The 57,671-nt window shown below is 65.3% G+C and carries 52 protein-coding genes (1 of these 52 cut by a window edge); 34 read left to right on the forward strand and 18 right to left on the reverse strand.

Translation table 11 applies throughout. The features are described from left to right. The 6 genes from EPN51_RS20590 to EPN51_RS20615 form a co-directional block, all read right to left on the reverse strand. Positions 1-1,083: the 5' portion of an acyl-CoA dehydrogenase family protein gene (locus EPN51_RS20590; protein WP_293046185.1), read on the reverse strand. It extends 90 nt beyond the left edge of the window; the window shows 1,083 of its 1,173 coding nt (coding positions 1-1,083); the start codon lies at positions 1,081-1,083; its stop codon lies beyond the left edge, outside the window. A 1-nt stretch (position 1,084) separates the two neighbouring features. Continuing rightward, positions 1,085-2,866: an acyclic terpene utilization AtuA family protein gene (locus tag EPN51_RS20595; protein ID WP_293046188.1), complete on the reverse strand. Its 1,782-nt coding sequence runs from the start codon at positions 2,864-2,866 to the stop codon at positions 1,085-1,087. Beyond that, on the reverse strand, positions 2,863-4,839 hold the full coding sequence (locus EPN51_RS20600) for a biotin carboxylase N-terminal domain-containing protein (protein WP_293046191.1): 1,977 nt from the start codon (positions 4,837-4,839) through the stop codon (positions 2,863-2,865). The genes EPN51_RS20595 and EPN51_RS20600 overlap by 4 nt, the downstream gene beginning before the upstream one ends. A 29-nt stretch (positions 4,840-4,868) precedes the next feature. Further along, entirely contained in the window at positions 4,869-6,398 is a 1,530-nt protein-coding gene (locus tag EPN51_RS20605) for a carboxyl transferase domain-containing protein (protein ID WP_293046379.1), read from the reverse strand. 129 nt (positions 6,399-6,527) lie between these two features. After that, the gene (locus EPN51_RS20610) at positions 6,528-7,358 is read right to left on the reverse strand and encodes an amidohydrolase family protein (protein ID WP_293046194.1); all 831 of its coding nucleotides are present in this window, start codon (positions 7,356-7,358) and stop codon (positions 6,528-6,530) included. 6 nt (positions 7,359-7,364) lie between these two features. Continuing rightward, positions 7,365-8,516 (reverse strand): acyl-CoA dehydrogenase family protein, encoded by a 1,152-nt coding sequence (locus tag EPN51_RS20615; RefSeq protein ID WP_293046381.1) that lies wholly within the window; start codon positions 8,514-8,516, stop codon positions 7,365-7,367. Between the two features lie 91 nt (positions 8,517-8,607). On the opposite strand from EPN51_RS20615, the gene EPN51_RS20620 reads away from it, so the two are divergent. From EPN51_RS20620 to EPN51_RS20645, 6 genes are all read left to right on the forward strand, one after another. Further along, entirely contained in the window at positions 8,608-10,272 is a 1,665-nt protein-coding gene (locus EPN51_RS20620) for a pyruvate, phosphate dikinase (protein WP_366509465.1), read from the forward strand. Between the two features lie 33 nt (positions 10,273-10,305). Continuing rightward, entirely contained in the window at positions 10,306-11,061 is a 756-nt protein-coding gene (locus tag EPN51_RS20625) for an FCD domain-containing protein (RefSeq protein WP_293046197.1), read from the forward strand. Between the two features lie 66 nt (positions 11,062-11,127). Beyond that, the gene (locus tag EPN51_RS20630; protein WP_293046200.1) at positions 11,128-12,180 is read left to right on the forward strand and encodes an acyl-CoA dehydrogenase family protein; all 1,053 of its coding nucleotides are present in this window, start codon (positions 11,128-11,130) and stop codon (positions 12,178-12,180) included. Beyond that, on the forward strand, positions 12,177-12,791 hold the full coding sequence (locus EPN51_RS20635; protein WP_293046203.1) for a hypothetical protein: 615 nt from the start codon (positions 12,177-12,179) through the stop codon (positions 12,789-12,791). Before EPN51_RS20630 ends, EPN51_RS20635 begins: the two co-directional genes overlap by 4 nt. Continuing rightward, entirely contained in the window at positions 12,788-13,549 is a 762-nt protein-coding gene (locus EPN51_RS20640; protein ID WP_293046205.1) for an enoyl-CoA hydratase-related protein, read from the forward strand. Before EPN51_RS20635 ends, EPN51_RS20640 begins: the two co-directional genes overlap by 4 nt. A 20-nt stretch (positions 13,550-13,569) precedes the next feature. Beyond that, the gene (locus EPN51_RS20645) at positions 13,570-14,301 is read left to right on the forward strand and encodes an alpha/beta hydrolase (RefSeq protein WP_293046208.1); all 732 of its coding nucleotides are present in this window, start codon (positions 13,570-13,572) and stop codon (positions 14,299-14,301) included. A 5-nt stretch (positions 14,302-14,306) separates the two neighbouring features. Here EPN51_RS20645 and EPN51_RS20650 read toward each other — a convergent pair whose 3' ends face one another. Further along, positions 14,307-15,350, reverse strand: coding sequence for a spirocyclase AveC family protein (locus tag EPN51_RS20650; RefSeq protein ID WP_293046211.1), 1,044 nt, complete (start codon positions 15,348-15,350; stop codon positions 14,307-14,309). Positions 15,351-15,433: 83 nt separating this feature from the next. Between EPN51_RS20650 and EPN51_RS20655 the strand changes: the two genes are divergently transcribed. Further along, on the forward strand, positions 15,434-15,988 hold the full coding sequence (locus EPN51_RS20655; protein ID WP_293046214.1) for a TetR/AcrR family transcriptional regulator: 555 nt from the start codon (positions 15,434-15,436) through the stop codon (positions 15,986-15,988). 3 nt (positions 15,989-15,991) lie between these two features. Here the strand turns inward: EPN51_RS20655 and EPN51_RS20660 are convergent, their stop codons facing one another. After that, on the reverse strand, positions 15,992-16,723 hold the full coding sequence (locus tag EPN51_RS20660; RefSeq protein ID WP_293046216.1) for an alpha/beta hydrolase: 732 nt from the start codon (positions 16,721-16,723) through the stop codon (positions 15,992-15,994). A gap of 130 nt (positions 16,724-16,853) precedes the next feature. Next, positions 16,854-17,516: an FCD domain-containing protein gene (locus EPN51_RS20665; protein ID WP_293046219.1), complete on the reverse strand. Its 663-nt coding sequence runs from the start codon at positions 17,514-17,516 to the stop codon at positions 16,854-16,856. 238 nt (positions 17,517-17,754) lie between these two features. On the opposite strand from EPN51_RS20665, the gene EPN51_RS20670 reads away from it, so the two are divergent. From EPN51_RS20670 to EPN51_RS20705, 8 genes are read left to right on the forward strand one after another with little or no spacing between them, the layout of a single operon-like run. Beyond that, entirely contained in the window at positions 17,755-18,894 is a 1,140-nt protein-coding gene (locus tag EPN51_RS20670; RefSeq protein ID WP_293046221.1) for an amidohydrolase family protein, read from the forward strand. Positions 18,895-18,914: 20 nt separating this feature from the next. Continuing rightward, positions 18,915-20,120, forward strand: a complete 1,206-nt coding sequence (locus EPN51_RS20675) for an amidohydrolase family protein (protein WP_293046223.1) — start codon at positions 18,915-18,917, stop codon at positions 20,118-20,120. Further along, positions 20,117-22,525 (forward strand): ABC transporter substrate-binding protein, encoded by a 2,409-nt coding sequence (locus EPN51_RS20680; RefSeq protein ID WP_293046226.1) that lies wholly within the window; start codon positions 20,117-20,119, stop codon positions 22,523-22,525. The genes EPN51_RS20675 and EPN51_RS20680 overlap by 4 nt, the downstream gene beginning before the upstream one ends. Continuing rightward, entirely contained in the window at positions 22,522-23,967 is a 1,446-nt protein-coding gene (locus EPN51_RS20685; protein WP_293046228.1) for an aldehyde dehydrogenase, read from the forward strand. Before EPN51_RS20680 ends, EPN51_RS20685 begins: the two co-directional genes overlap by 4 nt. 33 nt (positions 23,968-24,000) lie before the next feature. After that, the gene (locus EPN51_RS20690) at positions 24,001-25,236 is read left to right on the forward strand and encodes a cytochrome P450 (protein ID WP_293046231.1); all 1,236 of its coding nucleotides are present in this window, start codon (positions 24,001-24,003) and stop codon (positions 25,234-25,236) included. Between the two features lie 7 nt (positions 25,237-25,243). Next, on the forward strand, positions 25,244-26,338 hold the full coding sequence (locus tag EPN51_RS20695) for an NAD(P)-dependent alcohol dehydrogenase (RefSeq protein ID WP_293046234.1): 1,095 nt from the start codon (positions 25,244-25,246) through the stop codon (positions 26,336-26,338). A gap of 28 nt (positions 26,339-26,366) precedes the next feature. Continuing rightward, complete coding sequence (locus EPN51_RS20700) at positions 26,367-26,786, forward strand: limonene-1,2-epoxide hydrolase family protein (RefSeq protein ID WP_293046236.1); 420 nt, start codon at positions 26,367-26,369, stop codon at positions 26,784-26,786. A 55-nt stretch (positions 26,787-26,841) separates the two neighbouring features. Then, on the forward strand, positions 26,842-28,038 hold the full coding sequence (locus EPN51_RS20705) for an LLM class flavin-dependent oxidoreductase (RefSeq protein ID WP_293046239.1): 1,197 nt from the start codon (positions 26,842-26,844) through the stop codon (positions 28,036-28,038). A gap of 149 nt (positions 28,039-28,187) precedes the next feature. Here EPN51_RS20705 and EPN51_RS20710 read toward each other — a convergent pair whose 3' ends face one another. The 8 genes from EPN51_RS20710 to EPN51_RS20745 all read right to left on the reverse strand — a co-directional run bounded on the left by EPN51_RS20710 (position 28,188) and on the right by EPN51_RS20745 (position 37,576). Continuing rightward, positions 28,188-29,399: a thiolase family protein gene (locus EPN51_RS20710; RefSeq protein ID WP_293046242.1), complete on the reverse strand. Its 1,212-nt coding sequence runs from the start codon at positions 29,397-29,399 to the stop codon at positions 28,188-28,190. A 37-nt stretch (positions 29,400-29,436) separates the two neighbouring features. Beyond that, complete coding sequence (locus tag EPN51_RS20715) at positions 29,437-29,835, reverse strand: OB-fold domain-containing protein (protein ID WP_293046244.1); 399 nt, start codon at positions 29,833-29,835, stop codon at positions 29,437-29,439. Positions 29,836-29,907: 72 nt separating this feature from the next. Beyond that, positions 29,908-30,369 carry an SRPBCC family protein gene (locus tag EPN51_RS20720; RefSeq protein WP_293046247.1) on the reverse strand — a complete coding sequence of 154 codons (462 nt, stop codon included), beginning with the start codon at positions 30,367-30,369 and terminating at the stop codon, positions 29,908-29,910. After that, positions 30,366-32,333: a hypothetical protein gene (locus EPN51_RS20725; protein ID WP_293046250.1), complete on the reverse strand. Its 1,968-nt coding sequence runs from the start codon at positions 32,331-32,333 to the stop codon at positions 30,366-30,368. Before EPN51_RS20725 ends, EPN51_RS20720 begins: the two co-directional genes overlap by 4 nt. Before the next feature lie 139 nt (positions 32,334-32,472). Beyond that, the gene (locus EPN51_RS20730) at positions 32,473-33,963 is read right to left on the reverse strand and encodes an aldehyde dehydrogenase family protein (protein ID WP_293046253.1); all 1,491 of its coding nucleotides are present in this window, start codon (positions 33,961-33,963) and stop codon (positions 32,473-32,475) included. Next, positions 33,953-34,837, reverse strand: a complete 885-nt coding sequence (locus tag EPN51_RS20735; protein WP_293046256.1) for a hypothetical protein — start codon at positions 34,835-34,837, stop codon at positions 33,953-33,955. The genes EPN51_RS20730 and EPN51_RS20735 overlap by 11 nt, the downstream gene beginning before the upstream one ends. After that, positions 34,837-35,619 (reverse strand): SDR family NAD(P)-dependent oxidoreductase, encoded by a 783-nt coding sequence (locus EPN51_RS20740; protein WP_293046259.1) that lies wholly within the window; start codon positions 35,617-35,619, stop codon positions 34,837-34,839. Before EPN51_RS20740 ends, EPN51_RS20735 begins: the two co-directional genes overlap by 1 nt. A 37-nt stretch (positions 35,620-35,656) precedes the next feature. Continuing rightward, on the reverse strand, positions 35,657-37,576 hold the full coding sequence (locus tag EPN51_RS20745) for a hypothetical protein (RefSeq protein WP_293046261.1): 1,920 nt from the start codon (positions 37,574-37,576) through the stop codon (positions 35,657-35,659). A gap of 379 nt (positions 37,577-37,955) precedes the next feature. Here EPN51_RS20745 and EPN51_RS20750 point away from each other — a divergent pair, with 379 nt between their 5' ends. Continuing rightward, complete coding sequence (locus EPN51_RS20750) at positions 37,956-38,624, forward strand: TetR/AcrR family transcriptional regulator (protein ID WP_293046263.1); 669 nt, start codon at positions 37,956-37,958, stop codon at positions 38,622-38,624. 13 nt (positions 38,625-38,637) lie between these two features. Here EPN51_RS20750 and EPN51_RS20755 read toward each other — a convergent pair whose 3' ends face one another. Beyond that, complete coding sequence (locus EPN51_RS20755) at positions 38,638-39,480, reverse strand: mycofactocin-coupled SDR family oxidoreductase (protein WP_293046265.1); 843 nt, start codon at positions 39,478-39,480, stop codon at positions 38,638-38,640. A gap of 123 nt (positions 39,481-39,603) precedes the next feature. Here EPN51_RS20755 and EPN51_RS20760 point away from each other — a divergent pair, with 123 nt between their 5' ends. The 18 genes from EPN51_RS20760 to EPN51_RS20845 all read left to right on the forward strand — a co-directional run bounded on the left by EPN51_RS20760 (position 39,604) and on the right by EPN51_RS20845 (position 57,304). Then, positions 39,604-40,824 (forward strand): CoA transferase, encoded by a 1,221-nt coding sequence (locus EPN51_RS20760; RefSeq protein WP_293046267.1) that lies wholly within the window; start codon positions 39,604-39,606, stop codon positions 40,822-40,824. A 98-nt stretch (positions 40,825-40,922) separates the two neighbouring features. Next, on the forward strand, positions 40,923-42,434 hold the full coding sequence (locus EPN51_RS20765) for a fatty acid--CoA ligase family protein (RefSeq protein WP_293046269.1): 1,512 nt from the start codon (positions 40,923-40,925) through the stop codon (positions 42,432-42,434). Between the two features lie 27 nt (positions 42,435-42,461). Further along, complete coding sequence (locus EPN51_RS20770) at positions 42,462-43,373, forward strand: SDR family oxidoreductase (protein WP_293046271.1); 912 nt, start codon at positions 42,462-42,464, stop codon at positions 43,371-43,373. After that, the gene (locus EPN51_RS20775; RefSeq protein ID WP_293046273.1) at positions 43,370-43,819 is read left to right on the forward strand and encodes a MaoC family dehydratase N-terminal domain-containing protein; all 450 of its coding nucleotides are present in this window, start codon (positions 43,370-43,372) and stop codon (positions 43,817-43,819) included. Before EPN51_RS20770 ends, EPN51_RS20775 begins: the two co-directional genes overlap by 4 nt. Continuing rightward, positions 43,816-44,256 (forward strand): MaoC/PaaZ C-terminal domain-containing protein, encoded by a 441-nt coding sequence (locus tag EPN51_RS20780; protein WP_293046275.1) that lies wholly within the window; start codon positions 43,816-43,818, stop codon positions 44,254-44,256. The genes EPN51_RS20775 and EPN51_RS20780 overlap by 4 nt, the downstream gene beginning before the upstream one ends. Positions 44,257-44,404: 148 nt before the next feature. Then, positions 44,405-45,559 (forward strand): amidohydrolase family protein, encoded by a 1,155-nt coding sequence (locus tag EPN51_RS20785; RefSeq protein ID WP_293046276.1) that lies wholly within the window; start codon positions 44,405-44,407, stop codon positions 45,557-45,559. Beyond that, on the forward strand, positions 45,556-45,834 hold the full coding sequence (locus tag EPN51_RS20790) for a hypothetical protein (RefSeq protein ID WP_293046277.1): 279 nt from the start codon (positions 45,556-45,558) through the stop codon (positions 45,832-45,834). The genes EPN51_RS20785 and EPN51_RS20790 overlap by 4 nt, the downstream gene beginning before the upstream one ends. A 15-nt stretch (positions 45,835-45,849) precedes the next feature. Continuing rightward, positions 45,850-46,467, forward strand: coding sequence for an HAD family phosphatase (locus EPN51_RS20795; RefSeq protein WP_293046279.1), 618 nt, complete (start codon positions 45,850-45,852; stop codon positions 46,465-46,467). An 84-nt stretch (positions 46,468-46,551) separates the two neighbouring features. Then, complete coding sequence (locus EPN51_RS20800) at positions 46,552-49,182, forward strand: NAD-dependent epimerase/dehydratase family protein (protein ID WP_293046281.1); 2,631 nt, start codon at positions 46,552-46,554, stop codon at positions 49,180-49,182. Positions 49,183-49,194: 12 nt separating this feature from the next. Continuing rightward, the gene (locus EPN51_RS20805) at positions 49,195-50,202 is read left to right on the forward strand and encodes a hypothetical protein (protein ID WP_293046283.1); all 1,008 of its coding nucleotides are present in this window, start codon (positions 49,195-49,197) and stop codon (positions 50,200-50,202) included. Continuing rightward, the gene (locus tag EPN51_RS20810; RefSeq protein WP_293046286.1) at positions 50,199-50,651 is read left to right on the forward strand and encodes an OB-fold domain-containing protein; all 453 of its coding nucleotides are present in this window, start codon (positions 50,199-50,201) and stop codon (positions 50,649-50,651) included. Before EPN51_RS20805 ends, EPN51_RS20810 begins: the two co-directional genes overlap by 4 nt. Beyond that, entirely contained in the window at positions 50,648-51,829 is a 1,182-nt protein-coding gene (locus EPN51_RS20815; protein ID WP_293046289.1) for a thiolase family protein, read from the forward strand. The genes EPN51_RS20810 and EPN51_RS20815 overlap by 4 nt, the downstream gene beginning before the upstream one ends. Beyond that, positions 51,826-52,464, forward strand: coding sequence for a histidine phosphatase family protein (locus tag EPN51_RS20820; protein ID WP_293046291.1), 639 nt, complete (start codon positions 51,826-51,828; stop codon positions 52,462-52,464). Before EPN51_RS20815 ends, EPN51_RS20820 begins: the two co-directional genes overlap by 4 nt. Then, a complete protein-coding gene (locus EPN51_RS20825; RefSeq protein ID WP_293046294.1) occupies positions 52,448-53,362 on the forward strand; it encodes a 3-keto-5-aminohexanoate cleavage protein in 915 nt (304 codons plus the stop codon). Before EPN51_RS20820 ends, EPN51_RS20825 begins: the two co-directional genes overlap by 17 nt. Further along, complete coding sequence (locus EPN51_RS20830; RefSeq protein WP_293046297.1) at positions 53,359-53,604, forward strand: ferredoxin; 246 nt, start codon at positions 53,359-53,361, stop codon at positions 53,602-53,604. The genes EPN51_RS20825 and EPN51_RS20830 overlap by 4 nt, the downstream gene beginning before the upstream one ends. A 4-nt stretch (positions 53,605-53,608) precedes the next feature. Further along, complete coding sequence (locus EPN51_RS20835; RefSeq protein ID WP_293046300.1) at positions 53,609-54,790, forward strand: cytochrome P450; 1,182 nt, start codon at positions 53,609-53,611, stop codon at positions 54,788-54,790. Then, positions 54,787-56,256, forward strand: coding sequence for an aldehyde dehydrogenase family protein (locus EPN51_RS20840; protein WP_293046303.1), 1,470 nt, complete (start codon positions 54,787-54,789; stop codon positions 56,254-56,256). The genes EPN51_RS20835 and EPN51_RS20840 overlap by 4 nt, the downstream gene beginning before the upstream one ends. 13 nt (positions 56,257-56,269) lie before the next feature. Then, positions 56,270-57,304 (forward strand): hypothetical protein, encoded by a 1,035-nt coding sequence (locus EPN51_RS20845; RefSeq protein ID WP_293046305.1) that lies wholly within the window; start codon positions 56,270-56,272, stop codon positions 57,302-57,304. The last annotated feature ends 367 nt before the right edge of the window (positions 57,305-57,671 follow it).

Here is a 57,671-nt window from a genome sequence, read left to right on the forward strand (position 1 = left end):
GATGGACAGCAGTCTGGAGTCGCGGAAGAAGCGGGAGGTCCACGTCTCGGCCATGTACCCCATGCCTCCGTGGTACTGCATGCACGTATCGGCCACTCGGCGAATCAGCTTGCCCGCCAGTAACTTCGCGCTGCTGGTGCGGCGAGTGACATCGGCGCCCGCGACGATCAGCTCGGCGCAGGAGTGGGCATAGTGTTTCACCGCGTCCACCTCACAGGCCAGTTCGGCGAGGTTGTACTGCAAGTACTGGTTGTCGATGAGCTCGCCGCCGAACGCAGGACGCTCGGACAGGTAATCCACCGTGCGCTCGATGGCCGTCTCCATTTGTCCAACCGCCTGATAGACGGCGCAGATTCGCTCGGTCTGGAACTGCTCCATCTGCTGCTGGAAGCCACGCCCGACTTCCCCGATGGTGTTGCTGACCGGAACGCGGACGCGGTCGAAGGTCAGCTCCGCGGTGTCCGAGCACCAGTTGCCGAGCTTCTTCAGCGACCGGCTCACGGTCAGTCCCGGTGCGTCGTTCGGAACGATGATCTGACTCATGCCCCGGTACCCACCCTCGTCGGAGGTGCGCACCAGCAGGCAAAGCCAGTCTCCCTGAACACCGTTGGTGATGTAGGTCTTGGCGCCGCTGATGAGCCAGTCCCCACCGTCGCGCACGGCCTTCGTGCGGATACCGGCCACATCGGAGCCGGCGTCCGGTTCGGTCACCGCGATCGAGCAGATCCGCTCACCGGCGATCGCCGGCGCGAGGAATTCGCGCTTGAGTTGATCGCTGCCGTGCGCATGCAGGGACGGCGTGGCCATGTTGGCCTGCACGTTGTACGCCATCGGGATTCCGTTGCCGGGGAGCCGACCGAACTCTTCGCAGGCGATCACGGTGAACCAGTGGTCTGCGCCCTCGCCGCCGTATTCGGGGTCGTATTCAAGACCTAGAAGTCCGAGCTTGGCGAATTCCGGGAATAGCTCGTGGGCGGGGAATTGCCCGCGCTCCTCCCACTCTTCGTAATGCGGCTCGACCGTTTTGGCCAGCATCTCCCTGACGCTGGACCGAAACATGTCGTGTTCCTTGGTGAATTGCAAATCAGGCCTCCGTCGCGATGAGTTCGGGTAGCAGCGCGGCGGGCACGGCGGTGCGGACCGCGCGAAAGCGCTCGCCGAGGCTTTTGGCTTGGGGGTCCTCGCGCAGCGAGGCCGATACACCGGTGCCCAGCAGGCCGCTGATGACGACGTTCACGGCGCGCAGGTTCGGCAGCGGATATACACGGATCTCGTGGCCCCGGAACTCCGGCAGCAGGGCGGCTAGTCGGTGTGGGGCGGTGAGATAGTCGAGCAGCGGAGCATGGCGCTCGTCGCGCACCCACAGCCCCAGGTTGGCGTTGCCTCCCTTGTCCCCGGAGCGGGCTCCCACATAGCCGCCGACGTCAATGACGGTGAGGTCGGCATCATCGCATTCATCGGCGGCCAGGGTATTCCGCGGTTGGTCGACCGCGACGGCGCGGGTACGTGTGGGAGAGGCGATGTCAACCTCGTTGCCGCCCACTTCAACCCGCGGTCGAAGCCGCGAAACGTCGATCAGCGTCGGCCAGCCCACCAAGAACTCGGCCGCGGATCCCGGCGGCGTCGTGAGGTATAGGCCCGGAAAGCTCGCGAGCGCGGTGGCCACCACCGCCGAGGAAAACTCCCGGCCCACCGCCGCGGAGTCGGGGTCGGCCACCGAGATCCTCAGGTAGCTCTGATCGTCGGGTGCCGCGGAATCCAGTTTGGCCCCGACAACTTCGACGGCAGATTCGGCGAACCGTGAGCGACCGCCGTCGATTTGGGCCCAGACGGCCCGCTCGGCCAACTCGGCCTTGGCTTTCCGGTCGATGCCGGTGATCACCAGTGTCATCGAATTGCGAAAGCCGCCCGGGTAGGTCAGCAGGGCCTTGGCCTGCGCGGGCGCGGGTTCGCCGGCGGTTGCGGAGATTTCGATCCGGTCGTCCCCGAGCTGGCGCAACTGCGTGGTGTCGAACCGGGCGACCACGTCGGGCACGGGATAGCGCGGGCCGGCGATCTCGTAGAGGAGTTGGGCGGTGACCGTGTCAACGGTGACCGCGCCGCCCGTCCCCGCGGCCTTGGTGATCACGCTGCTGCCGTCGCTGTCGATTTCGGCGATGGGAAAGCCCGGTTCGGTCAGGTCTGCGACTTCCGTGAAGAACGCGAAATTGCCCCCGGTGACCTGTGTTCCGCACTCGATGGCATGGCCCGCGACGGTGGCGCCGGCCAACGCGTCGAAGTCGTCGGCGGTCCAGCCGTGCCACCACGCGGCGGCGCCCGACACCACCGCGGCGTCGGCGACGCGCCCGGTGATCACCATGTCGGCGCCGGCCCGCAGGGCCGAGGTGATGCCGTGGCCACCGAGGTACGCGTTGGCGGCCACCACCTCCTTGCTATCCCCGATCCAGGCCTCGCCGGTGTCGAGGTGGTAAAAAGCCTCACCCGCGGAACGTAATTCGTCGATGCGCTCGGTCAGGTCGTCGCCTTCGACCACCGCAAGGGTGACGTCGATGCCGAACCGCTCGGCGATCTGGCGCACCCGATCGGCGCAGCCGCGGGGGTCGATACCGCCGGCGTTCGATACCACCTTGACACCGCGCTCGTGGCACCGACCCAACACGTGTTCCATCTGGGTGATGAACGTGCCGGCGTAGCCGGCACGTCCGCGTCGGCGGCTCTTGGCCAGGATCGACATCGTCAGCTCGGCGAGCCAGTCCCCGGTCAACACGTCGATCGGCTCACAGCCGTCGAGCAGCTGCGCGGCCGCGCTGACCCGATCGCCGAAGAAGCCGGAGCAGTTGGCAATTCGGACCGGGCGGGTGCTCATGGCCGATCCTCGAGTTCCACCAGCACCCGCCCCGCCGCGACCGACTGGCCGGCCTCCACGTGCACCCGGGTCACCGTCGCGTCGGCGTGGGCGCGGATGACGTGCTCCATCTTCATCGCTTCCACCACGACGAGCCGATCGCCGGCCGAAACGTCCTGTCCCTCGGACACATGAACTGATTGGACGGTTCCGGGCATCGGAGACGTGGGGCCACCCACGATGCTGTCGATGTTGGGCTCGGCGAATCGCGGCGCGCGGCGGAGGGTGACCTGCCCGTTGGGCCCGTTGACCCAGACGCGAACGCCCGCATCGTGCTCGAGCGGGCTATCGGTGCTGACCTGGAGCACCCGGCAGATGCCGTCAACCTCGATGCGCCATCGACCGTTGTCATGCGCCAGGCAGCGAACGGCGACGTCGGTGTCGTCCACCCGAAACGAGGGGAACGAATGGCCGGCCGCCGCGGGCGGCACGTACGAAACGCCGTATTCGGTGCCGTGATCGTCGATGACGGTCCACTGGACGGGTGGTCTGGGGGTATTGGACCAGGCGGTGGGCATGGCGAAGCGGTCCACGTCGGCGTCGACGGCGGCGACGACGGCCGCCGCGACGGCGTAGTGCGGTAGCGGCTCGGCGGCCACCAGGTCGGTGCGGCGCTCCAGCCAGTTCACCGACACGTCGCCGCTGCGATAGTCCTCATCGGACAGGATGTGCCGCAGCGCAACCACGTTGGTGGCCGGCCCATGTAGCACCAGGTCAGCCAACGCGTCATCGAGCGTGCTGATCGCCTCGGCGCGGGAACGGCCGTTGGCGATGACCTTGGTGATCATCGAGTCGTAGTACGGGCTGATCGTCACGCCGGCCGCGATGCCGTCCTCGTAACGAACGCCGTTGTCGTGAGGGTGGGAGTAGCGATGGACGCAACCGATGCTGGGCAGCCAACCCGTGTGCGGGTCCTCGGCGCACACCCGGGCCTGGATCGAGTGGCCGGTGAATGTCACGTTGGATTGGCGCAACGGCAACTTCATGCCGTCTGCGATGTCGAGTTGCAGGGCAACGAGATCGAGCCCGGTGACCTCCTCGGTGACCGTGTGCTCGACCTGCAGTCGGGTGTTCATTTCCAGGAAGAAGAATTCGTCGCCCTGAACCAGGAATTCGCAGGTGCCTGCGCCGACGTAGCCGATCTCTTCGGCCAGCCGAACCGCCGCCGCGGCCATGGTGGCCCGCAGGCCGGCGTCGACCAATACCGCCGGGCATTCCTCGAGAAGCTTTTGGTGCCGGCGCTGCACCGAGCATTCGCGATCGCCGAGGTGCAGCACGTTGCCATGCGCGTCACCGAAGATCTGAATCTCAACGTGCCGCGGGCCGGTCAGGAATCGTTCGAGGAAGACCGTGGCGTCACCGAACGCCGCGCTGGCCTCCCGCTGCGCGGAGGTCACGGCGTGTTCCAGGTCCTCGGCGGATTCGACCAGACGGATCCCTCGCCCGCCGCCGCCGGCACTTGCCTTGACCAGCAACGGATAACCGACACGGTCGGCGAGGTCAAAAAGATCGTCGGTGGCGTCGGTCGTGATCACGGCGTCGGGCAGCACAGGAACGGACGCTTTGCGGGCGAGTTCCTTGGCGCGCACCTTCGACCCCATGGCCGCAACGCACTCCGGCGGCGGACCGACGAATGTCAGGCCGGCCGCGTCGACCGCCTCCGCGAACGGCGCGCTCTCGGCGAGGAATCCATAGCCCGGGTGGATAGCGTCGCAGTTGGTGCGGCGCGCGGCGTCCAGCACGGCCGATATGTCCAGATAGGTGTCCGCGGCCGATTCGCCTTGCAGCGCAACAGATTCGTCGACATCGTCGAGGTAGGGCAGCATCGCGTCGGGTTCCGAATACAGACCCACCGTGCGTATCCCGCGGCCGCGCGCCGCGCGCGCCACCCTGCTGGCCACCTCGCCGCGGTTGGCGATCAACAAACGTTGCACCACGTATCTCCTGGTCCTGTGGTCTCACGCTAAAAACGGAAGACGCCGAAGCCGGCCGGGGGACGGCCGGGCGCGGGCTGATGGTCACGCGACATGGCAAACGCCACGGTGAGTGCGGCCCGGCTGTGTCGGGGATCGATGATCCCGTCGTCCCAGCCGCGCCCGGTCGCGTACAGGGCGGTGGACTCGGACTCGATGCGGGCCTCGTCCTCGGCGCGCTGGTTCTCGTCGGCGGCCTCGTCGAACTCGCGGTTCTTCGATTCGGCCGAGCGCCGCCGCACGATGGACATGACACCGGCGAGCTGGCGGCCACCCATGACCGCGATGCGATGACTCGGCCAGGTCAGGACCAGGCGGGGGCGGTAGGCGCGGCCCGCCATCGCGTAGTTGCCCGCCCCGTAGCTCACCCCGACCATCAAGGTGACGTGCGGAACCTGGGAATTGGCAACGGCATTGATGAGCTTCGCGCCGTCCTTGATGATGCCGCCCTTTTCGGCCGCGGTGCCGACCATGAAGCCGGTGATGTTCTGGATGAACAGGATTGGCATCGAGAGCTGATTGCACAACGAGATGAACTGCGCGCCCTTCTGCGACTCGGGGGAGAACAGAATTCCGTTGTTCGCCAGGATGCCGATCGGCATGCCGTTCAGGTGGGCCCAGCCGGTCACCAGGTTCGGCCCGTAGAGGGGTTTGAACTCGTCGAACACCGAGCCATCAACGATCCGACCGATCACCTCCCGGATATCGAAAGGTGTTTTCGGGTCGTCCGGCACGACGCCCAGCAGCTCGTCGGGATCGTGTAGGGGAGCGGGACCGCCCGGCACCGGGGGCGCGGTGCCGAAGCGTGACACCACCGCCCGCGCCTGACGGATCGCGTCGGGCTCGTCGGCGGCGAGGTAGTCGGCCAAACCCGACACCCGGGCGTGCATGTCGGCACCACCAAGCTCCTGCTCGGTGACGTCCTCGTCGATGGCCATCTTGACCAGCGGCGGCCCGCCCAGAAATGCGTAGCCGCCATCCTTGACGAAGACCGTGTAGTCACTCATCCCCGGCAGGTAGGCGCCGCCGGCCGTCGAGGAACCGAAAACCAGTGACACAGTTGGTATTCCGGCCGCCGAAAGCTCGGTTAGGCGACGGAACTGTTCCCCGCCGGGAACGAAGATGTCGGCCTGCTTGTCCAGGTCGGCACCACCGGATTCGACCAGGGTCACGACCGGCAGACGGTTGGTCTCGGCGATGTCCATCGCGCGCAGGGTCCGGGTGATCGAGGTCGGCGACAGCGAGCCGCCGCGGATGGTCGGGTCGTTGGCGATGACGACGACCGCGCGACCGCACACCTCGGCGATGGCGGTGACCAGGCCACCGCCCAGCGGATCGGTGGTTCCCCAGCCCGCCAGCGGGGAGAGTTCGAGCAGGAAGCCGTGCCGGTCACACAGCAGCGCCAATCGCTCACGGACGGGGAGCTTTCCGCGGTCGCGGTGCCGCTGCACGGAAGCGGGGGAGCCGCCCTGCGCGACCTCATCTTGCAACCCCTGGATCTCGGCCAGCAACGACTCCATCCGCTGGCGCGCCCGCTGATACGGCTCCCCGGACGATGCGACTTCGGTGTCCAGAACCGGCACAGCACCTCCAAACTATTAACCTGGTTATACAAAAGGTGCGACCGCTTTGGCAAGCCGCGCCGGGATTCAGGGTTTGAGTGCAAACGCCTCGACCGCGTTGTCATGCATGAACAGCTGCTCGACCTCGGGCTTGAGCTCCAGCTCCACCAATCCGGTCATCGCCGCCTCGAACGTCAATATCGGCCAGTCGCTTGCCCAGATGCATTTCCGCTTGCCGTAGGTGCGCAGGAAATGGACGAACTGCGGCGGGTAATACTTGGGCAGATGCGCGCTGGTGTCGATCCAGACGTTGGGGTGCTTGGCGGCGACGGCGATCATTTCGTCGGTCCACGGCCAGCCGATGTGGCCGGCGATGAGCCGCAGTTCGGGAAAATCGATGGCAATCCGGTCGATGTGTCCGGGGCGCCCGGTTTCCGAGGTGTAGGTGGACGGCCCGGTGCCACCCGTCTGAATCTGCACGGTGATGTCGAGATCGGAGCAGGCCGCGTAGAGCGGGTACCACTGCGCTTCCGTAGGAATCTTGTCGAGGATGAACGGCTCCAGTTTGAGGCCCTTGAAGCCGTATTCGCCGACCAGCGCGCGCAGCGTGTGGACGGCGGACATCACGCCGTCGGGGGACCACGGGTTGACGCTGGCCACACCGATCAGCCGGTCCGAGTAGCGCCGCACCGCGTCGACGACGGCCTCGTTGGGAATGAGTGGTCCGGCCGAACACAGGGCCTTGTCGATGCCGGCCGCGTCCATCTCCTCGATCATCGTCTCGAGGGGGATGCCGCTGCGCATCCGCGCCCCATGCTCCATTCGGTCGGCCAGGGTGAAATTCCGCTGTGGCATCTTGGCCACGGCGTCGGCCGGCCAGGGTTGCACCCAGGCGTCGATGATGGGGACGCGGCTCATGGGGTTTCAACCTCTCGGCAGGCCGAGCACCCGCTCGGCGATCATCGTCTTGACAATTTCATCGGTCCCGCCGGCGATATGGAAGGCCGGTGCGGACAACAGGACCAGGCGCCAGTCGTCCAGGCCCGAGTCCCGCTGCGAGAGCCGGCCGCCCAACCGGTCGGCGAGGGCATCGGCCAGCGTGCTGACGACGCCGCCGGTGGCGAGCTTGGCCAGCGCGGCCTCCGGCCCGGGCGATTCGCCGGCGAGGATGCGCCGATGCATGCCGGTTTCGAACGCAGCCAGGGCACGTTGATCGATGACGGCGTCGATGAAGGTTTCGCGGGCCGCGCCGTCGGGCCAGCCGAGGCCGCCGGCCTGGCGCACCAATCGGCCCAGCGACCGCCCGAAACTGGAGAAGCGTTCGAAGCCGAGGGTGGTCATCGCGACCGACCAACCGCCGCCGACCTCGCCGAGCACAGCGTCGGCGGGCAGTTCGACATCGTCGAAGAACACCTCGGAGAACGACGAGCCGCCGGTCATCTGCTTAAGCGACCGGACCTCGATGCCCGGGCTCGACATGTCCACGACGAAGGCCGTAAGGCCGCGGTGGCGCGCCTGCGTGGGATCGGTTCGGGCCAACAGGTAGCCGTACTGCGCGTGCCGGGCCTCCGAGGTCCACACCTTCTGGCCGGTCACTCGCCATCCGTCGTCGGTACGGAGCGCTCGGGTGGCGACCCCGGCCAAATCGCTGCCGGCGCCGGGCTCGCTGAACAACTGACACCAGATTTCGTCGCCGCGAAGGATCGCCTCGCAGTGCCGCTTTTGCTCCGGGGTGCCGACCGAAAGCAGGGTCGGTCCGATCATTTCCAGCGTGACGCCGAAGCAGCCGCGCGGGAGGTCGTACTCCGATTCCAGGTCGGCCCAGGCCAGAGCGTACGCCGACGGCAACTCACGCCCGCCGACCTCCCGCGGCCAGGTCAGGCCCGCGAAGCCGCGGTCAAAGAGCAGCCGCTGCCAGGTGACGCAGCTGGCGCGCCACGCCTCGGGGTCCGCGATCTCCCGAAACTGGGCGAACATCGCGTCCGGAAAGCCATCGGGCCGGTACACGGCGTGGGTGTCGAGGAATTCCTTCGCCTCTTTGAGGAAAGTGTCAACCGAATCGGGCTGGGGCTCCATCACGCTCTCTACTGTCTGTCACGCTCGGCTTGGTACGTTAAATACTAACCTGGTTATATGTTAGGCCATCATCAGTTGGGAGGAGTGTTCGGTGACATCTCCGTCATCTGCTGTCAGAGCCAAGGCGGGCGCGCCCAGCCTGCTCGCGGACGGGCAGCTCGTCGTTCGCCTGGACGGCAGCCACGTCTACCCGCGCATGCAGGTGGGTGGGAAGGCGCACGGGTTGTCGAAGATCCGGGCCGCGGGATTGCCTACCCCTCCGGCTTTTACCGCGACCGTCGACGCGTGCAGGCAGTACTTCGAAGCGCCGGACGACCTGATGGCCCGGCTGTGGCCGCAGATCCGCGAGGGCATTTCCTGGCTGGAGTCCGAATCGGGGCACACCTTCGGGCGCGGCCCGGTGCCCCTGCTGCTCTCGGTGCGCAGCGGTGCGCCGGCGAGCATGCCGGGCATGATGGACACGGTGTTGAACCTCGGCATCAACGACGAGGTCGAGCGAATTCTCGCCGAAAAGTGCGGCGCCGAGTTCGCCCGGGACACGCATCGGCGGTTCCGGGAGCTGTTCGGTCAGGTGGTCGGGCTGACCGGGGACCGTATTCCTACCGATCCGTACGGCCAGCTGCGTGCGGCGGTCACCGCGGTATTCGATTCGTGGAACTCCGAGCGTGCCGTGTCCTATCGGCGCCACCACAAGCTCGAGGGAAAGATGGCCGGCACGGCAGTCACGGTGCAGGCCATGGTGTTCGGCAATCTCGATGAGCGCTCGGGCACCGGGGTTTTGTTCAGCCGGAATCCTCTCACCGGCGAGGCCCAACCCTACGGTGAGTGGCTGCCTCGCGGGCAGGGCGAGGATGTCGTCAGCGGGAAATTCGACCCGCTGCCACTGACCGCGCTCGCCGAGCAGCACCCCGACATCCATCGTCAGCTGCTGGAGGCGGCGTCCTGGCTCGAGGTGGACGGCGCCGATGTCCAGGACATCGAGTTCACCGTCGAGGCGGGCAAGCTCTACCTGCTGCAGACGCGTGCGGCGAAAAGGTCGGCGAAGGCCGCGGTGGCCATCGCCGTTGCCTTGCAGCGCGAGGCCCTCATCACCGTCGAGGAGGCCCTGGCGCGAGTCAGCCCGACCCAGATCGACGTGCTGCTCACCCCTGTCATCGAGCCCGCGGCGCTGGCCGAGGCGACCGTGGTCGCCTCCGGACTGCCCGCCTGTCCCGGCGTGGGCGCGGGCCGCGTGGTCGGCGACAGCGACGCCGCCGAGGACGCGGCGGATGAGGACGAGAACGTTGTGCTCGCCCGCGAAACCACCAGTCCCGATGATGTGAGCGGCATGATCGCCGCGCAGGCGGTGATCACCGAACAGGGTGGGTCCACCTCCCACGCCGCGGTGGTGAGCAGGGAATTGCACACCCCGTGCGTCGTCGGGTGCGGGCTGGGTAGCCTGCGCGGATTGGCCGGAACCGAAGTCACCGTCGACGGCGGTACCGGCAACGTCTACGCGGGGCTGCTGCCGCTGACCCAGCCATCTGAAAGCGCCGATGCGGACATGGCCGCCCTGCTCGCGTGGGCACGTGAGCGCAGCCCCGTGGAAGTGGTGCCCGAACCGAGCCCCGACCTACCGCGGGTCGACCATCGGGATCCCGCAGCCGTTTTTCAGGCCGTCGGTGTGGGCGCCTCGGCCGTGACCGCGGAACATCCCCTGCCGGTCTTGCTTATGATTTTGGAACGGCAGCGCAACGCCGGTGGCGGCTTTCGCTAACCTGGATTCCTATTTAGATGCAACAATAAATTCGTGTACCCCGACAGTGAGGCCATATCGCACCCCACCGCGGGCCAGCTTGTGGCTGACAACATCCGCCGCAAGATCATCCTCGGTGAGTTCCGCGATGGCGATTTTCTGCCGAACGAGGGCCAGCTCCTCACCCAATATGGCGTGTCGCGCCCCGTGTTGCGCGAAGCTATCCGCATCCTGCAGTCCGAATCGCTATTGACCATCCGGCGCGGCAGCAAGGGTGGCGCCCGTGTGAACGCGCCGCGGCCAGACCCGGTGGCGCGCCAGGCTGGCGGACTGTTGCAGTACGGGCACACAACGGTTTTCGATGTGTTCCGGGCGCGTGCCATCATCGAGCCGCCGGCGGTACGGCTGCTCGCCGAGAACGTCACCCCGCTGACGGTGCAGCGGCTACGCGAGGCGCTGGAGCAGGAAGCCGGCGCCATCAACGACCCGCGCCGGTGGGGGAAGACGCACGCCGAATTTCATACGTTGGTAGTGGAACTCTCCGGCAGCAACACACTGGCCCTGTTCGCGCACATCATGGCTGAGATCACGACGGCCCACACCGAGGCGGTGTGGAAGCACGCGACCGATGACGCGGAAAAGCGCGCTGCGGCCGAGTTGGCGCATCGCGTGCACCGCAAGTTGGTTCGCCTGGTCGAGGACGGCAAGGCTGCCGACGCCGAACTGTTGTGGCGCCGGCACCTGGAGGAGACCACCGAGAAGATGCTCGACAACCAGGGACAGCGAGAACTGCTTGACCTGATCGGCTGACCCGCGGGGAAACTATTCTATGTAACCTGGTTATACTATTCTTCGGCCGTGCTGAAGGAGAGTGACGTGAGCGCCGAGCTGCTTGAAGATCTGAGGACAACCACCCGTCGGGCGTTGAGTGCGGGCAGCGGCGATGTGGTTGATGAGCTGGGCCTCGTCGGGTTGCTCGTCGATTCCGATCTCGGCGGGCTCGGCATGGGTGATCAGGAGATGGCCCTGGTCGGCACGGAACTGGGTCGCGCGCTGTCCCCGTCCAGCTTTCTGCCGACCGCCGTGCTCGCCACCACCCTGTTGATTCACGCCGAGACAAAGGCGGCGGCCGAGAGTCTGGCCGGCGTGATGGCCGGTGACACCCGCTGCGGCGTTGCGCTCGCGGATTCCAATGCGTCGTGGGCGGGTTCGCAGCGCTCGCGGGCCCCGGTCACGGCCGTCGCGTCCGACGGCGGCTGGTTGCTCAACGGGACCGTTTGGGGCTTGTCGACGCCGGCCCAGCCGGATTCGATGTTGACGGTAGCTTCCATCGACGGGAACGCGGTGCTGTTCGCGGTGGCCGGTGAGCATCTTTACGTCACGCCGGCGGATCAACTCGACGCTTCGCGCGGGCTGGTTGAGCTGACGTTGTCCGACGTTCCTGCCCGACTACTGGCCGACAATGCCTCCGCCGCAAGAGCTTTCGGTGAGGCCTACCGGCGCGGGCTGCTGGCGGTCGGTGCCGAGCAAGTCGGGGTGGCGCGCGCATCGTTGGACTTGGCGGTGGAATACGCGAAGACCCGGAGTCAGTTTGGCTCACCGGTCGGCTCGTTCCAGGCGATCAAGCATCGTTGCGCCGAGGTGTTGCTCGACGTGGAGCTTGCGGATGCGGTCGTCGATCAAGCCGTGCACAGCGGGACGTCGGTCGATGCCGAGTTGGCGTTCACCGTCGCCACCCGCGCCGCGCTGGCGGCCACCGAAGCGTGCATTCAGATCCACGGTGGCATCGGATTCACGTGGGAACATCAGGCCCATCGATACCTGCGCCGCGCGCGGGTCAATGCCACGCTGCTGGGTCCGTCGGCGGTCCACCGCGGTGCGATTGCCGCGTCGGCCGGCCTGAACACCGCTGAGGGGGGACAGCGGTGATCGGCGAACTGACCGTGCTGCGCATCGTCGCGATCAAGGGCCGGGTGTCCGCCGACGCGGTGGCCGGCAGCCTCGACGCCGAGCCCGCGGCCGTGCAGCAGGCGCTGGACGGATTCGTCGAGTCCGAGCTGATCAAGTCCACGCCGATGGGCTTCCGCATCGCACCGGCCGGTCGCGCGCGGTGCGCCGAACTCGTCGCCGCCGAACACCGGGCCGCCGATCAATCGGCGGTGACGCAGATCTATGAGACCTTCTGCGAGCACAATGACGAACTCAAGGCCGTCGTCACCGACTGGCAGACGCGCGGGCCCGATCAGCCGAACGACCACACCGACGAAGACTACGACCGCGGCGTGATCGATCGCTTGCTTGCGTTGCACAAGAACGTTATTCCGCTCGCCGACCAGATCGCCGAAGTGGCCCCACGGCTGGCTCATTACAAGAACCGCTTGCAGCGCGCCGCCGACGCGGTGGCCGCGGGCGACCACACCTACGTCGCGCGGCCGATCCTGGACAGCTACCACACCGTGTGGTTCGAACTCCACGAAGACCTCATCGGATTGGCCGGGTTGACCCGGGCCGGTGAAGCCGCGGCGGGGCGCGGCGCGTGAGCGTCGTTCAGGTTGAACGGCAGGGCGGCGTCGCCCGATTGCTGTTGGACTCGCCGGCGAACCGAAACGCGCTATCGGCACGGCTGCGCTCCGAGTTGTACACGGCGCTGCGCGAGGCCATGGCGGACGGCGACGTCCGCAGTATTGTGTTGGGCCACACCGGAACCGTGTTCTGTTCGGGCGCCGACCTGAAGGAGGCCCGCAGCGGGCCACCGGCCCCCGAAACGCCGACGGTGCCGCAAATCCTGGCCGAGATCTGGGGCTCACCCAAACCCGTCATCGCCGCACTCGGTGGCGTGGCCCGTGCCGGGGGGCTGGGCCTGGTTGCCGCGTGTGACATCGTCATCGCGAGTAGTGCAATCAGCTTCGCGTGCACCGAGGTTCGGATCGGTGTGGTGCCCGCGGTGATATCGGCCGTGATGGCACCGAGAATGAGCGCCGCGGCGCTGCATCAGCTCTTCCTCACCGGCTTGCCGGTCAGCGCCCAGTGGGCACAACGGGCGGGGTTGGTCGATCTGGTCGTCGAGCCCGATGAACTCGGCGATGAATTGCGCCGTGTAACAGACGCGTTCGGACTTGCGGCGCCGGGCGCGCTGGCGGCCACCAAACAGCTGACCCGAAGCGAGGCCGCCATCGCCGAGTTGCGGGCGGAGCTTGCCGAGCTCGAACGGCTGTCGGCTCATTACTTCGCATCTGAGGAAGGCCGCGAGGGCCTGGCCGCGTTCGCGGAGAAGCGCAGTCCCAACTGGGCGCGCTGAAGCGCTGATACCGTTGCGCCGTGGCCCCAACCATCGCATTTATCCACGGAGGTTTGCACGACGGTCGCTGCTGGGCCGAAACGGTTGACGCTCTTCGTGTCCTTCTTCCCGACGTCGCCGCCATCAGTGTCGACCTACCCGGTCGATCCGATGGCCCCGGAGATTTGGCGTCACTCACGATCGAAGACTGTGTGCATTCGGTGACGAAGCAGATCATAGAGCGCACCGACGGCGAGACCGTTGTCCTGGTGGGGCATTCACTGGCCGGTGTGCTGCTGTCCGGGGTTGTGCAGGGGCTGGGGATCCAGCGGGTGGCGGAGGTGATTCTCGTGGCGTGTTGCGTGCCGCCGACGGGGGCATCGGTCTTGGACACACTGCCCTCGGTGATGAAGCCCGTGGTGGGGCGCTTCGCCAGAAACTCGCCAGTGCTCTACAAGTTTCCGCCGGGGTGGACGCGTCATTTCTTCGGCAACCGCGCGACCCGCGTGCAACGCACCCGGATCAAAGCCGGGCTGGTGCCGGAAAGCTCGGCGCTGATAACCGAACTCGTCACGGCGAGCTGGCCGCGGTCGGTCCGCAAGAGTTGGGTGCTCACCCAACGGGACCGGGCTTTACCTCCGAGCAAGCAACGCGGTTTCATTCGTAACGTGGGCGGTGTCGACAAGCTCGTCACGATCGACGCCGGCCACGAAGTGATGTTCACCCATCCCAGGGAGCTGGCGAATGTGATTGTGGGCTTGGTAGACCGGTGATGTGGCTATTGGTTGGGCCCCGAGTGCGTCAACGGAATTGGGAGGTACGGTGAGGGGCACGCGTAATGCGTGCCCGGCCCGCACTGACCGGCAATCAGCCAGCTCGGAATGCCGGCCGGCATGGGGTCAGCCTGGAACGTCGTCCAGATCATCAGGACGTTGTACACGCCGTAAACGATGTTCATGAGCGCCACGACAGCCAGCACTCGTACTACGCCCTGCCACGTCCGGCTTTGCAGCCTCTCGACGCCCTGCTCGATGAAGGTATGCCCTTTGTCGTCGCGGAAGTAGTAGAGGATGCCCGCCACCGCCCAGACCGGCCCCCAGAAGATCGACTCGTAAACCGGGAACTGCCAGCGGGTTCCGCCCCACACCGAGAACGCGTGGACGGCCGCCGGATAGGCGTAGAGCCCGACCCGAATGAAAACCAACTCCACGAGAAGATCGAGAAGTATCGCCGCGACCACCCCCACGGCAACCAGGCCTGCGACCGAGATACCGGGAAAACGCCGCCTGGTTCGGCGCATCGAGCCTGCCACGAACAAACCCGCCAGCATGATGCCGTAGATGTACGCGGCACCCATGCACAGCAGCGGTTCCGGCAGCCTCGAGGCAGTGGGGTTGATGGCTCCCGGAAGATATCCCGTCCAACTGCTCATGTTGACGAAGTACGCGTTGTAGAAAAAACCCGGCCGGCCCCAACCGATCCCGGGATCTTGCCACCACAGCGTCGCGAAGGCGACGATGAGCACCGCTTGCGTGGAGGGCCGCCCCTCGCGCCGCGATGTCCGCCAGGCCCGCCAAGCCATGAAGAGGGCGAGCGCGACGCCCCCGACTTCCATGACACGAACCCCGAGGAGGGTGTGGGTCGGGACCGGATCGCTGCCCACGTCGGCGCGCCGGAAATCGTCCGAGATGATCCACCGCGCAAAGACCCAAACCTCAACCGCGAGTATCAGTCCGCCGAGGGCCGCGAACCATACAATCGGCCGGGGTCGTTTGGCGGCAAGTCCTTCGGCCGGTTGCCGCGGGCGCAGGGTGGTGGCCATGCGCGCCTCCTACGGTCCAATGGCCAAACTGTACACACGTGTACAGTTTGGGGTCAACGGTATTTTCGATCGAAGGCGGTCCGATGGCGCGACGGGGACGCGACGACTATTACGAGGCCGCCTTGGAAATCCTTGAAGAGCAAGGGTTTCTCGCGCTGACGGCGTCAGCGCTCTGTGACTGGATGAACATCACGAGGGGCGCCTTCTACCATCATTTCGACAGCTTTGACGAGTTCCTGGACGGCTTGCTGGCGTTCTGGGAACTGCATTACAGCCATGAGCTCATCAACGAATCGGTGGCGATCGAAGACGTGGCCGCGATGCTCAAACGCGAGACGGAGATGGTGTCGTCGTTGCGGCACGGCGCCGAGATTGCGATTCGCGCCTGGGGCGCGACTGATGCCCGAGTGGCCAGCGCCCAGAAGCGTGTCGATCGGGTGCGTCACGACGGTCTTCGGCTCGCCTTTGAGCGGCGCAACATCTCGGCGACCGCCTCAAGTTTTTATGCCGACCTTGCGTTGAACACGTTGATCGGGGCTCAGATGCGCGGTGCGAGCCGTCGGCAAGTCAAAGTGCTCTTCGAGAGGCTTAGCCGGTTGATACTTGCTGCCAGCCAAGCCGATATTTTTCAGCAGTAGGGACTAAGCGGCCAGGAACTCGAGCAATGCGCCCACGTAGGACGCTCCCTCTTCCAGAAACGGGGCGTGCCCACTCTGTTCGAAGGTCATCAGCTTGCCGTTGGTGAGTAGTTGTGCTGCGCAGCTTGAGATTTCATAGGGCACAAAAGTGTCATGGCGGCCGTGGATCAGGAGCGTCGGCACCGTGAGCGCGGCCATTTGGGCTCGCTGGTCGATCTCGAACAAATTTGCGTACGAGACAGCCGATGCCACGCCGGACTGCATCCACTGTTGCCAAGCCCATTGCACGACATGCGGACTCACCGCTTGATGAAACAACGACTCCGCCATTTGCCAGTAGAAGCCGATGCGGTCGTCGTTGATAGCCTGCAGAACGGATTCGGCCATCCCCTCGGGAAAGCCAACCGGCCAGTCGCTGTCCTGCACCATCCGCGGCGTCGCGCCGCCGGTGATGACCAGCCGCGTCAACCTATCGCCAAGGCGTGCGGCCGCGTCGATCGCCACGGCACCGCCAAGCGACCAGCCCACCAGAGCGAAGCGGTCGAGTCCACACGCGTCGGCGACCGAGATGACGTCGCCTCCGAGGTGGGCGATCGAAACGTCGCGGAAATCGGGATCGGAGTCGCCACACGCGCGTTGGTCGAAGGTGACGACCTCGTGGCCGGCTGACAGCAGGGCCGGCACAACGCGATCCCAATTCCGGTGGTTCCAGCCGCCGCCGTGCACCAGCAGCACGGGATGCCCAAGACCGGGACCGTAGTGCTGCACGGCCAAACTGTGCTCGCCCTCGACATAAACACGCGTCATCCGCTAATACCTCCATTGATTCGCCTGGCCATGAAAAGTATTGAGATCCGTTGACTGGTCACCGATCACCCAAAATTTCGGCTTCCACGTGACCGAGGTGCGCGGCCATCTCGCGCACGGCTGCCTCCTCGTCGCCAGAGGCGACCGCTTCGGCGATGCGCGCGTGCTCCGCGTAGGTGGCCTCGGCGCGCTGCTCGGCATGTTGCTGCGCAACGTAATTCACCGACAGGTGCGTCAACGCCTCGATGAACAACAGCAGCGCCGGATTCCCGGTGATTTCGGCGATGACGATGTGCACGTTGTTCGGTCCGATGTCACGCACGTGGTCGCTGGGCGTCTTTTGCTCCTCGGCGACTGCTGCCCGCAACCGGTCGGCCCACACGTTGTTGATCCGGCGAGCCGCCAGCCGCACGCACGTCAGTTCGACCTCGCACTTGGCCTCCAAGATGTGCTCGCCGCTGACGTTACGGCTAGCGAGGTACATCTCGAGGGCGTGCGCGGTCGTCGTGGCTTCGGGGCTGGTGATCACCAGGCCGCCGCCGCGTCCCATCCGCATCTTCGCGATCCCTTGTTGCTCGAGGATGCGTGTCGCCTCGCGCAAGACGTTGCGCCCCACGCCGAAGCGCTTGATCAGCTCGGACTCTGAGCCGAGATTGGTTCCCTCGACCCAGTTGGACTCTTGGATCTCCTCGGTGAGCTTCGATACCAGCGACTGGGCCACGCGGGTACCGTCCACCGATCGATTTCGGCCGGAGGAATTCATGCCGTGATCGTCCGACAAAGCTGGCCGCCCGGGCAATCCGGCACCGGGTCGCGCGACCGCGGACGAGAAAATCTGATTTTCACCCTGGCACTCCTACTTGACGTAGGTCACACTCTACCGCAAAAGTAGGTCCCTACTTAATGAGTTGTCTAAGACCGCATGGAACCTCACGTGGTGCCCGACCTAAGGAGCCGACATGACTGCGCTGAAGTACAAGCTGTTCAGCGTCGATGATCACATCGTCGAACCGCCGAACGTCTGGACCGGACGCGTACCGAGCAAGTACGGCGACCAGATCCCGCACGTGATCGAAGAAGACGGGCGCCAGTTCTGGGTGTGGGAAGGCGAGAAGATCCCCCAGATGGGGCTCAACGCCGTCGCCGGCAAACCGCAAGAGGAATGGAACACCGAGCCAGTGCGCTACACCGACATGCTCCCGGGTTGTTATGACCCGACCGAACGCGCCAAGGACATGCGCAACGACGGAATTCTGGCTTCGTTGTGCTTCCCGACGCTGACCGGGTTCGGTGGCCGGGTGCTGAACAACATCGGCGACAAGCAGTTCGCATCGTTGCTCGTTCGGGCATACAACGACTTCATCCTCGACGAGTGGTGCGCGGCCGCCCCCGACATCTACGTGCCCATGATTGCCGGACAGCTGTGGGACCCGCGGGGAATGGCCGACGAGATCCGGCGCTGCGCCGAGCGCGGTGCCCGCGCGCTGACCTTCCCTGAGGGCACCGTCTCCCTGGGACTGCCCTCGTTGTTCAGCGATTACTGGGACCCGATCTGGCAGGCCTGCGAGGAGGCCGAGGTCGTCGTCTGCATGCACATCGGGTCGAGCGGGTCACTGACCAACCCCGCGCCGGACGGTCACTTCATCATCCCGATCGCGCTGGGCAACCTGAACGCGCAGGCCGCGATGGTGACGTTCGCGATGTCGCCTGTGCCGCGCAAGTTTCCGAACATCAAGCTCGCGATCTCCGAAGGCGGCATCGGCTGGATCGCGTCGGCGTTGGAACGCGCCGACCGTCAATTCAAGAAGCACCGCCTGCACCAGCACATGGACGACCTGCTGCCGAGCGAGGTCTGGCACCGCAATATCTGGGGCTGCATGATCGACGAGCCGATCGGCCTGAAATCTCGCTACGACATCGGCGTCGACAAGATCCTGTGGGAGTGCGACTACCCGCACTGCGACAGCACCTGGCCGGACAGCCAGAAACTCGTCGAAGAGTTCCTCGGCGAGTTACCTCAGGAGGAGATCACCGCGATCACCTACGGCAACGCGGAGAAACTGTTCCGCTGGAAGATCGGCGTCGGGCCGGCCAACTGACGACCAGACAGGTAGTTGCTATGGAAACCCCAAAGATCATCTCCGTCGACGACCACGTGATCGAACCTCCCACCCTTTGGCAGGCACGCCTTCCGGAGAAGTACCGCGACATCGGGCCCCGTGTGGTCCGCAAGCAGGGTCGGATGACTTTTGCCGACGGCGCACTGAAATTCGAGGAGTCCTCGGACGCGCCGGTCGTCGACCTGTGGCTGTACGAGGACCTGGTGTGGCCGATACCTCGAGGAATGGCGCAGGTGGGTCATCTCGACGAGATGTCCGCTTCTTCGATCAACTACGACGACATCGCGCCGGGTTGCTGGCAGCAGGGGCCTCGGCTGACCGACCTGGCCGCCAACCACACCGATGGGTCGCTTTCGTTCCCGAGCTTCCCGCGGTTTTGCGGACAGACCTTCGCGGAACGTAAGGACAAAGAGCTGGCCTTGCTATGCGTTAAGGCCTACAACGACTGGATGATTGACGAGTGGTGTGCCGGAGCGGGCGCAGGGGTCCTCATCCCGTTGACGCTCATCCCGCTCTGGGACCCCGAACTGGCGGCGGCGGAAGTTCGCCGCTGCGCCGACAAGGGTTCGTTCGCCGTTGCCTTCTCGGAGAATCCCGTCCCGCTCGGGCTTCCGAGTATCCATGGGCCGCACTGGGATCCGTTCCTGCGGGCATGCGAAGAAAGCCACACAGTGATCAACATGCACATCGGCTCTTCTTCGCAGATGGCGGTCACCGCGCCCGACGCCCCGCTGGAAGCGGGAATGGCGCTCACGGCCGAGAATTCGGTGCACGCCTTCGTCGACTGGCTGACGTCGGGAGTCTTTGCGCGACGGCCGGGACTGAAAGCCGCGCTGTCCGAAGGCCAGGTCGGCTGGATGCCATTCATGATCGAGCGCCTCGACTCGGTTTGGGAGCGAAGTCACTTCTACGGCGACCGACTCCGCGACGTCTTACCCGAGCCGCCGAGCAGCTACATCGCCGGGCACCTCTACGGGTGTGTGTTCGACGACGTGGAGGGTCTGTTGCGTCGCGACGTGGTCGGCATGAGTCAGATCATGTTTGAAACCGACTATCCGCACAGCGATTCGACGTTCCCGCATTCGAGGGAAACCGCCGAAAAGCTCGTTCAGCGGGCCGGACTCGATGAGCAGGAGACCTACCAGCTGCTGCGCGGCAACGCCATCGAGTGTTTCGGGCTGGAGAGGCTGGGCTTCACAAAATGAGCGCGGAGGCACCAGACCGCCACGACGAGGAACGACTCACCAAGCGCGCCCGAGCCCCGCACAAGATCGGCGTCTGCATGGAGTTTGCCGGCGGCACGCAGGTCTTGCAGGACTTCCTCGACGGCATCCGGCTCGCACTCGATGAGGCCATCGAGCGCGGGGACATCGACCGCGACGTCGACCTGGTGGTGCGGCAGGTGCAAGGGCCGATGCGCGGCACCAGCGCACCGGTGATCAAAGCGTGGCGGGAACTCGTGCACGACGAGGACTGCCTCGCCGTGCTCGGCCCGGTGGTCACCGAGGCGAACCTTGCGCTATGTGACGAGGTCAATGAGACTGGCGTGCCAACGATCTCGTTCTGCGCCACGGCAGACTGGGCCGGTCCCTACTGCTATGCCTTGCAGAACGGCGGTTACACCGACGAGGCGCATGTGCTTGCGGGTTGGCTGGCGCATGGGGGTTGCCGGTCGGTCGCGGTATTTCGCGAGGCGGGTCTCATCGGTGAGGAATTCGGCTCCGCTTTCAAAGCGGCGGCACGGCGGCGCGGCCTGCGGATTACGGTCGACCATGAGGTCGGGCTGTTCAATACTTATGCGCCCGTGGAGCCGGCGCTGGCGATCGCGCACGCGGCCGGCACGGATGCCGTGCTGGTGCTCTCCGCATACGGTGCGCTCGCACCCGTGCAGCGTGAACTGGCGCGCGTCACGGCGGAATGGGACTGGCGCCCGCGGCTGGCACAGAACATGACCTGGGTGGGACTCACCGCGTTCGGCGCCACCGGCGACTTCGACGCCGACGCCATTCGGCAGGCATACGAGGGCTGGATCGGCCTCGACCAAATTCACGAGAACAATGAGCATTTCCAGGCCGTCCTGGACCGCTTCGAGGCCCGGTACGGCCGCCGACCCTTTCACGCATACACCGCCCTCGGGTTCGACCACGGGGCGGTCGTCGCCGATGTGCTTGCCGGCCTGCGGCCGCCATCGCCGGCCGGATTCAAGGCCGGGTTGGAGCGGATCAGGGTCAAACCTGCTTGCATCGGGGCGCCCGGCACGGTCATCAGCTTCGGGCCCCACGACAATCGCGGATACAAGGGTGAGTACATCGTGCTGCGCACGGTCCGCGATGGCGTCGAACAGCCGATGGGCCTGAGTTGGACTGACCTGGTCGCGACCGAACCGGAGATGGTGGGGACCGAGGATGGCGAGTCCGCCAGCAGCGGCATGTCCGGCGCGGGCTCCGCGTACGAGCTTGCCGGCGCTCGCGACCCGTATCGCATTGGTGTGCTGCAGGACTGGGCGTTATGGGCACCGGTGGGGGACTGGTATGCCGGTCTGACGCTGGCCTTCGAGGAAGCCTTCGAAACGGGGCTCGTCGACCGGCCGATCGAATTGGTGGTTCGCGAGGTCGAAGGTCCACCGGACGGTCAATTCGCGTCGGTCCGCAGGGCGTGGCGTGAACTGGTCGAGGACGAGATGGTGCTGGCCACCGTCGGACCGTTTATCACCGAGACCGCACGCGCGCTGCGTGACGACATCGAGCAGGCCAAGGTACCGTGCATGTCATATTGCGCCACAACTGGTTTCGATGGCGACTACACCTTCCAGTTGCCCAACGGCACCTTCGCCGACGAGACCTTCTTGGTCGCACGGCATCTGATCGAGCGCGGTGTCCGGCGCGTCGGGGTGGTCCGCGAGGACAATCCCATCGGGGACGAGTACTACTTCTACTTCCGCCAGCACGCCCAACGCCTCGGTCTCGACATCGCCAGTGACCAACTGGTGTCGCCGCGCGTCGACGACGAGGGCATGCGGGCGGCCCTGGCCAAGATCCGGTCCTCCGGTGCGGACGGTTTGGCGCACCTGGGTTACGGATTGACGTTCTACGCAATCCTGCACGGGCTCAACGAGATTGTGGGTGACTGGGATGTGCCGCGCTGCACAATCACGACCTGGGTCACCTGCAGCGGCCTGGACCAGGAACGTGGTAGTCCGGTACTGCTGAATCTGCCGGCTCCGACGGACTTGTTGGAGGGGTGGGTCGGTGTGGACCTCCCGCACGAGGGCAACCGCGTGTGGGCGGGCTTCCTCAATCGGTATACCAAACGGTTCGGGGGACCGCCGCCGGTGTGCTGTTACCCGGCCCACATGTATGACATCGGACGTGTCCTCGCAGAAGGGTTGGCGTTTGCCCGGCCGGTCAGCCCCGACGGACTGCGTCGCGGACTCGAGCGGGTACGCATGCTTCCCGCCACGATGGGAGCGCCGGGCACCGTCATTGGTTTCGGGCCGTGGGATCACCGCGGCTACAAAGGCTCGGATTACCTGGTGCTCCGCACGGTGCGCAACGGTAACGAGGGCCTCGTTGACAACCTGCTCGGTACCAAAGGGTCGTCAGAACAATGAAACTCGAACGCCGCGACGTAGACGGCTTCTTCATTGACGGTGCGATGCGTCCCGCTGCCTCCTCCGAGCGGGTGGCCGTCATTCACCCGGCCGACGAAGAAATCGTGGGGTCGGTCCCCAAGTCGACTCCCGAGGATATGGCCGCGGCGACAGCCGCCGCCAGACGCGCGTTCGATGAGGGCCCGTGGCCCCACACATCCCCGGCCGAGCGCGCCGACATGCTAATCGCCATCGCCGATGGGCTCGAGAAACGCCTCGACGACCTTGCCTGGTTGAGCACCGCCCAGAACGGCATGCCCATCACCCTCGCCCGGCAGAGCCAGGGACTGGAGCTGCTGCGCTTCTACGCCGAGATCGCCAAAGACGTGCCCTGGGAGGAGCGTCGACAAGGGCTGTCCGGTGCCGGACTAGTCCGGCGGACACCCGTGGGCGTGGCGGGGCTGATCGTTCCGTGGAACGCACCGTCGCTGTTGATGAACAAATTGCCGGCCGCGTTGATCGCCGGCTGCACCACGGTGGTCAAACCGTCGCCGGAAACTCCGCTGGATACCTATGTGTTGGCCGAAGTGCTCCAGGAAGTCGGGCTGCCGCCGGGCGTGGTGAACATCGTCGCCGGTGACGCCGCGGTGGGCCAGTATCTGGTCGACGATCGCGCGGTGGACAAGATCAGCTTTACCGGCAGCACCGAAGCCGGCCGAAAGATCATGGCCAGGCTGGCCGGCCGGATCGGCAGGGTCAGTCTGGAACTCGGCGGCAAGTCGGCCTCAATCCTGCTTGACGACGCGCCATTGGAGACTGCCCTGCCGGTCACCATGGCCGGGTCCTGCCTGAACAACGGCCAGGCGTGCATTGCGCTCTCCCGGGTGATCGCGCCACGATCTCGCTACCAAGAAGTCGTCGACACCCTGGCAGCCATGGTCGGCAGCCTTCCCGTGGGTGACCCGTTCGACGAGTCGATGTTCGTCGGTCCCGTGGTGAACGCCAAACAACGCGACCGTGCGCTGCGCTATATCGACATCGGAAAGTCGGAGGGGGCGCGGGTTGTCGTGGGTGGGGGGACCGTGCCCGGCCGCGACAAGGGATTCTGGTTGCAGCCAACGGTGCTCGCCGATGTAGGCAACGACATGCGCGTCGCGCGGGAAGAGATCTTCGCGGCGGTCATCTCGGTGATTCCCTACGACGGTGGCGATGAAGCTGCGGTGGCCATGGCCAACGACAGCCAGTACGGGCTGTCCGGCGCGGTATGGAGCGCAGATCCTCAGCGCGCGCTCGAAGTCGCCCGAAAAATACGGACCGGCACCATCACGGTCAACGGCTTCACCTATGACATCGGCCTGCCGTTCGGCGGATTCAAGCAATCCGGCATTGGGCGCGAATGGGGTCTTGAAGGGCTCGAAGGCTATATCGAATACCAGACCATCAATCTGCCAGAAGGCCTTTGAGAACAACGCATTTCCAGCGAAGGGAGCTGAACCATGACCGCCGTACCCACTGACTTCGCGGCGCTCGGAGGGCCATCCGATATCGAGGAACGGGTACGAACGTTCAGCACCTTCGCCCCTTGGGCACAGACGGATCCGGCGGGTGCCTTCGCCGAGGTGCGCGACCACGCGCGGATCGCGCACTCGGATGAGTTCGGTGGCTTCTGGATACCGACTCGTTATGAAGACATCGAATGGGTGGCCCGTCATCCGGAAATCTTCGCTAACGCCGAGGCGCTCATCCCGTATCAAAAGACCCTTCCCACCAAGGGAATTCCCCTCGAGCTCGACGGTGAAGAACACACCGCCTGGCGTCACACTCTCGCTGATTGCTTCAACCCCTCGGTGGTGAACCACTTCACCCCGCAAATCGAGCAACTCACCCAGGATCTGGTCGAAAAGGCCGCACAGGAGGAACGATTCGATTTTGCACCGAAATTCGCGGTACAGCTTCCCGCTGGCGTTTTCCTGGTGAACTTCGGTGTCGACCCGGCATCGCTGCCACAACTTCTTGAGTTCAAGAACTGGTATGTGCGTGAGGGTCTCACCGCTGACTCACCCGACCAGCTGGCCAAGGCGACCACGCCCTTGCTCGACTTTTTTCAGGGCGAGGTGGACAAGCGACGGTCCGAGGGGTTCGAAGGTCGTCGCGATGTCATCAGTCGACTGCTGGCCGGCAATTACCAGGGCAGGCCGCTCACCGACGACGAGATCATCAATGCCTCCTTCGTCACGATGATGGCCAGCCTCGACACCACCACGTCGGCGCTCAATCTGAGTTGGTTGACGCTGGCTCAGCGGCCAGATCTACGGGCGCGTGTCACCGATGAGCCCGAGCGGATCCCGCTCCTTGCTGAAGAACTGATTCGGTACCAACCGGTGCTGACGACAGCGCGGATAGTCACCCAAGAGGTCGAACTGGCGGGGGCCACACTGCGCCCGGGCGACAAGGTGCTGATGTCGTGGGGGATGGCTGGACGGGATCCGGAAGCCTACGAGCGGGTCGACGACTGCTGGTTCGATCGTCCGCCGCACCGCACGCTGGCATTCGGTGTCGGACCCCACCGCTGCCTTGGCATGCATGTTGCCCGGCGCATCATCGCCGTGGCCTTGCGCGAATGGCATTCCCGCATCCCGAATTACCGCCTGGATCCGGACAGCCCGCCGATCAGCTACTACAGCCCGGTAAGGGGAGTGATGTCTCTGCCCCTGCTCATCGGAAAGGAATGAAGCATTAATGCAAATCACCGCCGCGGTTCTTCGCAAAGCCGGTGGACCGATGTCGGTCGAAGCCCTCGATCTCGATGACCCGAGGCCTACCGAGATAATCGTCGAGATCGCCGGAACCGGTATCTGCCACACCGACTTGTCGTTCCGTGACGGTGCGTGGCCGTACCCGTTGCCGGCCGTTCTCGGCCACGAAGGTGCGGGCACCGTTGTGGCCATCGGATCGGCGGTGCGCAGCGTCAAAGTGGGTGACCCCGTCGTGCTGTCGTTCGGATTCTGCGGCGGCTGTCCGTCCTGTTTATCGGGCCGTCCGGCGAACTGCCCGGAGGCGGCGTTGATCAACATGCGCGGCACCAGAGCGGACGGAACAGTCACGTTGTCGCAGAACGGCATTGCGGTGCACGGCTTGTTCAACACGCAATCGTCTTTCGCCACTCACGTGCTCACCGAAGAGCGGTTCGCGACCAGGCTTCCCGACAGCGTGGCGCTCGAACTCGCCGGCACCCTCGGCTGCGGTGTTCCTACTGGGGCCGGATCAGTGCTGAACGTGCTGAAACCACAGCCGAATTCGACCGTTGCGGTCTTCGGGCTGGGTGCGGTAGGGCTGTCGGCGGTGGCGGCGGCCGGGCTCAGCGGGTGCTCGCGCGTTGTTGGTGTCGATCTCAATCCCGCCCGACTCAGTCTCGCGCGCGAATTCGGCGCGACGGACGTGATAGATGCCGGCGCGGGAAACGTGGTCGGCGCCATCCAAGACCTCATTCCCGGCGGGGTCGATGGCGCGATCGAGGCCAGCGGCGTCAAGCCGGTCCTGAGCGATGCCTTCATGTCCACCACACTCACCGGGACGACCGTTCTGGTGGGGGCGGCCCCGATCGGAACGACCTATGAAATCGATTCCGTGTCTTTGCTTGCCGGCCGCACGTTACGCGGTTGCACCATGGGCCTGGCCAATCCCCGCGTGTTCATTCCGCAACTGGTCCGGATGTGGGAGCGGGGGTTGCTCCCCATCGGACGGATGAGCAAGACGTTCAAGCTGAACGACGTCGAGACGGCGCTGGCCGCTGCCGCGGACGGATCGGTGGTCAAACCCGTCCTGATCCCATGACACGCGCCAAGGAATCGAAAGTAAAGAGATGAACGCACTTCAGACCGTGGAAGCTTTTCTCGACGCCTATTGGTCGCAGGACCACAACAACACGTTATCTCTCGTGACTGAGGACTTTTCGTGGCAGAACGTCGCATCGCCCGCAGTGTCGATTACCTCGCGGTCCACGATGCGCGAGGTGCTGGTGAACCAGAACATGGGGTTTCCCGAGCCGATTGAAGCGGGGCATCACGAGACCCTGAACGCGGTCGCGGATAAGGGCCTGGTCTTGCATGAGCGGGTGGACCATTGGGTCTTACGCGAAACGGCAATGAGTTGTCCATGTTGCGCCGTCTTCCAGGTCACAGACGAAAGAGTCGCGCTGTGGCGTGACTATTACGACATCGGCCATGTGATGCGCCAGTTTGAGTCTGCGGGCATCAAAGTCGATACATCACAGTGGTTCTGAAGAGTCTGCTGTCTTACGAATCGTGTACAGCGAGGATGAACGGAGAAGAGGCAAAGTGACAAAAATCGGTGTTTACGGGCAATTCACTCCGCCATTGGCTGCGGCGGTTGATTACTCGAAGTCTTGTGAAGACATGGGATTCGATGCGATCGCCTACACCGACCAAATCTCAGGCAACTGCCCGAACTCGGTGTGGGACGAGTTTCCGGTGGCCAAGGCGTGGGGCCGGCAAAATAATTTCCTCGATGCAAGCGTCGTCATGGCTCTCAGCGCCGCGGCTACCCGGCGGATTGAGCTGTACCTGGGCGCTATCGATGTGGTGCGTCACGCGCCGTCGAAGCTGGCGCAGCATTTCTTGACGCTGGACCATGCATCCAAGGGGCGCGCATTCTTCGCGCTCGGGGCATCCGAAGCGAAGAACGTACTTATGTACGGCCACAAGCGATTCGGATCGGCGAAGAAACTCGAAGATAGCTTGGCGATCATCCGCCTGTTGTTTGACAGCAACGGTGAGCCGGTGTGGTACGAGGGTGAACAGTATTCGATGAAGGGCGGCCTGCTGGAGCTTGAGCCGTACGGCTCAGCACCGCCCAAGGTATTGGCGGCAACCGGCGGGTCTCCGGAGACGTTGGATATCGTGGGTCGCTACGGTGATGGGTTGTTGACGAACCTGCCGGGGATGTCACACGGGGGACCGGAGCAGTTGAGCAATGACATAGCCATTGTCCGTCAAGCCGCTGAACGCGCCGGGCGCGATCCGGATCAGCTGCGTTTTGCTGCATCCGTTCTCACGCTGATGGGCGACGAAGCCGTGGTAGACCGGTTGGCGGCCACGGACATACTGCGTTGGAACACCATCGTTTACGGCGGGGTCCGCGGGGAGGACTGGTGTCGGTACGGATTTGAGCATCCGCTCGGCAACGACTGGGGATACGCTAAAAACCTCGTCCCAGAACGGATGACAGCTGACACATTCCACGAGGCCGCCCGGGCTGTTCCGTCGGAGGCGGTCAAACGTGTCGGCCACTTCACGGGTACCCCGGCAGACGTCGCACGGCAGATCGAACCGTACCTGGAAGCCGGGTTGGACTACGCCTTCCTCGTCGAGCACGCGCCGCTGGCGGACCCGACGCTGGTCACCGAATCGGCCGCGAACCTGGCAGAGTTGACCTCCTTGCTGCGGCAGGGGCGCGGACTGTCCCTGGCTGGTTCGCGTACCGGTGGATATCTGGGGATCGGCGACACCGAATGAGGTACCGCGGTTTGCCAGCCGCTGTGCCCCGGCTCTTACGGTAGCCTAGGGCGGTCAGCGTGAGCTGCGTGTCGCTCGGAGGTAGGCAGAACGAACCGCCCCGCCCGGAGCAGCCTCGCGAGGCTGATGTGACCAGGTGCCGAAGCTTCCTAGGCCGCGGACTTTTCCAGGATGTGCACGCCGCAGGCGGAGCCCAAGCCGATCACGTGGGCCAGCCCGACGTTGGCGTTTTCGATCTGGCGGTCGCCGGCCTCGCCGCGCAGGTGGTGGCAGATCTCCCAGATGTTGGCGATCCCGGTGGCCGCGATGGGGTGGCCCTTGGACTCCAGCCCGCCGGAGACGTTGACCGGAGTGGACCCATCACGCCAGGTGGCTCCCGAGTTGAAAAAGTCTGCGGCCCCGCCCTCTTCGCACAGCATCAGGTTGTCGTAGTGCACCAGCTCGGCGGTGGCGAAGCAGTCGTGCAGCTCAACGAGATTGAGGTCGCTCGGCCCGATGCCGGCCTGCTCGTAGGCGATCGCGGCGGCCCTGCGGGTCAGCGTGTTAACGTTCGGCAGCACCTGGCAGCCCGCCTCGTACGGGTCGGTGGTCAGCACCGACGCTGAGACTTTCACCGCACGTCGCCGTTGCTCGGCTGACAGCTTCTTCAGCGTTTCGCCATTGCACACGACCGCGGCGGCGGCGCCGTCGCAGTTGGCCGAGCACATGGGGCGGGTGTTCGGGTAGGCGATCATAACGTCGTTCATGATCTGCTCGAGCGTGAACTTCTTCTGGTAGGCGGCAAGCGGATTCAGCGTCGAGTGAGCGTGGTTCTTCTCGCTGATCTTGGCGAACAGCTCGAAACTGGTGCCGCCGTATTTATGGCCGTACTCGGTGCCGATCTGGGCGAACACCCCGGGCATGGCCTCGGTGCCGATCCGGCCGTCGATTCCCGCGACCGCGCCGAACCGACCCGACGGCGCCCACACGTCGGCGTCATCCTGCTTTTGCCCACCGGCGCCCAGCAGCCCGGCCCCGGACAGCTTCTCCACTCCGACAGCCAGGCCGTAGTCGACCTCGCCGGCCTTGACGGCCATGATCGCCGTGCGCAAAGCGGTCGCACCGGTGGCGCAGGCGTTGGCGACGTTATAGACCGGGATGCCCGTTTGGCCGATCTGCTTCTGCAGCTGCTGGCCGAGGCCCGCGCTCGCGTTCATCAGGTTGCCCGCCGCCAGCACACCGATGTCGGCCATGGTCACGCCGGCATCGGCCAGAGCGGCGGTGGCAGCCTCCGCCGCCAAATCGACGGTGTCCAGCTCGGGGTGCTTGCCGAACTTGGTCATTCGGATGCCGAGGATCCAGATGTCGTCGCTGGCGCTCATCGTCGTTGCTCCTTCGTTGCGCGAATAGGGTGGTTGGTCAATTGGCGGGTTCGAATCCGAAGCCGATCGCCTCGGTGCCTTGGGAGTCGGCGCCCATGGAGTACGTGGTGAGCCGGACCTCCATCCCGTCGCGGACGTGCTCGGGGTCGGGTTCGACATTGATGAGGTTGGCGCGGACCTGGGTGCCGTCGCAGTCGACCACTGAAGCGACAAAGGGCGTGGGGACGCCGGGCGCGGCGAAGGTAACGATCGTGAACGTGCGCACGGTGCCTTCGGTCGCGACGGGGACGGTCTTGAACTCGTTGGCGAAGCAGCCGGCGCACGCGTTGCGGCGGTCGAAGTAGCGGGCACCGCAATTGGCGCATTCCTGGGCGACCAGGTGCGGTTGGCCGTCGTCAAGCACCAGATAGTCGACCATTGGGATCTGCGCGGCCATAAACACCTCCGTTGTTTGGCAGTGACGCTAGCGAGTCAGAATGAGTGCCGACAAGCGGGGTCGGTTCTCGCGTCAGTGTTGTCCAAGCTCAGCCTTCTGACTCAAGTGCTGAAGCGTCATTTTCATCGAATCCAACAGCCGGTCGGGACGGCCGGCCAGCCCGTCGAGGAACAGAACCACGGTCGGTGTACCGACCGTTTCGAACCGTTCACACAGAACCGTGGCGTCGCCGTCCGGAACCAACTCGAAACTCCATCGTGTCGTGGCTCCGCTCCAGTGCCGCGCATCGAATGTCAGACGCCGACCCGGTTCGGCCGCGACGACCTCACACGTGGTGGACCAGCGCATCACTCCCCATCGGTTGTTACCCCGAAACCGGGCTCCCACCGCCGGCTTCGACGCCCCATCGAGCCAGCGGCCACCCGTGCATTCCGGACTCCAGCGCCCCATCTGGGTGACGTCGCTGAGCAAGGTCCACAGCGAATCGGCCGTGGCGGGGGAGCGAAGTGAGACCTCTCCGGAGAACTGTTTCACTGGCGGTTCTCAGCTGGCACGATCGTCGCCTCCGTGCGGGGTCCAACCCGAACGTCGATGTTGGCCTGGCCCAATTCGTCGCTCCTGAAAGGGATCTCGGTACCGTCAATCTTCACCGTGTACGCCGACTGCGGACGCAGCCGACCGAGCTCAAGGCTCACGCCCTCTGCCAGGCCGAGTCCCGGGGCGGCCCGCAAGACCAGGCGCAGGTCGGCGCCGCCGCTGGTGGCCTGCGCGACCGTCGCCTGGTCGAATCGGACCTTCTTCAACAGCGGTCCGCGCAGCGTGCTCGCCGGCGGTCGCGTGGTGATAAGGCGGGTCCAGTCTCCGGGGCGGGTCAAAAGCGCCTGGGCGGCCAGGGCATTAGCGTAGGTGGAGCCGAACTCGTACCGTCGCTGGCCGTCGACCACCGCCGGCTGGTTGAACTGCTCGAGGGCGCGCTCCGCGGCGTCGGCGACACCCATATCCCCGAATTCCCGTGCGGCCAACAGGATCATGGCCCGTGCCGGCAGCCCGGTGGAGCGATAGTTGCCGGAATCGAGCATGAATGGCTTCGCGAGATAGTCTGCCAAACCGCCCTTTCCGAGCTGGAGGATCTCTTGGCAGGCGATCGCCCACAGCGTGCGGGCCAACTGTGGAAACACCGGCGCCACCCACCCCGCGGCCAGGAAGAACATCAGCGAACTGCCGGCCGGAAGTCCTATTCCGGTGTAGTCGGAGCGAAAGCCGACCAATGTGCCGGCGGGAGTCATGAGCTCGCCACGCAGACCGCGCAGGAATGGCTCCGACACGGCCCCAAGGTCTTGGGTTCCGAACGCCGCGTCGTGCGATGCCACACTGAGCAGGCCGTACATGTTGCATGCGGAGTACGTCCAATTGGGTTCGCAGGCATACAGAGTCTGCGGTGAATGAGCGAAGTTCCGCATCAGCGACTCCTGGAAGGAATGGGAGTCGTGCCGGTACGTCTTCCTGGGATTGCCGAGCCCGAACACCAGGGCGTCGGGACCCACGAATCGGTCACTTCCGGTAGTCGAGTGATAGGTGTTGAGGCAGATGCCCGACCATCCGGTCAGCATGATGTTCTCGTGCCCGCCCGGATCGTAGTGGTTACTGAGTCGGCCCCAAAGCCGTTCGAGCCGCCAGTATTTCCACACTTTGGGAAGTGTGAGCTTTTCAATCAGCCGCTCCTGCGCGGTCGAGAGATAACCGTGAAAATTCGGCGTGTAGTGGCGTTGCACCTGAGCCAGCGCATATTGCACGTGGTTGAGTTGGTAGCGCAACGCGGATGGCTGGAACTGCTCGATGATGTCGAACCCGACGAACTGATCCAGGGGCTGCAGCCCGAGGCCGAGCAGCCAACGGACATGCCCCGCCTGGGTTTCGTCGAGCTCGCGTGGCCCGGGTTCCGTGGGCACAATGCGCCGCTCGAAGGCAGCGAGCTCGGTCGGAAGGTACGCCATTCGCTCGTCGCGCAAACGGCGTGCGCGGCGCACCATGATCGCGCGACCGACCACGATGGTCAGCGCGACGGCACCGACGATCGCCAATGCCGCGGCCGCGGGTGCGAATCGAGGCGACGGAACGGGGCGACCGACAGCCATCACGGCCGCCACCAACGCAGCCGTCAGCCATGTCAGCAGGGGCGCGACCACGTTCCCGGTGGCGAACCACAGCACAAAGGCGATCGTCAGGACGGCCAGCGTCGCGGCGATACCCAGCACTGCCCACCAGCCGAAGACGAGGAACCCACCGCCGGGGAGCAGGAAACCGAGACCCAGAGCCTGCCACGACGCGGACAACCCAACCGCCGCCGGAAGCAATCCTACGAGCGCGATGACGGTGTATCCCAGCATGCTGCGCCGCAACCGGCGCGAGGTAACCGGGCCGTTGAAGCGCGAACGCTGCGGCAGTTCATAAGAATCCAGGCCGGACTCCCGGATCGAATTATCGCTCAACAAACTCATGAGGTCTCCGCTATTTCGGGTATTTCTCTACGTGATGCGCTGCCCTGCCCACGTTTACGGTCGCGCGACCGACGAAGCCACTCGTTGATCCGAGTGAATATCGCCGCCACCAACACGCAACACGCCATGTCGAGTCGGCTTACGCCCTCGCCCCGCCGCCACGCGCCAATCGGCGGGACGCCGCTCGGCGTTGCCAACCGACGTAGGCCGGCAGGCCGCGCTTCAAAAGCGGCGAGTAGGGCGGTGTCAACAGACTGGCCATGCTGAACGGGAGCTTGCTCGTCGTCACCGTGCGGTGGTGCGTGAAGGTGTCGAAGCCCGTCTTGCCGTGATAGGCGCCCGAGCCGCTGTGTCCCACCCCACCGAAGGGGGCGGCCATCATCGCGCAATGCACGGCGAAGTCGTTGATCGTCATGCCGCCGCTCTGCGTTCTCTTGCGGAATTCGTCGAGCCCGGATTCGGGCGGCCCATACCAGTACGCGGCCAACGGCGAGGGTCGTGCCGCGACGTAATCACACACCTCGCCGATGGTGTCGTAGGGCAGGACCGACAACACTGGTCCGAAGACCTCTTCCCGGGTGATGCGCATGTTGTCGTTGACGCCCACGGCGATGGTCGGCGGAATGCGCCGGCGCGCCGAATCCGTTGCGGTACCGGTGTCATAGAGCGTGGCTCCGTGCGAGCGCGCATCTTCGATCAAACCGGTCACCCGCCGGAAGTTCTTGTCGTCCACGATGGTGACCATGCCCGCTTCGCCCTCGTTCGCGGCAGCGATCTTGCCCTGTTCGAGCGCCGCGTCGACGAAGTCGTCGACCCGGTCGCGAGGCACGAAGGCGTAGTCGGGGCAGAGGCAGAGCTGGCCGCCGTTGGTCAACCGCGCCGCGATGATGCGCCGCGCCATCGCCCTGACATCGGCGTCGGGGGCGACCACCGCGGGATTCTTGCCCCCCAGTTCGAGGGTGACGGGGACGAGGTTTTTGCCCGCTACCGCGGCTACCAGCGCACCCACGCTGGGCGATCCGGTGAAGAACAGGTGATCGAAGGGCAGCGCGCTGAACGCAGCGCCGACATCGGCGCCACCGGTGACGACGGTCAACTCGGTCGAGTCAAAATACTTGGCCGCCTTGGCGGCGAACAGCTCCGCGGTGCGCGAGGTGACCTCGGAGAACTTGATCATCACGCGGTTGCCTGCGGCCAGTGCCGACGCAGCGGGCTGAACGACCAGGCCAACCGGGAAGTTCCACGGCCCGATGATGCCCACCACGCCCAGCGGCTTCTTGTCGACCACGGTCGGCACCCCGAGCAGGCCGGTGGACCGCAGCTTCTGCGGTCGCATCCACGACTTCAGATTGCGGCGGGTCGCAAGCAGATCAGGCAGGATTCCCACGACTTCCGACATGAGGTTGATTGCGTGGGGTCGATTTCCGAAGTCGGCGTTGAGCGCCGCCGAGAAGTCGTCGGCCCCCTCGGTGAGGAGCAGGATCAGCCGGTCGATCCGGTCGCGCCGCAGCGCCACGGATGGCTCTCCGGCACGGAGGAAGTCGGACCGCTGCGCATCCAGGAGGGATCTCAACTCGAGGGACCGGTCACCGTCGACCGACGGCACGACATTTTCTAGATCAGTGGACATGGTCTTCCGTTCGGTGTTCTTGTGGAGCAATACGTTTAGCGAGGGGCATCGCTGCTGCGGCGCAGGCGGCAAACATCAGGATGCCGCCCAGACGCTGGTCGACGGCCGACGACAGCCCGAACGGGTTGGCGTGGTGCATATAAGGAAAGGGCCGGATCAGGACGGCCAGGCCGAGGATCGCCGCGACTTCCTGCCCGACGATCATCGCGCAGCGACGCACCCGCGGGTCGACATGTCGGGTGGTCAGCAATATGGTGGCCCAGAAGACCAGCCCGACCGATACGACCAGGGGCGCAAGCCAAAGGGGAACCGCGGCCAGGTCCATGCCTCGGTCATGGACCGCAGGCACATGTAGGGCAATCAGGAGCGTCGAATTGAGGGCGACGGCCAAGATGACGGGGGCCATCCACAGTGCCGACCGCGAAACGGCAGCGGACGACTGCCGCGGTCGCAGCGCGCCAATGAATAACAGCGGCGCGGCCACCAGCAGGGCCTCGAGCGCCGCCATCGCCACGAGGTGGGACTGCACGGACATGGCGCGCACTTCTCCGGACGCGCCGACCGCAATGAGCCCGACCGCGGCAACGACTGCGGGGATGCGCGCCCGGGTCGCCAGCCACCAGATCAGCGCCGCCACGGTGAGTGCGGCGAAAATAAGTGTCGTCGCCTGCCAATGGATTTGCACCGGCTTCGGGCTCATGTCCGGCATGCTCGCCATGTCGGAGTGACTCATCGGCGGTGACGCATGGCGACTACTGAAAAGTATCGTCGCGACTACGAGCGCGACCGCGATCTCGGCACTTGCTGCGAGCCAGAGGCCCGGCGACGGCCGGCGGATGTCCGCCGTCGCCGGGTCGGCCGTGTGTGTCTGCATCAGGGATTCTTGACCAGCGACGGTAGATTCTTCTGTGACACCGCTCGTGACAGGACGGCGGCCAGTTTGGCTCCCTTGCCTACCAGGGCCTGCCGCTTTCCGGCGGCCAGCGCGTCGTATCCCGCTCGGGCGACGACTTCGGGCGAACCGGCCTTCTTCTTTTCAAACATGTTGTGCAACATCGACTTTTCGCCGAATACGTCGATACCACCGGCCTCCGCGAATTTGGTCTGAGTCGCGCCAGGAGTTAAGCACGTGACGGTGACGCCATAGGGCTTCAGTTCGGCGGCCAGCGCATACGTGAACGTGTTGACGTATGACTTACTGCCTCCGTAAGAGGCGAAGCGCACCGAGGGAACCATCCCCGCCGTCGAACCGACGTTGAGGATGGCGCCCCGGCGGCGCTCCTTCATCTGCCGGCCGAACAGCATCGAGGTCATGGTCAACGTGATCACATTGAGCTCCAACATGTTCGCCACGCGTTCCGGGGCCAGGTCAACCGCGTCACCGAAGCAGGCGAAGCCGGCGTTGTTGATCAGGATGTCGGGGAACCAGTCGTTCTCCTGACACCACCGCAGCAACGCCTCGGCCGCATCCGGCTTGGCGAGGTCCATCTGCAGGGTCTCCAGGCGTGCGGCGCCGAAGGCGAAGTCGTTGCTCAGCTGGTCGAGTTCAGCCTGGACCAGGCTGACCGCGAGCACACGCGAACCGTCCTCGAGGTACAGCTTGGTGAATTCTTTGCCGATGCCGGAGCCGGCGCCGGTCACGAGGACCTTCTTCATATGTCAGTGTCTCTCTTTCTCGTCGCTGTATGCGTGATTACGACATCGGGGTGAGCGAAACTTCGGTTCGCCCTGCCAGCTCGACGGGAACGGTCAAGCGGCCCAAATCATCTGCGGTTAGTTCTCCGTCGCGCGCGCCGCGTAGGCGGTAGCCCCGGCGCGGGACCAGGCGCTCCACTCCGAGCTCGGCGCGGGTCGGCCCTTCACCCGGGTGCAGGACCAGGCGAAGGTCGCTGCCGTCGGTGCGGGTCGAGGTGACAAGCACTTGCGGATAGCACGCTCCATCCAAGACGGGGCCATGCAATACCGCCTCGCCGGGGCCGTCGCTGATCAGTGCGCGGTGACCGCCGGGCGGGTTGAACCGGGCGAGCGCCAACATCGCGTTCATGTTCGTGGACAACTCGTCATACCAACGGGTGCCGTTGCTTTCGGTGGGCGCCATCTGCCGATCGAGGGAGGTCGCCAGCACGTCGTAGAGCTCGGTGTCGCCCATCTCGGCGGCCGCCCACATCACGGGCGCGAACGCGCCCAAGTGCGTCTTGCGGTAGTTGCCCGTGTCGATGGCGTCCCAGCCCCGCAGCACGATGGTCGGCTCGGGCCCGGAGGTGTCGATGAATTCACGGCGCACGATCGCCCAACAACGTTGCGCGAGTTCAGGGTCGAAGGCGTGCAGCATGCTGGCCAGGCCGCAGTCGGCCATCGTGGAGGTGAGCATCGGAATGGTGATGCCAAGCCGCGCGGATCGGATGGCGGTGACCCGCCCGTCCGGCGTGATGAACTCCTCGTGCAGCCGGCGCCGGAAATCCTCGCCCATCGATTCGATGAAACGGGTGCCGTGCAATCGGTCCGACATCGCCAGAGTATTGATGCCGGTCATGTTGCAGGCGCTGTAAATCCAGTTCGGCTCACAGGGAAACAACGTCATCCCGGACCGTTGCATGTTGTCGTGTACCGCCGTCGCGACCATGTCGTGGGTGTACGGCCAGGTGCGCTTGCCGAGCCGGAAGGGTAACGCGCCACTGTGACGGTAGCGGTCGTCCCCGGTGTTGGATTCGTACGCGCCCAGCATCGTTCCGAGGTAGCCCGACAGCATGATGTTGTCGCGTTTCATCGGGTCCCAGTCGAGGCTGAGGTTGCCCCAGGTCTGCTCAAAAGCCCAGTAGCGCCAGATCGGCGGTAGGGTCAGCTTGTCGATCAGGTTGCGCTGAGCGGCGGACAGGTAGCCGTGAAACGATGGGGTGTAGTGCAATTGAGCCATCGCCAGTGCCCACTGCATGAAGTTCAGCTGGTAGCGGATCGCCGAGGTCTGGAACTGGTCCACCTTGGTGAAGCCGTCGAACTTGTCGAGTGGTTGCAGCGCCCGATCGAACAGCGACCGCAAGGTCGCCATATCTTGAACCGAAAGTTCGTCGTGCACCGCGTCTTTGGGTTGTGGGTCGATTCGCGGGACGGTTGTCAGGTACTGGGCCCGGGTGCGGCCGCGATCCTGTGCGGCGCGGAAGGCGCGGTGCCGACCCAGGGTGCCCGCCACGGCCACGCCGAGCAGCGCCCCGGGCACCGCCACTCGGGCACCATTCCACGTCTTGCGCCCGCGGGCGGCCTGCTTGCGCGCATTGAACGCCGTGGCCACCCAGAGGAGCGGCGGCAGCACGATGTTTCCGCTGCCGAACCACGCCACCAACGAAGCCGCGAAGCCCCCCAGCGTCGCCAGGAACCGTAGCGGGCTGCGGGTGAAGATGTAGCCGGCGCCGGGCGCCAAGGCACCCAGGGCCAACGCGCGAGCGCCGGGCCGCCTGCTGAAGATCGATACCCCGACGGCAACAGCTGCCCCGATCGTCGCGGCGATTCCCGTTCGTCGCAGCAGTGCCCGCACGGCGGGGCCGTTCGGTGCATCGGGAACCGTGAGCTCGTATCCGAGCTTGAGGTCGTCATCTCGCTCGACTGTCGACGTTGACATACTCAGCTCACTCCTTGGCTGCGCCGCGACTTCACTTACTCACGAGGCTGTTTCGCTAGTGCTCATTGTGGGCGGCGACCACCGCGCCACCTGCACCGGCGATTTCGGTTGACGCCGGGTGGGAATCTTCCGGAACGCCGCGCCGACCAGGGCGGCCACCAGTACACAGCACGCCATCAGCGGCTCTCCCTCGTGCCAGAAAGCGCTGCGGGGGGACCGCTAAAGGCCTGCGTCAGTGCGAAAAAAATGTGGTCCCCTTCACGCCGATGCATTTTGTGTGATCTGGCGCTAGCATAATACCGACGCGAAACGTCGGCAATAGGGTAGCGCATATTGCATGGCGCGAAACGTTTAGACTTCGACGAACGAGAGGACGTCGATGGGTGCAAACGGAGCCGGTCCGTCGGCGAAACAGGCTGTGCGCGTGGGGCCGTCCCGCAAGCCTGGGGCTGGGCGCCGACGAGACCCGACGATCGACGACAGGCTCAGGCACGCGGCTCGCGCACTGTACGGTCGCGAGGGCTGGGCCGGGTTTCACTTCGAGGGCGTTGCCAAAGCCGCCGCTGTCAGCAAGGACGCGGTCTACCGACGCTATTCCGATGCGCAGTCGCTGCTGCTGGATGCGTTGTCGGATCAAGTGGTTCCTGGACTTGCCGATGATCGACCGATCGAGGACGCCCTGGTCGCGTACGCGTGCGATGCGTTCAGGTATTTCGCCAGTGGTATCGGGAATGCCAATCTGAGGGTCCACGTCGACGGCGGCCGGTATCCGGAAGTACTGCAGGAATACCGAAAGCGTGTAGTCGAGCCACAGATCGAGCAAGCGGTCGGCGTGCTCGAGCGGGCCCGTCGAAACGGCGAGATCCATGTCGACGCGTCGTCGGCGGCCGTGATCGAGGCGCTGGGCGGAGCGGTGATGGTCTATGCGCTGGCATCGTCGTGGCGGCTTGACGAAACCGACGAACTTGATCCGGCCACGGTGCGCCAGCTGACCGATTTCGTCCAGCAGATTCTGTACGGGCGGCTCGTCGACCGATCGAACGGATAAGGCCGCGAGAGGTTCAGATCTTCAGCAGTGCACCGCCGTCGACGGCCAGTTGCAACCCGGTGACGTAACGGGACTCGTCCGACGCGAGAAACACGATGGCGTGCGCGACGTCGTCGGGTTCGACGTAGGGGATCGGCATCGACTGCATCCGCGGGAACGCGTCTTCGACGTCGGACCGGGTCGGCTCGCTCAGGTCTTTGCGGAAGGCCTTGTACATCGGCGGGCTGTGCAGCATGTCGGTGTTGCAGTTCGTCGGGTGGACCGCGTTGACGCGAATGCCTTGAGCAGCAACCTGCCTGGCGAGGACCACCACATACTGGCTGATGAACTGCTTGGCCAGACCGTAGCCTGCTCCGCCCGGGCCGTTGCCCGGGTTGTTCACCGCGTTGGGCAGCATGGCCGCCACCGATCCGGTCGCGATGATGGACCCTCCCGCGGGCACCCAGGGCAGCGCGACGTGGATCGTGTTGAGCACACCGATCAGGTCGACGTCGACCGCGTCGGCGAACGCCGATACCGGGTAGTCGGGGCCGATGGGACAGATGCCTGCGTTGGCGACCACGATGTCGAGCCGGCCGAAGCCGTCGACGGCCGGGGCTACAGCGTTGTGCAGCGACGGCCGGTCGCGCACGTCAGCGACGACCGCGACAGCACGCTGGTCGAACTTCTCGACCAGCCGCACGGTCTCGTCGAGGTCTTCGGCTGTGGCCATCGAGTAGCCGACGCCGGGGATGTCCGCGCAGATGTCGATGAGGATGACGTCGGCGCCCTCCTCGGCCAGGCGGATCGCATGGTGGCGGCCCTGCCCCCGCGCGGCGCCGGTGATCAGCGCTACCTTTCCCGCCACTCGTCCCATGGCACACCCTCTCGATCGCCTTGGTTAACCGAACGCGGCCAATCCGGGGGACCGCGAACCAGAATCCTATTACTTGGTTAGTCTATTGTCACCACGCTGTCGTACGAAGGAGAGGCCACCGAGATGCCTGGGGTATTGGACGGCGTCCGCGTCATCGAACTCGCGACGTGGGGCTTCATTCCGTCGGCGGGCGTCGCGCTCGCCGACTGGGGCGCCGAGGTGATCAAGGTGGAGCACCCATCGCACGGCGATCCGATGCGCGGGCTGGTCAGCGCGGCACTGACGCCGCCCGGCCAACAGCCGGTCAGCTATATGTTCCAGACGTTCAGCCGCAACAAGGCGAGCGTTGGGATCGATCTGACCAGCGAGACCGGCCGGGAGGCGTTGTATCGGCTGGTGGCCACCGCCGACGTGTTCCTGACCAACTATCTGGCCCCGGTGCGACGCAAACTGCGCGTCGACGTCGAGGACCTCACGAAGGTCAACCCCCGGCTGGTCTACGCACGCGGGAGCGGGCTGGGCCCGCACGGCGACGAGGCCGACACCGGTGGCTTCGATCTGGCGTCCTACTGGTCGCGCGGCGGCGTGGCCTATGTCAGCACCCCGGAAGACGCCGAGTACCCGCCGCCGATGCCCGGCTCGGCGTTCGGCGATCTGCAGTCCGGCTTGTACGCCGCGGGCGGTGTCACCGCTGCCCTGTTCGCCCGCGAACGCACCGGCACCGCTCAGGTTGTCGACGTCAGCCTGCTCGGCGCCTCGGTGTGGGGCACCGCTCCACACATCGCCGCGTCGTCGTTGTTCGACATCGACGCCATGCCGCGCAGCGACCACCAGTCGGCGCATAACCCGATCACCAACACCTACCGGACTAGCGACGGGCGGTTCGTCGCACTCGTCATGCTGGAATCGGACCGATTCTGGGCTCCGCTGATGGAACTCATCGGGCGAGCGGACTTGGCCACCGATTCGCGCTTCGCCGACGGCGCGGCCCGCAGCGCCAACAGCAAGGCGTGCATCGCCGAACTGGACGCCATCTTCGCGGCCCGCACCGCGGACGAATGGCGAGAGATGCTCGGCCGGCAGCGGGGCGTCTGGGCAATCGTCCAGTCGCCGCAGGAAACCCGCTGCGATCCACAGGTTCTCGCCAACGGGTACGTCGGGTCCTTGGACGTCGACGGCGACGCCGTGCTGACCGTGGCGATGCCGCCGGTGCAATTCAACGATTACCGACCGAGTCCGAGTCCGGCGCCGGAGCTGGGCGCCGACACCGATCGGGTGCTGCTCGACCTCGGATATGACTGGGACCAGCTGGTGGAGATGAAGGTCGAGGGCGCCATCACCTGACGGTCGGCCCGTCGTAGCCAGGCCGACCCGTCTGTTAATATAACCTGGTTAGTCAATTGAGCATCGACAACCGCGGCGCGTGCCAGTAAAGGTGACGAATGGATCTTCCGGACCAGATGCGGGCGAGGATTTCCGCCCGCGGCGAGGAGCCGTTGCTCTGCTACGGCGAGTCGTGGCGCAGCCACGACGAGTTCTGCGCGGTCGCTGAGCAGATCGATGCGACGCTGTCAGCCCACGGCATCGGGCCCGGTTGTCCCGTCGGCGTGTTCATGCGCAACCGCCCTGGGCCGGTCGCCGCCCTGGCCGTTCTGCTTGCCAGTCGCCGGCCGCTGATCGTGCTCAACCCGGCGATGCCGGACGCCACCGTCGGGAACGACATCGGTTCGCTGCGGCCGCCGGCCGTGCTTGCCGACCCGGAGGATTGGCGTCGGGCGGCCGTCGGGACGGCTGTGGCTGAGACGGGCGCGCTCGGGATCTCGATCGACTTCGGCGCCGACGACGCGGTGCGGATGGTCAACGAGCGGGCCCCGGGCGTCGAACACGCCACGGCCGAAGCCGACGTCGCGATCCTCATGCCCACCAGCGGGACTACCGGTCCGCCCAAGCGGATACCGTTGCGCTACAACGAAATCGAGCAGGCTCTGCGCGGTGCGCAAGAACACTACATGAACGGCAGCGCGCGTGTCGGCAGCGTTCGCGGGGCGGGGGTGCAGATCTGTGCCCTGCCGCCGACCAACATCAGCGGTCTGTGGGCCTTGGTCACCGCGCTCAGTGGTGGCGGACGAATCCTGTTGCAGGACAGGTTCGAGACCGAAGCGTGGTCGCAGGCTGTGGCACAATACCGGCCGCGTTCGGTGTCGGTGCCCCCCGCGGCCCTGCGGATGATCCTCGACGCGGGCGTGGACCCGAAGAGGTTGTCGAGCCTCAAAGCGGTCTGGGCCGGCGCCGCGCCGGTTGGCTCCGATCTGGCCGACGCCTTCGAAAAGGCGTACGGATGCCCGGTGCTGGTCAGCTATGGGGCGACCGAGTTCACCGGTGGGATCACCGGATGGTCGCTGCGGGACTGGCGGCAGTGGAAGGACACCAAACGCGGCAGCGTGGGCCGCGCCCACCCCGGCGTCGAGATCTCCATCATCGACCCCGAAACGCATGAGGAGCTGGCCTCAGGCCAACACGGCATCGTGCGGGTGCGCTCCGCGCAGGCTGCCGGCGGAGACGGCGAATGGGTCCGCACCAATGATCTGGGCAGTATCGACCAGGACGGCTTCGTCTGGATCCGCGGACGTGCCGACGATGTGATCAACCGCGGCGGATTCAAGGTTTTTCCGGCCGAGATCGAGGACTGCCTGGAAGGGCATCCGCAGGTGCGCGAGGCGGTCGCGTTCGGGATTCCCGACGAGCGACTCGGCCAGGTGCCCGTCGCGGTCGTCGTCGCCCAGGGTGGGGTGAGTCCCGATGAGCTGGTCGCCTGGGTCAAATCCAGGCTTCCCGCATACAAAGCGCCGGTGACGGTGTCGACCACCGAATCGATTCCGCGCAACGCGGCTATGAAGGTGCTGCGCGGGAAAGTCCGCGAACGATTCGAAGGCATTGCTGCGCAATCGAATTAGCGCGGTTTCAAGGAGGTTCGAAGTACATTGGGGCAGAAGCATTTCGGCGACCGAGTTGCGGTGGTTACGGGAGCGGGCAACGGCTTGGGTCGCGCGCACGCGCTCGCGTTCGCGGCGGCCGGCGCGGCCGTGGTGGTCAATGACCTGGGCGGTGGGCGCGACGGGAGCGGCGGTTCCACCGGGACGGCGCAACGGGTTGTTGACGAGATCACCGAGGCCGGTGGACGGGCGGTCGCCAACACCGACGACATCAGCTCGTGGGACGGCGCCAAAGCGTTGATCGATCAAGCCGTGGACACTTTCGGCGGGTTGGACGTTCTGGTCAACAATGCCGGCATCCTGCGCGACCGGATGCTGACTTCGATGTCCGAGGCGGAATGGGATGCGGTAATCGGCGTGCACCTCAAAGGCACGTTCTGTCCCACCCGGCACGCGGCCGAATACTGGCGCCAGCGCGCCAAGGACGGCCTGCCCAACGGCGCCCGGGTCATCAACACCACCTCTCCATCGGGCCTCTTCGGTAGCCCCGGGCAGACCAACTACGGTGCGGCGAAGGCGGGTATCGCCGGTTTCACCGTGATCGCGGCGATGGAATTGCAGCGTTACGGTGTCACGGTCAATGCCGTCGCTCCCACCGCGCTGACCCGACTCACCGACGATCTGCCGGTCGTGCATGAGATGGCCCAGACCGTCGACTTGTCGCCCGACGGCGTATCGCCGGTGGTGCTGTGGTTGGCCGGCCCCGCGGCTCGCGACGTGACGGGCCGTGTGCTGGCCGTGATCGGTGGCACCATTGCCGTCGTGGAAGGGTGGGCCTACGGGCCCGAGGTGCACAGCGACGAGCGCTGGACGACGCAGCGTCTCGATGCAGTGCTGCCCGACCTGCTCGCCAAGGCGGCGCCCAACGCCGACATGACCGGACGCCGGCCGGTCCAGTGAGTGCGTCAACCGCCCATCCGGCGCACCGGCTGATCGGCCACGTGTTGTTGGCCTACGATATGCCCATTGAGCGTGGCAAGATCCGCGAATTTGCCGTCGCGACCGGTGCCGTGGACTCCGTGTATCAAGGACCGAATCCTCCTGTGCCGCCGACGTTTTTGGCCACGTCCATGCACTGGGAGCCGCAAGATCCCTCGCTCGCCACGCTGCTGGGCCTGAATCTGAGCCGGGTGTTGCAGGGCGGCCAGGAATACAGCTTCATCGGCAAGTTGCCGCAGGCCGGCGACACGTTGCACGCCGAGACCTCGGTGGAATCGGTGACCGACAAGCAAAGTGGCCGGGGCGGCCAGATGACGTTGATCGTGGTACTTACCCGGTTCCTGCGGCCCGACGGCTCGGTGGCCGCCGAAAGCCGCGCGACCGTCATCGAGAGGGCGGCGTCATGAGTCGTCGACTTTCACCGGACGACTTAGCGGCCGGAACCGCCTTGCCCGAGCGGCGGTTCGGGCCGCAGACCCGCACCGATATCGTCCGCTATCAGGGCGCCAGCGGCGACTTCAACCCTATTCATCACGATGACGAGTTCGCGCGATCAGCTGGTATGCCAGGCATTTTCAGTGTTGGCATGCTGCAGGCCGGGTACCTGGGCACCTACTGCGTGGAGCTGTTCGGTCCGGAAAGTGTGCGACGGCTGTCGGTCAGATTCGCCGAGCAAGTCTGGCCCGGCGACGAGTTGGTGTGCCGGGGCACCGTGTCCACCGTGACGCCGACCGAGGACGGGCACACTGCCGAATTGGAATTGACCGTTGGCCGCCTCGACGGCGTTGTCGCGGTATCGGCCGCCGCAACGGTGCTGCTCCCCGGCAACGGGGCACCGTCATGACGGGCATTCACCAAATCCAGACGGTTGCCGTCGGTAACCTGATGGAAGGCATTGCCGGGGTGAGCAGACCTGGTGACGTTGGTCCCTACCACCGACCCGCGCCCCGATTAAAGTAAAAGACTAACCACGTTAGCGAAAAGGAGTGACGATGCCGCTGCAGGATCACATGCAGTTGATCTCCGTCGACGACCACCTGATCGAGCACCCTCGGGTGTGGGCCGACCGGCTGCCGGCCAAATATCAAGAGCTCGGCCCGCGCATCGTGGAGGTGCCGCGGGCCAAGGGCGGTCCGCCCAGCCAGGTGTGGGAGTACCAGGGCCAGACGTACCCGCAGATCGGTCTCAACGCGGTAGCCGGCAAGAAGCCCGAAGAGTATGGTATCGACCCCTCGCGCTTCGATGAGATGCTGCCCGGCTGTTACGACCCGGTGCAGCGGTTGGCCGACATGGACCTCGACGGAGTCGAGGCTGCGCTGTGTTTCCCTTCCTTTCCCCGGTTCGCGGGCACCGTGTTCCTGGAGGGCGCTGACCGTGAGGTGGCGCTTGCGTCGGTGACGGCGTTCAACGATTTCATTCTCGACGAGTGGTGCGCGGCGGCACCCCGCCGATACATCCCACTGGTCATCCTGCCGTTGTGGGACGTCGATCGCGCTGTCGCCGAGGTGCACCGGACCTTTGCCAAGGGCGCGAAAACCATTGCGTTCCCTGAGAATCCGTATCCGCTCGGTCTGCCATCGATTCACACCGACCACTGGGACCCGCTGTTCAGCGTCGCCGAGGAATACGACATGCCCCTGTCGTTGCACTTCGGCACGTCGGGCCAATCTCCCCGGCCGTCGCCGGACGGGCCCCTCGCGGTCAGTATCTCGTTGTTCAGCTGCAACTCCATGTACGCCCTGTCCGACCTGCTGTTTTCGCCGGTATTCCACCGTCATCCCAAGCTGAAGGTGGCATTGTCCGAGGGCGGCATCGGCTGGGTGCCCTTCATGCTCGAGCGAGCGGACTACGTGTGGGAGCGGCACCGCTTCTACCAGAACGTCAATCAGGAACGCCGGCCGTCGGAGCTGTATTACGACCACATCTATTCGTGCTTCATCGAAGACCATCACGGACTGGAAGCCCGCGACGAGGTCGGCATGGACAACATCTTGTGGGAGTGCGACTACCCGCACTCCGATTCCAATTGGCCCAACAGCCGCAAGGTCGCCGAAGAAGTGTTCATGAAGATCCCGGACGCAGACGTCCACAAGATCGTCGAACTCAACGCACGGCGGGTATTCAATTTCCCCCGCGCCGAGAAATGAGCCGCGACTCGATAGAACCGATCCCACCCGAAGTCATGCTCGGTACCTCGGACTGGGATGACGAAGATCTGCTGACCGTCATCGAGGCATCGGATCGCCTCATCGGAGAGATCAGCGCCACACGAGAGCGTATCCGGCACGCGGAAGAGGTTCTGGCAGAGGGTAGTACGGCGACCGTGCCTGGGACCAACCTGGCTGCCGAACGCAAACGCTTGGAGGACTTGATGCAGGCGGTCGAACGCATCAAGGCCGCGCAGACCAACGCCCCTCGGTGAATGGTGCAGTCGCGAATGCGTGGGCCCATCAAAGCTGTTGTCTTCGACATGGGCGGAGTGCTGACCGTCGATCCCTTCCAGGCCTGTCGTGACTATGCCGTCGAGTTGGGCATACCGGCGGACACGTTCGTCGACCACCTGCGCGGTCCGAAGTTCGCCGAAGTGGAAACCGGTGACTGCTCGATACGCGATTTCCTCAAGTTCGTCTGCCGGGATGTCGAGGTGCGGCTGGGCACCCGCGTCGACATTCATCGTCTGGGCGCCTGCCTGGCCGCCGGCCAGCAGGTGCGTCCCGAGATGGTTGCGTTGGTGCACGACCTGGTAAGGGGTGGAGTGAAGGTCGGTGTGCTCACCAACAATGCGAAAGAGGCACGATCGTGGTGGACCAGCGGTGTGCTGCCGATCGAAAGTTTCGCAGCGATCGTGGATTCTTCGGAGGTCGGCATGCGAAAACCCGATCCGGCGATCTTCGCACTCACGGCCGAGCGCATCGGTTGCCGGCCAGACGGATTGCTGTACTTCGACGACTCCGCAGAGAACGTCGCTGGAGCCGTGGCGTCGGGTCTTATCGCTCGATTGTTCAACTCGCCGGGCGACTGCCGGCGCGAATGTGCCGACCGTGGACTGGTGTAGCCGCCATGTTTGTGCCCCATGCCACAGTCGAATAAGCTAACCAGGTTATAGTTAAGTAATCGGTTTGAGACCTGTGAAGGTGAGATGTCGGGACGAGTTCTGGTTACCGGAGGCACCGGCGCCGCCGGCGCCGCGACGGTCAAATGGCTGCGCCGGATGGGCGCCGATGTCGTGGTCTTGGCGCGGCGCACGCCCGCGGTACCGATCCCAGGCGTGACCTACGTAGCCGCCGACATCCAGGATGCCGACAGCGTGTCGCGCGCCGTCGCAGATTGCGACGCGATAGTCCATTTCGCCTGGACGGTCTCGGCAATGCAAAGCCCCGAGGTCGCCGAGGGCATCGACATCGGCGGCACCACCAACCTGCTGCGCGGGATGACTGACCACGACTGCCGCAGGATGGTGTTCGCCTCGTCGATCACCGTCTACGGCGGCCACCCGGACCATCCGCAGCCGTTCACCGAGGACGAGACACCGCGCCCCGCGGCCTCGTTCCACTACGAACGCAACAAGGTGCGCGCGGAGAAGATGATCACCGAGTCCGGTGTGGAGGCGGTCAACGTGCGCCCGACCGTGATCGTCGGGCGCTCGGCGTGGAGTGCGCCGGCCAGCATCTTCCGCCAACCGGTGGTTGTCACACCCGGCCGCGAGGCACGCATGCAGCTGGTCCACGTCGACGACGTCGGGCGGTTCTGCGCGTCGGCGGCGTTGGGCGGGCCGACCGGCACCGTCAATCTCAACGCGGATGACACCCTGACCTTCAGTGAGATGGCCCGGATCGTGGGAAGGCCGGTGCTGAATTCCGGTGCGCGGTTCTCCCGGGCGCTGGCCGGCGCGATCGGCAAGGCGCGCAACTACCAGTCGGTGCCCGACCTCATCGAGCTGTTCATGCACTACCCGCTGGGTGACACCCGCAAGTTGCACGAGGAGTTCGGGTTCTCCTGCGCTTTCAGCTCGGCCGAGGCCGTCGCCGACATGACGGACTGGTCGTCGAGCAAATGGACAGTCGGCACCCGCTCGGTGCGCAAGCCCGTCCGCTTGGCCGAGCCGGTCGTCTTTCCGCGCGACACCACGGGGTCAGACGGCAGCGCGGTGCGGATCGTGCCGTCCGAATACACGGGTGAATTCGACAACGTCACCGGCGATCCGGCCCTGCCCGAGTGGAGCGCGGCGAATCTCTCCGAGGCGTTTCCGGGGCCGATGACCCCATTCTCGCTCGGCCTGGCAACCCGCATCATGTTCAGCGCCGCGAATCTTCTCGATAGCCTCTTCCCGCTCGACCCCGAGTTGATGAGCATGGTCAGTGCCAAACAGGTTGGCACGATTGGCCATCGGCTCTACAACAACATGACGGTGATGAAGGAACTCGCAAAAGCCATTCCGGGCCAGACCCCGGAGAGCTTCGAGCACCAGATGAACGGCACCCCCTTGCCGGATGGATACCGCGCGCCACGGATGACGGCCGCCGACGTTGTCGCCGCGGGCAAAGCGGCATTTAAGGGTGGACCCCAGATCTCCGGTCTCGGACACGAGGTGTCCGACATGGAACGCCGGACCGAGCGGTTGGTCGCCGGCCGACCCGACCTGCAAGGCCTCACCGATCACAAGTTGCTCGCTCGCATCGAGCTGATTACCGACATGGTGGTGCGCGCGTGGGATATCAACTGTATGAACACGTTTATGGTCAGCCTTCCCATGAATCTGATCGCACAGCGCTACGGCGATGACGTCGCGATGAACGTGCGCGCCGGGACACAGAACCTGCGCAGTGCGGCTCTGCTGGCCGGGGTGCGCGAACTCGCCGGGATCGTCGCAACGGATGACGGGCTGCGCCGGTTGATCGACGACAGCCCCCGCGAGGTGGTTCTGGACAAACTTCGCAGCGATGCGCCGCTATTCGCCGCCAGGTTCGACCGGCTGGTCGCGGACTGCGGACATCGTGGACCCGGCGAGACGGAACTGAGCAACCCCGTCTACGCCGACGCACCCGAACTGCTGCTGCGCTCGGTGATGGGCAGCATCCACACCGGACATGCGCCTCCCGCCGTACGCGCGCGAACGCCGTTGGGGCGCTCATTGGTTCGCACCGCAGTCAGCGCGATTGCGCGACGGGAACGCGGACGCGACGTCTGTATGCGCATCACCTATGAGCTGCGACTCGCCCTGCGGGAATGGGGGCGCCGGCTGGCCGAGCGGGGAACGCTCGAGGCGACGACCGACGTTCACTACCTGTCGGTGGACGAAATCTACTATCCGCCCGCGGATTCCACGGAACGCGTGGCGCGGCGTCGCGACGAACGAAAGCGACTGGCCGCGCTGAACTTCCCGATTCACTTCCGCCAGCCGTGGAGCCCGCCCGACGACACCGCCGTCGACGGCGCCGAAGTGCTCAACGGGCTCGCCGTCTCGCCCGGATTGGCGCAGGGGAGGGTCCGCATCATGGTGGACGCGGATGACGACTTCGAGCCCGGGGAAATCCTGGTTGCCAACGTCACCGACACCGGGTGGACCCCCTTCTTCGGTTGCGCCGCCGCGGTGGTCACCAACGTCGGGGGCATGATGTCGCACGCGGCGATCGTCGCCCGAGAATTCGGTGTGCCCGCGGTGGTCAACACCGTGACCGCGACTCAACGTCTCAGAAACGGCCAACTCGTCGAGGTCGACGGCAGGGCGGGCACCATTCGCATCATCGATGAAACACCATCCGCGGTATAGGAGGGATGCACCGTGTCAGGCAAGAGCGATTTCGGACATCGGACACTCGTCGGGACTTTCGAACCCAGCGGATCCGACTCGGATCCGACGCGCACGTATTTCGGTCTTTCACTGTCGATTACGTGGTTCTATCTCAACTTCCGGGATAGCGACGGCAAGCTGCACTTCGCTTACCGGGGTGTCTTGGGGCTCGAGGGGTCGATGCACGGAACATGCTTCGAGTCCCGTGATGGCGCCCTGCGCAAAATGACCATGCCGACCGGACGTGAGTTCTTCCGTGGCCCCGTCGTCACCACCGCGACCGATGAGCAGTACCGCATTGCCAGTAAGCCCTCCGAACCGGGCTACGCCACAGGTCAGCCCTTTGAGATGGCACGCACGGCAACCGAACTGAGCTACCGCGAAGGCGACGAACTTGTCTTCGGCGGCCGGCGGCTCGGACCGGGAATGCAGGTGTACGTGCCCAGCGGCCCGACACCGCTCTTGTACACCTCACTGCTGCACCGGGTTTCGGGAACGGCGTTCGGGAAGTCGGCGGAGGGATTCCTATGGCTCGACCACTGCTACCTACCGCCCGGGGTCACGTGGCGGAACAGCGACTTTTTCAAGGGTGTCGAACTGGCATGGACTCCCTTCGGTACCGAGTTCACCGATGGGTCGATAGAAATGGGCCACATCTGCTACGGCGCTGACGGTTTCAACTTCGCGGTGATCGTCGACGGCGACGGCGAGGTCTTGTATGCTACCTCCAACGTGTCCGCGCGGGACATCAAGTACAAGCCCAACACGTTTCCCGAGCACATGTACTACGAAGTTGACGGCGTGGACTGGGAGTGGTCAGCGGTCGAGGACGGCGAACTCCCCGAGCAGGCTTCCGGCCATGATTTCTACCGCTCCTCGGAAGGTTATCTGCGCCGCGTCGGAGAAACCCGGACGCCGAAGGTGTATCACTCCTACAACGAATTCTTCCCGCCGGCCATCAGCGCTTGGGAGAAGACGGGACGGATCATCGGACGGTGACCAGCGACAGGCGAGCAGAGGTGCTCTCATCGGTCGGGCCGTTGCTGCGGCCGGCTCCGACCCCCGATGAGGAGGAGTTCTGGCGCTCCGGTGCGGACGGCACGCTGCGAATGCAGCGATGCGGGAACTGCCGGAAATTCCAGCACCCGCCGAACCCCGTTTGCTTCCACTGTGTTTCGCGCGACCTGGCCTTCGAGCCGGTGAGTGGCGATGGGATCGTGTATTCCTTCACCATCAACCATCAGCCCTGGTTGCCGCACCTGCGCGACCCCTACGCCGTGATTGTGGTCGAGCTCGACGAACAACCGGGGCTGCGTTTCGTCAGCCGCCTGGTGGACACTCCGGTGGCCGACGTTCGGATCGGCACACGGGTGCGTGTTGTCTTCGAGCCGCTGGGTGAGGGGTTGTTCGCGCCGATGTTCACCGCTGTCGGGGAGGAGCGGCGATGACCAACCCCGAGCGGGAGGCGGTCATCCGCGGTTTCGGCGCCTCCCAGGTGGGACGCCGGCTACCGGTCAGCGAGATGGCCTTGACCGTCGATGCATGCCTGGCCGCGCTGGCCGATGCGGGCCTCCAGCGTGGCGAGATCGATGGCCTCGCAACGTTCCCCGGTGGAGGATTCGACACCCCGGGCTTGGCCGGTCCGGGAGCCGACGAGGTGCACGCTGCCCTGGGTTTGCAGACCAACTGGAAATTCGGCGGCCCCGAAGGCGGCCAGCTGAGTGCCTTCTTCTCGGCCTGCCTTGCGGTCGCCACCGGCCTCGCCCGCCACGTCCTGGTGTATCGCACGGTCGGTGAAGCTTCGGCGCAGGGGGCTGCGGGGCGGGCGGGGGCACTCGCCGGTGCTGCGGACGCCGCGGTCTCGGGGTTCCGCCGCTGGCTCGCGCCGTTCGACGCGCACTCGCCGGCTAACTGGATCGCCCTCTACGCCCAACGCCATATGCACGAATTCGGCACCACCCGTGAGCATTTGGGTACCATCGCGGTGAACAATCGGCGCAATGCCGGAGGAAATCCGGATGCGGTGTACCGCACCCCGATGACGCTCGAGGACTACTTCAACGCACGGATGATCACCACACCGTTCGGCCTGCTGGACTGCGACGTGCCCTGCGACGCATCGGTGGCTTTCGTGGTCTCCCATGTCGATACCGCCGCCGACGGGCCGCATCCCGCCGTCGGTATCGAGTCGATCGGGTGGGCGATGCGACACCGGCCGCTGTGGGATCAGTGGTCCGACATGACCGAGATGGCCGCATGGGACGCCGCGGCTCACCTGTGGGAGCGCAGCGAACTGCGCCCCGAGGACGTGGACCAAGTGCAGCTCTACGACGGGTTCTCCTTCCTTCCGCTGGCATGGCTGGAGGCGCTGGGGTTCTGCGGCAAGGGGGAATCCGGTCCGTTCCTCGAATCAGGCAAGCGCATCGCTTCCGACGGCAGGCTGCCGTTGAACACCGGCGGCGGTCAGCTGTCGGCGGGACGACTGCATGGATGCGGGCTGCTTTACGAGGCGTGCGTGCAACTCCGGGGCCAGGGCGGCGACCGCCAGGCCGGCCGGCCGAATACCGTGGCCGTCGGTGTCGGCGGGGGGCCCACGGCCGGCGCGGCGCTGTTGGTGCGGCGATGAGCGCGGTCGTGGAGGTGGCGTTGATCCGTCACGGCCTGCCGAACCGGATCGAGGGCATCGTCAAACCCGACCCGGCGCTTACCGAGAGCGGTTTCGAACAGGCCCGGGCAGTCGCAGCCGCACTGGTGCTGTTGCCCGTCCGGACGATCGCCAGCAGTGCGCTGCTGCGCGCCCGCCAGACGGCCCAGCCCACAGCCGAGAAGCTGGGCCTGGCCGTGGACATCCACGAAGACCTCGCGGAATTCGACAACGGCGCCGACTTCTACATCCCGATCGAGGACATGATCGCCGAAGCCGATCCACGGCTGGACAAATGGCGGGAAATGATGGCCCGGCCCGATATGGAAGGACCATTGGCCGACTTCCGGCGTACGGCGACCGCGGCGGTCGGGCGGGTGGCCGTCGCCGGCCCACCCGGCCTGGGAGCGATCTTCTGTCACGGCGGGGTCATCGGGGCATGTGTGGAGAAGGCTGTCGGCGATGTTCGCCTGCCGCTGGCCGAGCCGCATTACGGCTCGATCACCCGCATCGTCATTGAGTCCGGTGGTCAATGGAAGTTGCGGACGTACAACGAGATCCACCACATTGAACGGTTGACAAGGCGCCGGGAGGAGCGTAATGAGTTTTCGCGATGACGGCAAGGTGTACCTCGAAGTCGGCGTCAACGAGGTGGTCAGCAAGGACGACAACCCGAACGTCCCCTACGGCGCCGAGGAGACGGCTCGCAACGTCGCCGAGTGCATTCGGCATGGCGCCACCGTGGTGCATTTCCATGCCCGCTACGCCGACGGCCGGCAGGCCTGGACCGACGATGACGTCTCTCGCACCATCTTGGCTACGGCGGCTCGCGAGGTCGATCCCTTGGCCTACCCCAGCTACCACGGCAGCCTCGACCACATCTGGGCGCTGGCCCAGCGCCCGCCGGTCGGCACCCGGCTGCTACTCACACCGTTTGACCCGGTCCAACACGTCAAGCGGGTGCTGTGGATGGAAGAGGAAAACCGTTTCGGGGTGGTCAGTTTCGGTCCCGACGACCCCAACAACTCGAACCCGCCGTATCCACCCGAGTTGGACCGGTTCGCCGAGCTGGGGCTGGTCCCGAATATCGCCGTGTTCAACGCGGCCGATATGCGCTGGGTGGCTCTGGCGGCCCGCATCGGTATCTTGCGCCAGCCGCTGAACATCAAGCTGTTCTTCTCGGATCGCTGGGTCTCCAACAACGACCCCGACCCCGAAGTCATTGACTTCTTGATGTCACGAATTCCTGCCGACATCGATCACGAAACCGTGGTGGTGCCCTACGCCATGAGCTCGGCCGAGCGGTCCCAGGCGCTGTGGGAGCGTGCCCTCGACCGGGGCCTGGGCATTCGGGTCGGCATCGGCGATTGCCCATGGGCCTTCCCGACTGCCACCAACGCCGAGATGGTCGATCGTGCGGTCGATTTGATCACCAGCAGAGGACTGACGCCGGCAACACAAGCGGACCTACGCGCCCGCATCGGCGCGCCGGCAGTGACCGAGGCTGCATCATGAGCGGCCGCATCATCCGGGTAAGGGTGGACCCGGAACTGTGTATGGGCCACGGTCAGTGCTACACCCGCGCCCCACAAGTCTATGAGCCCGACGACGAGGGCTTCTGCGTGGTCATCGAGTCGCAGGTCGAAGGCGACCTGTTGCTGCACGCGATCGAGGGCGCCGAGGCCTGCCCGGAATCAGCGATCAGCGTGACGGAAGCATCGCGGGCCGGTACACCGGCGTCCGAGAGCGAGAGGTAAGCCAGTGTCTGAAAATATCGAAACGCCAGCGCCATTCGATCCATTCACCCCGGTGGTGGACCCCTACACTCCGCTGAAAGAGGCGGCATCGCGCTGCCCAGTATTCCCGGCGCCCAACGGAGCCTGTGTGGTCACCGGCGCGAACAACGTTGCCGCGGTCTTCAAAGATTCGGCAACATTCCGCAGCGAACTTCGCCCCCGCACGCCGGGGACCCAGCCGAGCATGGTGCACCTCGATGGTGAAGAGCACACGCGGATGCGCAAGCTCGTCGTCAAGGCCTTCACGCCGCGCGCAGTCAAGAACGTCGAAGACCCCACTTATGCCATCGCGCACGAGCTCATCGACCGATTCATCGGACGCGGTGCGGCGGACTTGTGCGCGGAGTTCGCATTTCTGTTGCCGGCCATGGTGATCGCGGAGCTGATCGGCATTCCCGCGGGCGACCGCTCGCAATTCGTTCAGTGGGCCGACGATGCCATCACCGCCGCCGGCCCCGATTCCAGTGGCTACGCCGAATCCGACCCTGACCTACGCGAATACGTACTGGGCATCATCGACCAGCGTCGCAAGGTGCCGGGTGAGGATCTGCTCAGTCAGCTGATTCAGGTGCACGACGGTGAAGACCGCCTTCGCACCGAGGAACTCGTCGCACTGGTCCGCATGCTCATTCTCGCGGGCACCGACACCACAGCCAACCTGATCGGCTCGATGCTGCACTACCTGCTGTCCGATCGATCTCGTTGGGAGCGGCTCCGCAATGACCATGCACTGATAGCCAACGTGATTGAAGAGACACTGCGCTGCGATCCACCGCTGTACTGGGTACCCAGGATGACCGCTGTCGATGTTGAGGTTGCGGGCACCCAAATCCCCGCGAAAACGTTGGTGTGCAACGCGGTTGGGCACGCCAACCGCGATCCCGAGGTCGTCGAACGTCCCGACGAGTGGGATATGGACCGGCCTGCTATACGAAACCGCACCCACCAGACGTTCGGTTTCGGCGAACACTTCTGCATCGGGTCGTCGCTGGCCCGGCTGGAAGCGACGATCGTCCTGGAGGTGCTGCTGGAGCGACTGCCCGATCTGGTCCTTTCCGGCGACTACGCCTACCAGCCGCACGGCCCATTGATGATGCGTGGCGTCAAGGCGATGCCGGTGACCTTCGCGCCCGCCGATCCCCGATGACCTCACTGCGTTCCCCCGGCACACACCTGCTCATCGACGGCGAGCTTGTGAGCGATGTCGCCGCAACCGTCGATGTCATCAACCCATCCACGGGGGAGCCGGTACGAACGGTGCCGTTGGGCGGGGTCGGTGAGATCGACGCCGCGATCGCGGCGGCCCGACGGGCCTTCGATGATGGCGAGTGGCCCTCGTTGCCGGCCGCCGAACGCGCCAAAATCCTCACGCGCCTCGGCGATCTCGTCGACGCACATACTGTGGACTTCACCCACTTCGTGGAAACGGAGGTCGGGACGTGTCGACGGATCGCCGGGCCGGGGCAAGTGATCCGTCCCATGGATCACTACCGCGACATGGTGTCCAAGGGGTGTGCCGAACTGGGGTACGTCCTTCCCGAACTGCCGGGTCCGCCGGCCACCGGGCAACGAGTCGTGCGGGAACCTTGGGGCGTGGTCGCCGCCATCACGCCGTGGAACGCACCACACCTGCTCAACCTGTGGAAAGTGGCCCCGGCCCTCGTGACCGGCAACACCATGGTGCTCAAACCCGCCCCCGAGGCGCCCAGCTGCGCACTTCTGCTCGGTGAGTTGGCGGCCCAGGCCGGAGTTCCCCGCGGAGTGCTGAATGTCGTTACCGGCGGTGCCGATGCCGGTCGGATGATGGTGTCGGATGCCCGCGTCGACATGGTCGCATTCACCGGATCCTCGGCGGTCGGTCGTGCCATCGCCCAGTCCGCCGGAGCCACCCTCAAACACACTTTGCTCGAATTGGGCGGTAAGTCAGCACTTCTGGCGCTGGCGGACGCCGATGTGCCTTCGCTCGTGGCCGCAGTGCTGCGCTTCGTGACACTTGCCGGCCAGGGATGTGGCTTGCTGACCCGTGTCTTGGTCCCCGACGCATTGCACGACGGCGTGGTCGCCGGACTCGTGGCGGCGCTGCAACGGGTGCGTGTCGGGCGCGCCGACGATCCCAATACGTTGATGGGACCGGTCATCTCCGCGGCCGCCCGCGACCGGATCGAGGCGACGGTGCACGACGCGGTCGCATCCGGTGCGAGGGTTGTCTGTGGCGGCGGTAGGCCGGCACAGGTGCCTGCCGGCGGATTCTATTTCGAGCCAACGGTGTTGACGAATGTGACCAACGACATGGCGGTCGCCCGCGAAGAAATCTTCGGTCCGGTAATCGTCGTCATCCGCTACAGCGGCGACCCCGACGAGGGCGTCCGGCTGGCCAATGACTCGCCCTACGGACTCGTCGGGGCGGTCTGGACCGCCGACACCGCGCTCGGAGTGCGCCTGGCGGGTCGGATTCGCGCGGGGCAGGTCCGCGTCAATGCGACCGCCTCGGGCAACGAGGCGCCCTTCGGTGGTTACAAGCAGTCCGGGGTCGGCCGCGAAGTGGGCCGGGAAGGCCTGCTCGAATACACCACCGTCAAGTACATCGGTTGGCAAATTCTCACATTCGATTAATCGAAAGGACAACATGTCTCACGTTTTACGGGTCGGCGACCTGGACTTCGCCACCGCTGTCAGCTGTTATGAACCCAACCTCGACATGCACCTGCCCACCGCGCGGCCGTTTGGCCTCACCGAGGAGTCGACCTACCTCTACGGTGGCTGGCGTGACGAGTCCGGGGCGCTGCACATCGTCGAGCGCAAATTCTGCGGACCGATGACCGCAGGGTTGTGGATGATGACCACGCGCTCGGGAAAAGTCACCCTCGCCCCGGAGTCCTTGCAGACGGTGCGCGGTGAGGTCAAACGCGAATACTCGGCCACCGAACACCATTTGCATGGCTCGTTGCTCGGCAAGGCCGGGGGAGCGCCCGAGGAAGGACTCGACTACCGCCTGAGCTCGGGAGCGATGCACTGGCGCGAGGGCGGCATCCTGCAGCTGGAGGGAGCCCTGGTGGGCCCGGGGATCCAGATCGGGTCGCTCGATCACGACGAACCGTTCTTCTACACGAGCGAGCTGTACAAGGTGTACGGCGACGTTCTCGGCGAGTCGGTGGAAGGCTTTGTGTTCCTCGACCACGGCTACTGGCCACATGGGCAGGATTGGAAGGAGTGGCGAATCTTCAACGGGACCCAGCTATCGTGGTCGGCCTTCGCCACCGAATTCGCCGACGGCCACGTCGAATGGGGTCAGGTCGCCATCGGTCGGCAAAAGTTCAATTTCGTTGCGGTAGCGGACGAATATGGCCCAGTGGTTATGGACGTCGACACCAGAGGCGGCATCGAACCCGACCCCGACGACTGGGCCCAGCGGATTGGTTACCGGGCGCACGACGGACGGACCTGGGTCTTCGAGTTGGAGCCGGGTGGGCAGATGTCGCAATTCTCGGCGGCACGCTGGGGCGGGTATCGCGCGCAGGCCGGCCACATCCTGCGTGATGGCGAGAGCCGTGACGTCAAGGTCGCCTTCGCCTGGGGCGAGACTTTCATGGAGCGTTTCCGGGAAGAGGGTATTGGGTCGGTCGACACGCTGCTTACGGGTGTGCAGAACGCACTGGTCTGACGCAGTCAACGACGCGGTTGCCGCGCCGCATCCGATCGGCAGGCTCGGGACGCCCGCAGGGTTGCGGCCGTGGTCGCGTTTCTGCTTCCGACGAGGCGTCCGTCGTCACCGGTGCTTTCTATTCCGTCGACAGCGGCTACACCGCACTGATTTTCCCGCGCGAGAGATGGCCGCGGTGTCGAACTCGAGCTGTCTTCTGCCGCAAGGGTAGGGCTCTCCGCGAACCTCGTAACGGCCGAAGCGGTAAGGCATGTCCTGACGCTCGATGTGTTGCACGTCCGACGGGACGACCGGCCGAAGGCCGCTATGCAAGCGGATGCTTAAGTAAGCGTTTGCTTGACTAGGGCGGAACTGATGCCTACCGTGC

It is taken from the genome of Mycobacterium sp., from assembly GCF_004298145.1.
In the GTDB taxonomy this organism is placed as follows: domain Bacteria; phylum Actinomycetota; class Actinomycetes; order Mycobacteriales; family Mycobacteriaceae; genus Mycobacterium.

What these genes read in the sequence shown, in the direction of transcription:
- EPN51_RS20605 (WP_293046379.1), bottom strand. Translation starts at nt 6,398, where the DNA reads ATGGAGTCGTTGCTGGCCGAGATCCAGGGGTTGCAAGATGAGGTCGCG.
- EPN51_RS20790 (WP_293046277.1), top strand. Translation starts at nt 45,556, where the DNA reads ATGAGCCGCGACTCGATAGAACCGATCCCACCCGAAGTCATGCTCGGT.
- EPN51_RS20820 (WP_293046291.1), top strand. Translation starts at nt 51,826, where the DNA reads ATGAGCGCGGTCGTGGAGGTGGCGTTGATCCGTCACGGCCTGCCGAAC.
- EPN51_RS20745 (WP_293046261.1), bottom strand. Translation starts at nt 37,576, where the DNA reads ATGTCAACGTCGACAGTCGAGCGAGATGACGACCTCAAGCTCGGATAC.
- EPN51_RS20700 (WP_293046236.1), top strand. Translation starts at nt 26,367, where the DNA reads ATGAACGCACTTCAGACCGTGGAAGCTTTTCTCGACGCCTATTGGTCG.
- EPN51_RS20825 (WP_293046294.1), top strand. Translation starts at nt 52,448, where the DNA reads ATGAGTTTTCGCGATGACGGCAAGGTGTACCTCGAAGTCGGCGTCAAC.
- EPN51_RS20715 (WP_293046244.1), bottom strand. Translation starts at nt 29,835, where the DNA reads ATGGCCGCGCAGATCCCAATGGTCGACTATCTGGTGCTTGACGACGGC.
- EPN51_RS20780 (WP_293046275.1), top strand. Translation starts at nt 43,816, where the DNA reads ATGAGTCGTCGACTTTCACCGGACGACTTAGCGGCCGGAACCGCCTTG.
- EPN51_RS20650 (WP_293046211.1), bottom strand. Translation starts at nt 15,350, where the DNA reads ATGGCCACCACCCTGCGCCCGCGGCAACCGGCCGAAGGACTTGCCGCC.
- EPN51_RS20610 (WP_293046194.1), bottom strand. Translation starts at nt 7,358, where the DNA reads ATGAGCCGCGTCCCCATCATCGACGCCTGGGTGCAACCCTGGCCGGCC.
- EPN51_RS20655 (WP_293046214.1), top strand. Translation starts at nt 15,434, where the DNA reads ATGGCGCGACGGGGACGCGACGACTATTACGAGGCCGCCTTGGAAATC.
- EPN51_RS20815 (WP_293046289.1), top strand. Translation starts at nt 50,648, where the DNA reads ATGACCAACCCCGAGCGGGAGGCGGTCATCCGCGGTTTCGGCGCCTCC.
- EPN51_RS20785 (WP_293046276.1), top strand. Translation starts at nt 44,405, where the DNA reads ATGCCGCTGCAGGATCACATGCAGTTGATCTCCGTCGACGACCACCTG.
- EPN51_RS20595 (WP_293046188.1), bottom strand. Translation starts at nt 2,866, where the DNA reads ATGAGCACCCGCCCGGTCCGAATTGCCAACTGCTCCGGCTTCTTCGGC.
- EPN51_RS20765 (WP_293046269.1), top strand. Translation starts at nt 40,923, where the DNA reads ATGGATCTTCCGGACCAGATGCGGGCGAGGATTTCCGCCCGCGGCGAG.
- EPN51_RS20680 (WP_293046226.1), top strand. Translation starts at nt 20,117, where the DNA reads ATGAGCGCGGAGGCACCAGACCGCCACGACGAGGAACGACTCACCAAG.
- EPN51_RS20725 (WP_293046250.1), bottom strand. Translation starts at nt 32,333, where the DNA reads ATGAGTTTGTTGAGCGATAATTCGATCCGGGAGTCCGGCCTGGATTCT.
- EPN51_RS20750 (WP_293046263.1), top strand. Translation starts at nt 37,956, where the DNA reads ATGGGTGCAAACGGAGCCGGTCCGTCGGCGAAACAGGCTGTGCGCGTG.
- EPN51_RS20685 (WP_293046228.1), top strand. Translation starts at nt 22,522, where the DNA reads ATGAAACTCGAACGCCGCGACGTAGACGGCTTCTTCATTGACGGTGCG.
- EPN51_RS20690 (WP_293046231.1), top strand. Translation starts at nt 24,001, where the DNA reads ATGACCGCCGTACCCACTGACTTCGCGGCGCTCGGAGGGCCATCCGAT.
- EPN51_RS20675 (WP_293046223.1), top strand. Translation starts at nt 18,915, where the DNA reads ATGGAAACCCCAAAGATCATCTCCGTCGACGACCACGTGATCGAACCT.
- EPN51_RS20840 (WP_293046303.1), top strand. Translation starts at nt 54,787, where the DNA reads ATGACCTCACTGCGTTCCCCCGGCACACACCTGCTCATCGACGGCGAG.
- EPN51_RS20795 (WP_293046279.1), top strand. Translation starts at nt 45,850, where the DNA reads ATGCGTGGGCCCATCAAAGCTGTTGTCTTCGACATGGGCGGAGTGCTG.
- EPN51_RS20695 (WP_293046234.1), top strand. Translation starts at nt 25,244, where the DNA reads ATGCAAATCACCGCCGCGGTTCTTCGCAAAGCCGGTGGACCGATGTCG.
- EPN51_RS20845 (WP_293046305.1), top strand. Translation starts at nt 56,270, where the DNA reads ATGTCTCACGTTTTACGGGTCGGCGACCTGGACTTCGCCACCGCTGTC.
- EPN51_RS20755 (WP_293046265.1), bottom strand. Translation starts at nt 39,480, where the DNA reads ATGGGACGAGTGGCGGGAAAGGTAGCGCTGATCACCGGCGCCGCGCGG.
- EPN51_RS20710 (WP_293046242.1), bottom strand. Translation starts at nt 29,399, where the DNA reads ATGAGCGCCAGCGACGACATCTGGATCCTCGGCATCCGAATGACCAAG.
- EPN51_RS20740 (WP_293046259.1), bottom strand. Translation starts at nt 35,619, where the DNA reads ATGAAGAAGGTCCTCGTGACCGGCGCCGGCTCCGGCATCGGCAAAGAA.
- EPN51_RS20670 (WP_293046221.1), top strand. Translation starts at nt 17,755, where the DNA reads ATGACTGCGCTGAAGTACAAGCTGTTCAGCGTCGATGATCACATCGTC.
- EPN51_RS20830 (WP_293046297.1), top strand. Translation starts at nt 53,359, where the DNA reads ATGAGCGGCCGCATCATCCGGGTAAGGGTGGACCCGGAACTGTGTATG.
- EPN51_RS20730 (WP_293046253.1), bottom strand. Translation starts at nt 33,963, where the DNA reads ATGTCCACTGATCTAGAAAATGTCGTGCCGTCGGTCGACGGTGACCGG.
- EPN51_RS20760 (WP_293046267.1), top strand. Translation starts at nt 39,604, where the DNA reads ATGCCTGGGGTATTGGACGGCGTCCGCGTCATCGAACTCGCGACGTGG.
- EPN51_RS20800 (WP_293046281.1), top strand. Translation starts at nt 46,552, where the DNA reads ATGTCGGGACGAGTTCTGGTTACCGGAGGCACCGGCGCCGCCGGCGCC.
- EPN51_RS20735 (WP_293046256.1), bottom strand. Translation starts at nt 34,837, where the DNA reads ATGCAGACACACACGGCCGACCCGGCGACGGCGGACATCCGCCGGCCG.
- EPN51_RS20615 (WP_293046381.1), bottom strand. Translation starts at nt 8,516, where the DNA reads ATGGAGCCCCAGCCCGATTCGGTTGACACTTTCCTCAAAGAGGCGAAG.